At 66.4% G+C, this 56,005-nt stretch carries 50 protein-coding genes and 1 pseudogene (2 of these 51 running past the window's edge); 27 read left to right on the forward strand and 24 right to left on the reverse strand.

Going from position 1 to position 56,005, the window contains the following annotated elements; translation table 11 throughout:
- The 3 genes in view from PM1_RS29945 to PM1_RS29955 are tightly spaced (at most 25 nt apart) and all read right to left on the reverse strand, a layout consistent with a single transcriptional unit that may run on beyond the window.
- A protein-coding gene (locus PM1_RS29945; RefSeq protein ID WP_009614598.1) for an efflux RND transporter periplasmic adaptor subunit crosses the window boundary here: on the reverse strand, positions 1-552 show its 5' portion. Its footprint begins 696 nt before the window's first position; only the first 552 of its 1,248 coding nucleotides appear in the window; it begins with the start codon at positions 550-552; the stop codon falls past the left edge of the window.
- 25 nt (positions 553-577) lie between these two features.
- Positions 578-748, reverse strand: coding sequence for a hypothetical protein (locus tag PM1_RS29950; RefSeq protein ID WP_009614593.1), 171 nt, complete (start codon positions 746-748; stop codon positions 578-580).
- Positions 748-1,968, reverse strand: a complete 1,221-nt coding sequence (locus PM1_RS29955) for a TolC family protein (RefSeq protein ID WP_043300470.1) — start codon at positions 1,966-1,968, stop codon at positions 748-750. Before PM1_RS29955 ends, PM1_RS29950 begins: the two co-directional genes overlap by 1 nt.
- Before the next feature lie 485 nt (positions 1,969-2,453).
- Here PM1_RS29955 and PM1_RS29960 point away from each other — a divergent pair, with 485 nt between their 5' ends.
- Positions 2,454-3,128, forward strand: a complete 675-nt coding sequence (locus tag PM1_RS29960) for a heavy metal response regulator transcription factor (RefSeq protein ID WP_009614589.1) — start codon at positions 2,454-2,456, stop codon at positions 3,126-3,128.
- Positions 3,125-4,510 (forward strand): heavy metal sensor histidine kinase, encoded by a 1,386-nt coding sequence (locus tag PM1_RS29965; RefSeq protein WP_009614587.1) that lies wholly within the window; start codon positions 3,125-3,127, stop codon positions 4,508-4,510. Before PM1_RS29960 ends, PM1_RS29965 begins: the two co-directional genes overlap by 4 nt.
- Here PM1_RS29965 and PM1_RS29970 read toward each other — a convergent pair whose 3' ends face one another.
- A complete protein-coding gene (locus tag PM1_RS29970) occupies positions 4,511-4,834 on the reverse strand; it encodes a co-regulatory protein PtrA N-terminal domain-containing protein (protein WP_009614585.1) in 324 nt (107 codons plus the stop codon).
- A gap of 647 nt (positions 4,835-5,481) precedes the next feature.
- Between PM1_RS29970 and PM1_RS29975 the strand changes: the two genes are divergently transcribed.
- The 4 genes and pseudogenes from PM1_RS29975 to PM1_RS29990 all read left to right on the forward strand — a co-directional run bounded on the left by PM1_RS29975 (position 5,482) and on the right by PM1_RS29990 (position 12,780).
- Positions 5,482-7,983 carry a DEAD/DEAH box helicase gene (locus tag PM1_RS29975; RefSeq protein ID WP_009614582.1) on the forward strand — a complete coding sequence of 834 codons (2,502 nt, stop codon included), beginning with the start codon at positions 5,482-5,484 and terminating at the stop codon, positions 7,981-7,983.
- A 201-nt stretch (positions 7,984-8,184) separates the two neighbouring features.
- Positions 8,185-8,565 (forward strand): annotated as a pseudogene (locus PM1_RS29980) (hypothetical protein); the annotation flags it as partial.
- An 813-nt stretch (positions 8,566-9,378) separates the two neighbouring features.
- Positions 9,379-10,290, forward strand: a complete 912-nt coding sequence (locus PM1_RS29985; protein WP_009614574.1) for a hypothetical protein — start codon at positions 9,379-9,381, stop codon at positions 10,288-10,290.
- 150 nt (positions 10,291-10,440) lie between these two features.
- Complete coding sequence (locus tag PM1_RS29990) at positions 10,441-12,780, forward strand: hypothetical protein (RefSeq protein WP_009614572.1); 2,340 nt, start codon at positions 10,441-10,443, stop codon at positions 12,778-12,780.
- 135 nt (positions 12,781-12,915) lie between these two features.
- Here PM1_RS29990 and glmS read toward each other — a convergent pair whose 3' ends face one another.
- The 7 genes from glmS to PM1_RS30025 form a co-directional block, all read right to left on the reverse strand.
- Positions 12,916-14,751, reverse strand: coding sequence for a glutamine--fructose-6-phosphate transaminase (isomerizing) (gene glmS / locus PM1_RS29995; RefSeq protein WP_009614570.1), 1,836 nt, complete (start codon positions 14,749-14,751; stop codon positions 12,916-12,918).
- 12 nt (positions 14,752-14,763) lie between these two features.
- Positions 14,764-15,534, reverse strand: coding sequence for a DeoR/GlpR family DNA-binding transcription regulator (locus PM1_RS30000; protein ID WP_009614568.1), 771 nt, complete (start codon positions 15,532-15,534; stop codon positions 14,764-14,766).
- Positions 15,535-15,782: 248 nt separating this feature from the next.
- Entirely contained in the window at positions 15,783-17,681 is a 1,899-nt protein-coding gene (locus tag PM1_RS30005; protein ID WP_009614567.1) for a GGDEF domain-containing protein, read from the reverse strand.
- A complete protein-coding gene (locus tag PM1_RS30010; protein WP_009614566.1) occupies positions 17,678-18,541 on the reverse strand; it encodes an endonuclease/exonuclease/phosphatase family protein in 864 nt (287 codons plus the stop codon). Before PM1_RS30010 ends, PM1_RS30005 begins: the two co-directional genes overlap by 4 nt.
- Positions 18,542-18,552: 11 nt before the next feature.
- A complete protein-coding gene (gene dsbA, locus PM1_RS30015; protein ID WP_009614565.1) occupies positions 18,553-19,194 on the reverse strand; it encodes a thiol:disulfide interchange protein DsbA in 642 nt (213 codons plus the stop codon).
- A gap of 154 nt (positions 19,195-19,348) precedes the next feature.
- Positions 19,349-19,957 carry a c-type cytochrome gene (locus PM1_RS30020; RefSeq protein WP_009614564.1) on the reverse strand — a complete coding sequence of 203 codons (609 nt, stop codon included), beginning with the start codon at positions 19,955-19,957 and terminating at the stop codon, positions 19,349-19,351.
- 44 nt (positions 19,958-20,001) lie between these two features.
- Positions 20,002-20,292 carry a c-type cytochrome gene (locus tag PM1_RS30025; protein ID WP_009614563.1) on the reverse strand — a complete coding sequence of 97 codons (291 nt, stop codon included), beginning with the start codon at positions 20,290-20,292 and terminating at the stop codon, positions 20,002-20,004.
- A 188-nt stretch (positions 20,293-20,480) separates the two neighbouring features.
- On the opposite strand from PM1_RS30025, the gene yihA reads away from it, so the two are divergent.
- Positions 20,481-21,140: a ribosome biogenesis GTP-binding protein YihA/YsxC gene (yihA, locus tag PM1_RS30030; RefSeq protein WP_009614562.1), complete on the forward strand. Its 660-nt coding sequence runs from the start codon at positions 20,481-20,483 to the stop codon at positions 21,138-21,140.
- Positions 21,141-21,443: 303 nt separating this feature from the next.
- Here yihA and polA read toward each other — a convergent pair whose 3' ends face one another.
- Complete coding sequence (gene polA, locus PM1_RS30035; RefSeq protein ID WP_009614561.1) at positions 21,444-24,182, reverse strand: DNA polymerase I; 2,739 nt, start codon at positions 24,180-24,182, stop codon at positions 21,444-21,446.
- 74 nt (positions 24,183-24,256) lie between these two features.
- Between polA and PM1_RS30040 the strand changes: the two genes are divergently transcribed.
- Together PM1_RS30040 and PM1_RS30045 are read left to right on the forward strand one after the other, a co-directional pair.
- Positions 24,257-24,547, forward strand: coding sequence for a DUF2782 domain-containing protein (locus tag PM1_RS30040; protein ID WP_009614560.1), 291 nt, complete (start codon positions 24,257-24,259; stop codon positions 24,545-24,547).
- A gap of 34 nt (positions 24,548-24,581) precedes the next feature.
- A complete protein-coding gene (locus PM1_RS30045; protein ID WP_009614558.1) occupies positions 24,582-25,532 on the forward strand; it encodes a homoserine kinase in 951 nt (316 codons plus the stop codon).
- A 539-nt stretch (positions 25,533-26,071) separates the two neighbouring features.
- Here the strand turns inward: PM1_RS30045 and PM1_RS30050 are convergent.
- The 3 genes from PM1_RS30050 to PM1_RS30060 all read right to left on the reverse strand — a co-directional run bounded on the left by PM1_RS30050 (position 26,072) and on the right by PM1_RS30060 (position 30,395).
- Positions 26,072-26,758 carry a TSCPD domain-containing protein gene (locus tag PM1_RS30050; protein WP_009614556.1) on the reverse strand — a complete coding sequence of 229 codons (687 nt, stop codon included), beginning with the start codon at positions 26,756-26,758 and terminating at the stop codon, positions 26,072-26,074.
- A 17-nt stretch (positions 26,759-26,775) separates the two neighbouring features.
- Entirely contained in the window at positions 26,776-28,923 is a 2,148-nt protein-coding gene (locus PM1_RS30055; protein WP_009614554.1) for an adenosylcobalamin-dependent ribonucleoside-diphosphate reductase, read from the reverse strand.
- Positions 28,924-29,474: 551 nt separating this feature from the next.
- The gene (locus PM1_RS30060) at positions 29,475-30,395 is read right to left on the reverse strand and encodes a zinc ABC transporter substrate-binding protein ZnuA (protein WP_009614553.1); all 921 of its coding nucleotides are present in this window, start codon (positions 30,393-30,395) and stop codon (positions 29,475-29,477) included.
- Positions 30,396-30,466: 71 nt separating this feature from the next.
- Between PM1_RS30060 and zur the strand changes: the two genes are divergently transcribed.
- The 10 genes from zur to PM1_RS30110 all read left to right on the forward strand — a co-directional run bounded on the left by zur (position 30,467) and on the right by PM1_RS30110 (position 40,650).
- Positions 30,467-30,973, forward strand: coding sequence for a zinc uptake transcriptional repressor Zur (gene zur / locus PM1_RS30065; protein WP_009614552.1), 507 nt, complete (start codon positions 30,467-30,469; stop codon positions 30,971-30,973).
- Entirely contained in the window at positions 30,973-31,782 is an 810-nt protein-coding gene (gene znuC, locus PM1_RS30070; RefSeq protein WP_009614551.1) for a zinc ABC transporter ATP-binding protein ZnuC, read from the forward strand. The genes zur and znuC overlap by 1 nt, the downstream gene beginning before the upstream one ends.
- Positions 31,775-32,563, forward strand: a complete 789-nt coding sequence (gene znuB, locus PM1_RS30075; RefSeq protein WP_009614550.1) for a zinc ABC transporter permease subunit ZnuB — start codon at positions 31,775-31,777, stop codon at positions 32,561-32,563. Before znuC ends, znuB begins: the two co-directional genes overlap by 8 nt.
- Before the next feature lie 37 nt (positions 32,564-32,600).
- The gene (locus tag PM1_RS30080; protein ID WP_009614548.1) at positions 32,601-32,975 is read left to right on the forward strand and encodes a hypothetical protein; all 375 of its coding nucleotides are present in this window, start codon (positions 32,601-32,603) and stop codon (positions 32,973-32,975) included.
- A gap of 178 nt (positions 32,976-33,153) precedes the next feature.
- Entirely contained in the window at positions 33,154-34,164 is a 1,011-nt protein-coding gene (locus PM1_RS30085; protein WP_024128848.1) for a methionine ABC transporter ATP-binding protein, read from the forward strand.
- Entirely contained in the window at positions 34,161-34,826 is a 666-nt protein-coding gene (locus PM1_RS30090; protein WP_009614544.1) for a methionine ABC transporter permease, read from the forward strand. Before PM1_RS30085 ends, PM1_RS30090 begins: the two co-directional genes overlap by 4 nt.
- 45 nt (positions 34,827-34,871) lie before the next feature.
- Entirely contained in the window at positions 34,872-35,654 is a 783-nt protein-coding gene (locus PM1_RS30095; protein ID WP_009614542.1) for a MetQ/NlpA family ABC transporter substrate-binding protein, read from the forward strand.
- A gap of 573 nt (positions 35,655-36,227) precedes the next feature.
- Positions 36,228-38,309, forward strand: coding sequence for a 3-hydroxyacyl-CoA dehydrogenase NAD-binding domain-containing protein (locus PM1_RS30100; protein ID WP_009614540.1), 2,082 nt, complete (start codon positions 36,228-36,230; stop codon positions 38,307-38,309).
- Between the two features lie 9 nt (positions 38,310-38,318).
- Positions 38,319-39,509 (forward strand): acyl-CoA dehydrogenase family protein, encoded by a 1,191-nt coding sequence (locus PM1_RS30105; RefSeq protein WP_009614538.1) that lies wholly within the window; start codon positions 38,319-38,321, stop codon positions 39,507-39,509.
- Positions 39,510-39,519: 10 nt separating this feature from the next.
- Positions 39,520-40,650 carry an acyl-CoA dehydrogenase family protein gene (locus tag PM1_RS30110; protein WP_009614536.1) on the forward strand — a complete coding sequence of 377 codons (1,131 nt, stop codon included), beginning with the start codon at positions 39,520-39,522 and terminating at the stop codon, positions 40,648-40,650.
- Between the two features lie 225 nt (positions 40,651-40,875).
- Here the strand turns inward: PM1_RS30110 and PM1_RS30115 are convergent, their stop codons facing one another.
- The gene (locus PM1_RS30115; RefSeq protein ID WP_009614533.1) at positions 40,876-41,661 is read right to left on the reverse strand and encodes an IclR family transcriptional regulator; all 786 of its coding nucleotides are present in this window, start codon (positions 41,659-41,661) and stop codon (positions 40,876-40,878) included.
- A gap of 182 nt (positions 41,662-41,843) precedes the next feature.
- Between PM1_RS30115 and PM1_RS30120 the strand changes: the two genes are divergently transcribed.
- Positions 41,844-43,475, forward strand: a complete 1,632-nt coding sequence (locus tag PM1_RS30120; protein WP_009614532.1) for an AMP-binding protein — start codon at positions 41,844-41,846, stop codon at positions 43,473-43,475.
- 50 nt (positions 43,476-43,525) lie between these two features.
- A complete protein-coding gene (locus PM1_RS30125; protein WP_009614530.1) occupies positions 43,526-45,061 on the forward strand; it encodes a 3-hydroxyacyl-CoA dehydrogenase in 1,536 nt (511 codons plus the stop codon).
- Between the two features lie 330 nt (positions 45,062-45,391).
- Here the strand turns inward: PM1_RS30125 and PM1_RS30130 are convergent, their stop codons facing one another.
- Positions 45,392-46,447, reverse strand: coding sequence for an aminopeptidase (locus tag PM1_RS30130; RefSeq protein ID WP_009614527.1), 1,056 nt, complete (start codon positions 46,445-46,447; stop codon positions 45,392-45,394).
- A gap of 84 nt (positions 46,448-46,531) precedes the next feature.
- Complete coding sequence (locus tag PM1_RS30135) at positions 46,532-47,623, reverse strand: aminopeptidase (protein ID WP_009614525.1); 1,092 nt, start codon at positions 47,621-47,623, stop codon at positions 46,532-46,534.
- 68 nt (positions 47,624-47,691) lie between these two features.
- Between PM1_RS30135 and PM1_RS30140 the strand changes: the two genes are divergently transcribed.
- Both PM1_RS30140 and PM1_RS30145 read left to right on the forward strand, forming a co-directional pair.
- Entirely contained in the window at positions 47,692-48,117 is a 426-nt protein-coding gene (locus PM1_RS30140) for a PA0061/PA0062 family lipoprotein (protein WP_009614523.1), read from the forward strand.
- 64 nt (positions 48,118-48,181) lie between these two features.
- Entirely contained in the window at positions 48,182-48,616 is a 435-nt protein-coding gene (locus PM1_RS30145; protein WP_009614521.1) for a PA0061/PA0062 family lipoprotein, read from the forward strand.
- A 10-nt stretch (positions 48,617-48,626) separates the two neighbouring features.
- On the opposite strand, the gene PM1_RS30150 is transcribed toward PM1_RS30145, so the two are convergent.
- The 4 genes from PM1_RS30150 to PM1_RS30165 all read right to left on the reverse strand — a co-directional run bounded on the left by PM1_RS30150 (position 48,627) and on the right by PM1_RS30165 (position 50,546).
- A complete protein-coding gene (locus PM1_RS30150) occupies positions 48,627-48,839 on the reverse strand; it encodes a DUF1161 domain-containing protein (protein WP_099049091.1) in 213 nt (70 codons plus the stop codon).
- Between the two features lie 148 nt (positions 48,840-48,987).
- On the reverse strand, positions 48,988-49,212 hold the full coding sequence (locus tag PM1_RS30155) for a DUF1161 domain-containing protein (RefSeq protein WP_009614517.1): 225 nt from the start codon (positions 49,210-49,212) through the stop codon (positions 48,988-48,990).
- Positions 49,213-49,336: 124 nt separating this feature from the next.
- On the reverse strand, positions 49,337-49,552 hold the full coding sequence (locus PM1_RS30160; RefSeq protein ID WP_009614515.1) for a dodecin: 216 nt from the start codon (positions 49,550-49,552) through the stop codon (positions 49,337-49,339).
- Positions 49,553-49,655: 103 nt separating this feature from the next.
- On the reverse strand, positions 49,656-50,546 hold the full coding sequence (locus PM1_RS30165; RefSeq protein WP_009614513.1) for a LysR family transcriptional regulator: 891 nt from the start codon (positions 50,544-50,546) through the stop codon (positions 49,656-49,658).
- 268 nt (positions 50,547-50,814) lie between these two features.
- On the opposite strand from PM1_RS30165, the gene trpB reads away from it, so the two are divergent.
- From trpB to gloA2, 3 genes are all read left to right on the forward strand, one after another.
- Positions 50,815-52,023: a tryptophan synthase subunit beta gene (trpB, locus tag PM1_RS30170; protein WP_009614511.1), complete on the forward strand. Its 1,209-nt coding sequence runs from the start codon at positions 50,815-50,817 to the stop codon at positions 52,021-52,023.
- The gene (trpA, locus tag PM1_RS30175) at positions 52,020-52,826 is read left to right on the forward strand and encodes a tryptophan synthase subunit alpha (protein ID WP_009614509.1); all 807 of its coding nucleotides are present in this window, start codon (positions 52,020-52,022) and stop codon (positions 52,824-52,826) included. The genes trpB and trpA overlap by 4 nt, the downstream gene beginning before the upstream one ends.
- 124 nt (positions 52,827-52,950) lie before the next feature.
- Positions 52,951-53,334 carry an SMU1112c/YaeR family gloxylase I-like metalloprotein gene (gene gloA2 / locus PM1_RS30180; protein WP_009614507.1) on the forward strand — a complete coding sequence of 128 codons (384 nt, stop codon included), beginning with the start codon at positions 52,951-52,953 and terminating at the stop codon, positions 53,332-53,334.
- A 501-nt stretch (positions 53,335-53,835) separates the two neighbouring features.
- Here gloA2 and PM1_RS30185 read toward each other — a convergent pair.
- Positions 53,836-54,771: an AraC family transcriptional regulator gene (locus PM1_RS30185; RefSeq protein ID WP_009614506.1), complete on the reverse strand. Its 936-nt coding sequence runs from the start codon at positions 54,769-54,771 to the stop codon at positions 53,836-53,838.
- A 306-nt stretch (positions 54,772-55,077) separates the two neighbouring features.
- Between PM1_RS30185 and PM1_RS30190 the strand changes: the two genes are divergently transcribed.
- On the forward strand, positions 55,078-55,392 hold the full coding sequence (locus PM1_RS30190; protein WP_009614505.1) for an antibiotic biosynthesis monooxygenase family protein: 315 nt from the start codon (positions 55,078-55,080) through the stop codon (positions 55,390-55,392).
- Positions 55,393-55,398: 6 nt separating this feature from the next.
- Here the strand turns inward: PM1_RS30190 and PM1_RS30195 are convergent, their stop codons facing one another.
- Positions 55,399-56,005: the final stretch of a TonB-dependent receptor gene (locus tag PM1_RS30195; protein ID WP_009614504.1), read on the reverse strand. 1,775 nt of this gene lie beyond the right edge of the window; the window shows 607 of its 2,382 coding nt (coding positions 1,776-2,382); its start codon lies off the right edge, out of view — the gene reads right to left on this strand; the stop codon is at positions 55,399-55,401.

The raw sequence follows: 56,005 nt of genomic DNA on the forward strand, positions 1-56,005 counted from the left end.
CCACAGCTGGCGCTCGCGCTCGTAGGTCACCCGCGCCAGTTCGAGGCGCCGCTGCGCCGCCGCCAGTTCGCTGCGCAGGTCCGACAGCTGCGGGCTGGCGATCACCGCCAGCAGCTCGCCGCGCTTCACCGCCTGGCCCAGTTCGGCCGCCACCTGCTGCACCACCCCGGCCACGCGCGGCACCAGGTGCGCGGTGCGGTCGGCGTCGAAGGCGATCTCGCCGGGCAGGCTCAGGCGCGCGGACAACTCGGCCGGCGCGGCGCGCTCCAGCTCCACGCCGGCGGCGCGCAACTGCTCGTCGCTCAGACGCAGGCCGGCATCTTCCTCGCCATGCTCGCCGCTCTCGGCGTGGTGCTCGCCGTCCTCGTGGCCAGCGGCGTCGGCATGGGCCTGGCTGGCGGCCTCACCATGGTGTTCGCCGTCCGCGTGGACACCTGCCTCGCCATGCCCTTCCGGCGCCTGCGCGGCCCCGCCCGGCAACAGCGTGGCGGCGCCGCCCAGCGCCAGCAGGAACAGCACGGCGGCGGCGATCTTCATTTCTCTCGACTTCATGGACTCTCCCGGATGGCCCCGCGCCTCAGGCGCCGATCAGGCTCGACAGCGCGCCCAGGGCGCGGAACAGGTCATGGATGCACCAGTGCCCGGCGGCGGAGCCGTAGGCCTGGTAGGAAAGGTGGCTGCTGGTGGCCAGCAACGCCGCCAGCAGCAGGGCCGACGACAGCCGGGCGCGCAGGGAGCGCCCGGCCATCAGCGCAGCGCCAGGTCGCCGAAGATGCGCTCGGTGCGAGCGCGCGCCTCGGCGAGGCGGGCCAGCGCCTGCAGGTACCGGTCGCGCGCGGCGAGCAGGGTGCGCTGGGCGTCGAGCACCTCGAGGAAGCCGAACTTGCCCATCTCGAAGCCGCGGGTGGCGGCGTCCAGGGCCTGGCGCGCGGCCGGCAGCAGGCTGTCGCGCAGGGTCCGCGCCTCATGCTGCGCGGTGCTCCACAGGTCCAGCGCCTGCTGCGTCTCGCGGCGCAGGCGCAGCTCAGTGGCGTTGCGCAGGTCGCGGGCCTGGTCCGCCCTGCGCGCCTCGGCCAGCAGGCGGCCCTGGTTGCGGTCGAACAGCGGCAGCGGCATGGACAGCCCGACCAGGTTCACCCGCTCGCGGGCCTCGTGGTCGTACTGGCTGCCCAGGGTGACGTCGAGGTTGGGCACGCGCTCGGCCCGCGCCAGCTGTATGGCGGCCTCGCGCTGGTCGACCTGGAGCAGCGCCAGGCGCAGCTCGGCGGTCTGCTCCAGGCGCCGCAGCAACTGCGCGGCCTGGGGCGGCGCCGGCAGCTCGGCGTTGCCGACCACTTCGGCGAAGCCCGGCTCGGCCTCGCCCATGAGCCCGGCCAGGGCGCGGTAGGCCTGGTCACGATCGATGCGCGCGCGCTGCAGTTCCAGCTCCACCTCGGTCAGCTGCACCTGTGCCCGCGTCGCCTCCAGCGGCGCCGACTTGCCGGCGCGCACCCGTGCCTCGGCGGCGCGCAGGGCCCGCCGGGCCAGGGTTGCCGACTCCTCGCCCAGGCGCAGGCGTTCCTGGGCCTGCAAGGCAGCCTGGAAGGCCTCCAGCACCTCGGCGCGCAGCGTGTTGCGGCGCACTTCCAGCTCCATTTCGGCGATCGCCTCGCCGCGTTCGGCCACGGCCACCCGCGCGCCGCGCTTGCCGCCCAGTTCCAGGGGCTGGGTCAGGGCGAGGGTGGTGGTGGAACGCTCGCGGCGGGTGTCCTCGGTCTCCCAGGACAGGCTCGGGTTCGGCAGCAGCGCCGCCTGGCGCCGCTCGCCCGCGGCAATGCCCCGGCCGCGGGCGACGGCGGCCAGCTCGGGGTTGGCAGCCAGCGCGGTGCGCAGGGCCTCGTCGAGGCCCAGGGCGCGGGCCTCGGCCGGCACGCCCGGCAGGCCGAGCAGAAGCAGGAACAGCGGCAACGATGCCGGCCACGGACACAGGCCCGCAGCCGGCCAGCGGAACAGGCCACGAAAGTAGGACACGGCACACCTCAGGAAACGGCCCGGGACGGCGTTTTCGCCCCATGGACAGGCGGCAACTTCCAGGGAAGTTCCACCCACTGCCGCAACGTTAATTTCCTGCTTTTATCGGCAAGGTGACCCGTCAATTACAAATATGTCATTCAACCGAAGTTCATATTTTCCTGCGTTAGCATCGGCTTTATCCGGCTATCCAGGGCGCTCCGAACCAGGCCCTGAAAACCACCGATAAAGCTGCCTTATCAAGGATTTGGAACAACTAATGCGCGGCAATAGCAATATCCGGAAACATCCTTTGGGAGCCAGCGGCATTGACCCTGAAGCGGCTACAGCCCTTAGCCTCGCCGGCCAGTTAAATATCGGAAAGTTCCCTGCTTACATAGCCGGAATTCGCACGTTCGATAAGTACAGAATTTTCAGACTTCATAAGTAAGGTCATTCCCCATATGCGAATCCTAGTTGTAGAGGACGAAGCCAAGACCGCCGACTACCTGCACCAGGGCCTGAGCGAAAGCGGCTTCGTGGTGGACCGCGCCGACAACGGCGTGGACGGCCTGCACCTGGCCCGCCAGGGCACCTACGACCTGGTCATCCTCGACGTGAACATGCCGCAGATGGATGGCTGGGAAGTGCTGCAGCAACTGCGCCGCGAGAGCGACACGCGGGTCATACTGCTCACCGCCCGCGGCCGCCTGGCCGAGCGCGTGCGCGGCCTGGAGCTGGGCGCCGACGACTACCTGGTGAAACCCTTCGAGTTCCCCGAGCTGCTCGCCCGGGTGCGCACCCTGCTGCGCCGCAGCGAGCGGGTGAGCGCGCCGCCGGTGCTGCGCATCGCCGGCCTGGAGCTGGACCCGGCGCGCCACCGCGCCTACCGCGACGGCCGGCGCATCGACCTGACCACCAAGGAATTCGCCCTGCTGCACCTGTTGATGAGCCGCAGCGGCGAGGTGCTGACGCGCACCCAGATCATCTCCCTGGTGTGGGACATGAACTTCGACTGCGACACCAACGTGGTGGAAGTCACCATCCGCCGCCTGCGGCTGAAGGTCGACGACCCCTTCGACAGCAAGCTGATCCACACCCTGCGCGGCGTCGGCTACGTGCTGGAGGCGCGCGAATGAAGCCGGCCAGCCTGTCCACCCGCCTGGCCCTGGGCATCGGCCTGCTCTGCGCCGGCCTGGTGGTGGTGTTCGCCCTGCTCGCCTACACGGCCCTCGACCACGAGTTGCAGAGCCGCGCGCGCAACGAGCTGGCCGACAAGCTCGGCCAGGTCCGCCACGCCCTGGACGCCGGCCTGGACGACCGCGCCCTGGCGCGCGGGCCGCACGAACTGCTGGACGTGGTGGCCGGACACGACAACCTGGAGCTGACGCTGCTGGCCCCGGACCAGGGCCAGGCACCGCTGCTCGACACCGGCAAGCCGCAGCGGCTGGCCACCCTGGACAGCCTGCAACCGGGAAGCGAAGCGCAGTACCACGCCTGGACCGACAATGCCGGCCGGCGCCTGCTCAGCATCGGCAGCCGGGTGCCGATGGCCAACGGCGCCAGCGTGCGCGCCCTGCTGACCCTCGAACGCGGCAACGACGATGCGCTGCTCGGCGCCTTCCGCCAGTCGGTGCTGGCCGGCGTGCCCTTCCTTCTGCTGCTGGTGGGCCTGGGCGCCTGGTACGCGGTGCACCGCGGGCTGTCGCCGCTGCAGCGCTTCCGCAAGGTGGCCGCGCGCATTTCCACCGAGGACCTCAGCCACCGCATCCCGGTGGAGAAACTGCCGCTGGAACTGGGCGAGGCGGCCCAGGCGCTGAACGTCATGCTGCATCGCCTGGACCAGGGCGTGCAGCAGCTGACGCAGTTCTCAGACGACCTCGCCCACGAGCTGCGCTCGCCCATCGGCAACCTGCTGGGCAAGGCGCAGGTCACCCTGTCCCGCGAGCGGCCGCTGGAGGAATACCAGGCGGTGCTGGCCTCGGGCGTCGAGGAGCTGGAGCGGCTGTCGCGCATCGTCAGCGACATGCTGTTCCTGGCCCAGGTCAACCAGGCGCAGGTACCTTTCGAGCGCCTCTCGCTGGGGGCCGAGGCCTGCCGCGTGGCGGAGCTGTTCCTGTATGCCGCCGAGGAGAAGGGGGTGGACATCGAGCTGTCCGGCGATGCCTGGGTCCACGGCAACCGCCTGATGGTGCAGCGGGCGATCTCCAACCTGCTGTCCAACGCCATCCGCCACGCGCCGGCCGGCAGCCAGGTCGACATCGACATCAAGGGCGGCGCGGAGGGCGTAGCGCTCTGCGTCAGCAACCCCGGGCCCGGCATCGAGCCGCAGCACCTGCCGCACCTGTTCGAGCGCTTCTACCGCGCCGATGGCGGCCGCTCGCGCCAGGAGGGCGGCACCGGCCTGGGCCTGGCCATCGTCCGCTCGATCATGAGCCTGCATAACGGCAGCGTCGCGGTGGACAGCGCGGCGGAAGGCCCGACGCGCTTCCACCTGCGCTTTCCCAACGCGGCCGCCTGATCACTTGCCGCGGTTGCAGCTGACGCGCTCGGCGCGGTATTCCAGGCGCTGCTCGGCGCCGTCGGAGTCCAGGTAGCGCATGCGCACCGGCACCACGCCGCAGCCCCGGGCCGGCGTCACTTCCAGCACCTGGGCGATGTCCAGGCGCATGCCGTACTCATAGCGGCGGAAATCGTCGGCCTGCGCCGGCGGGTTCGCGGCGGCCATGGCCGCCAGGCGGTTCTGCTCCATGCGCGCGAAGGTACGGTCGCCCCCGCTCTCGGCCAGGGCCAGGGACGAAACGCCGAGCAGGCCGGCGAGCAGGAGAGGGCGGAACAGGTTCATGGCAGTCACCTCATCGGTGGTGGTGGAAACTGCCTTCACCTTAAGCAGCGGGGCCTAACGGGAGCCTGAGGCGTGCATGACGATTCGGTTATCCGTGGGGGGTGACCCGGCCCGAAGGGAAATGACCCAGCTGCCTAGGCTGAGGTGTTCCTGCGTAGGATGGGTTGAGCTTGCGATACCCATGCGGTTGCGCTGATGGGTATCGCTTCGCTCAACACCATCCTACGAAAAGCCATGCTCGCTCATGCGGTAGGAGCGGACTTTGTCCGCGATTGGATTTAGAGAATTAAAACTGTCGTACCGTGTCCTTGAGTTTCAAGGCCTGCAGCTCCGTTGAGAGGAAGCGCAAAACTGTCGCGAGAGCTCGGAAGCTGGATAAACCGCCAGCAGCTAGAGAATTAAAACTGTCCCATGCGGCTAACGTACTGATATTTATGATTATTTTTAGAGTTGTACCTACTTCTTAGCCGTCCGCGTAACTCTCCCCTCGCTTCAGTAGGCTAAGGCGCGGAACCTTTGTATTTGACGAGCTCGCCAGTGGTCGTAGCTGAAACAATTCATCTCGCTCGCCAGTTGCTCCCAACCTCTGAAGATCCTTACGATCATCTCCTTTCATAGGCACTCTTACGGCAGAGAGGAAAACAAGGATGGTGGACTTCAGTAAACTCCGGTCGCAGTCTCTGCGACCGGCACCGGTAGACCCGCTGGAAATTTTCAGACGTTTGCCCAAACCGCAAGGCATCAACGATCTGTACACCAGCCAAGCTGAGGTGCTGGAAGCATGGTTCAAACGCAAGGATGAGCGGGACACTGTCGTGAAGCTGCATACCGGTGGCGGAAAGACGCTGGTTGGTCTGCTGATCGCTCAGTCGACGCTGAATGAACTCAAAGAGCCAGTTCTCTACCTGGCACCAACAACACAGTTGGTCAAACAGACCTTAGAGAAAGCCCAATCGCTAGGTATTGCCGCAGTACCTTACGTCAGAGGTCAGCCGTTGGCGGATGATTTCGTTAATGGCAAGGCAGTCATGGTGGCGTCTTACAAAGCGCTATTCAACGGCTTCAGCAAGTTTGGAGTCCGCGGCGGCAAGATGCCTGTAAAAGCGGGAGCAGTAATCCTCGACGACGCACATGTGGCGTTTTCCGTAGTACGGGAGTCGTTCACTCTTGAGATTTCATCCAAAGACGACAAAGATAAATACGACGCGCTTTGCACACTATTCCGAGTCGCATTTAAGGAAATAGACCGACTGGGCACCTTCGACGATACCGTCTCGGGCCGCAGCAATGTCGTGGTCGAGGTACCTTACTGGGCTTGGCACGAGCAGATCGATACGGTACGAGGAATACTACGTAATGACGGCGGGGACACCCCGTATGCTTGGCCGCTATTGCGTGACAACCTACACCTATGCCACGCGCTTATCAGTAGCAATGCTTTTACGGTCACCACTGTACTACCACTGGTTAACAGCTTCCCAACCTTCGCAGATGCGCCACGACGAATCTACATGTCGGCCACTATCGCGGACGATAGCGAGATAGTGCGTACATTCGACGCCGATCCCCGCCATGTAAATGGCGCTTTGACGTCAAGATCGCTGGCAGGTATCAGCGAACGTATGATCTTGATTCCAAGCCTTATGAAATTCGACTTCAACGCACACCAGGTCACGAAAGATCTGCTGAAGCAAGTCGCAGCTCACAATCTAGGCGCGGTCGTTCTGGTGCACTCTAACCATGCGGCTAAATCCTGGGAAGACGTGGCAGTATTCTCAGAAGGCTCGGAACAGGTGGAGAAAAAGATCGAGGCATTGCAGTCGCGCAAGACTAACGGCCCGGTGGTTTTCGCAAATCGTTACGATGGTATCGACTTACCAGGAGACTCATGCAGGCTTCTTGTGATGGAGGGCCTTCCCGCTGGCACATCCGACTATGAGCTATTGCGTGCAGCAACACTATATGGAGGCGCAACTATCAGCCGTATGCTTGCCCAACGCATTGAGCAGGGTATCGGTCGCGGAGCTCGCGGAGCAGGTGATCACTGCGTCGTACTGCTTCTTGGCTCGGACCTGGCAGGCTGGATAGCCAAGGATGCCAACTTCAAGTTACTCACAAGCGCGACCCGCGCTCAGCTCGAAATGGGCTCCACGGTCAGTAAGGAAGTGAAAGACGTAACAGATCTCGCCAATACAATCGAGTTGAGTATCAGCAGAAACGCTGATTGGGTCGAATATCACGCGGCTACCCTTGCAGAGAATGTCATACAGGATGCACCTGACCCAAGGCGATTTGATTTGGCTGCTGCTGAACGTAAGGCTTTCAACAATTGGGCTGACGGCTATCACGACAGAGCGATCGTCAAGCTGGATCAGATGGCGAATGCTCAAGAAGCGCCAGACGAACAAACACGTGGGTGGCTACTCCAACTGGCAGGACGTATCGCGAACAACTGGGGTCAAAGCGAACGCAGTGATGAATTGCAACGTTCAGCATTCGCCGCGAACCGCAACCTTTTGCGCCCGCGCATTAACCCGCCCTACCGCCCGCTGCCTATACCAGGTGCACAAGGGGCAGCTATTGCGGCCCAACTGCGGGGATACCGTATACGACGCGGCCTGCTGCAACGCTTTGAACAGGTGGTTTCGAAGCTCAATGCCAACGCCTCCGCAAATCAGTTCGAACAAGCTTTGGCAGAACTTGGTGAACTGATTGGTGTGTCAACAGAACGCCATGACGACGGCGGCGAAGGACCAGACGTACTATGGCTCCTTCCTACTAAGACTGCGCTGATCTTGGAGGTTAAAAGCCGCAAGTTGGACAAGAACGCGTTGACAAAAGACGAGCACGGGCAACTGCTTGTTGCGCAGCAGTGGTTTGATAAAAATTATGATGGATATACCAGCGTGCGGGTTGTCGTTCATCCGACGAACAAGGCAACCGCAGCAGCGGTGGCTCACGGCAGCTATGCATTGACGCTCGACAGTCTTACGGCGCTAGTCGCAGACGCGCGAGTGCTGCTTAAGGATTTGTGCGAGTCTCAACTCACCGACATCGAGCTTGAAGGACACTGCCAGCAACTGATCGAACGGTCGCCGATACGTGCAGATAAGCTAACTGGCTACCTAGTGGCTTTCGTGGAAGGCTAGGCTGACATGTCGAGCTAGGTGAATGGCTGGTAGCTTAAAATTTTCGGAGGCTGTCATGGATGACGGCCTTGGCTGGCAGCCATCATGGGTGCCAGGTCTTGCACCAATTCGCAGGTACCAGCAGGGCGAGCCCAATAATGGCCACATTGGCGATCACAGTCCTCCGCTCCCTCCTTATCCGAATCATAAGCAAGCGACAACGGCCTGTTGCTGGGCGCCAATCTGGACGCCCTGTTCGACGCGGGCCTGATCACCTTCGAGGATAACGGTAACATGCGCGTCAGCGCGGATCTCACCGAGCAACAGCAAAAATCCCTGGGTTTGCCCATGGGCCTATGCAAATCACCAACGCTTGCCCAGCAGCGATACCTGAAACATCATCGCGACAAGGGGTTAGAACGCTGGAAATACCGGCTGGCCTCAATGCCCCGCCGCTTGGCCAAGGTACCTGTGATAGATCATAAACTTGCCCTCACGCTGGCAACCCATTGGGATACACCGCTTTGGAATACGATCGACGCTGGGGCTCGTCGGATCAGTTTATCAGTCGGATCTACCATGACATCGGGCAGCGTCGGCTGATCGTCAACTTCTTTAAGCCGATTCTCATCGACCATCAGCTGAAAGCCGATTGCGAAGTTTTTCGACTCGCCATTGACTGAGGCTGTGCGGTCAGCAACGAAGCAGCTTGAAAACGTTATTTAGATAGCCGTGAAAATGCCTTCTCGGCGGTCGGCGGCGAAGAAGTTCAGCGATGATGAGCAAGCCAAAGCCTCCTTTAATCGGCTCGACCTCGTAACTCAGCCGCGCAAGCCAAATAAGCCAAACTGATTTCTTTCGAGACGGAGCAAGCGATTGCCAGGCAAGACGGTGAATCGCTCGAGATTTCCAACACACTGCCGGTCCGATAGTAGGATTAGTTGCCTAGGATAGGTGGGACAACTCCTGTTTAGGATTAGAGTGAATAAAAAAATTCCGATGATTTCAAAAATTTATATCCGATTCTTGGAATAATAATGAAGTTCAGCTATAGCTTGTATTTCAACATGCAGGAGTTCCTTTATGAAGATAATACTTGCAATTGTCGCGATGGCTCTGTTTGTGCTTGTTAAGCCCGTTGTAGCTGATGAGCTAGTCCAGCATGGTTTTAACCTGTCAGATCAGACTCATGATTCTGGTTGGTTTCAAAAAGTAGCTGGTGGAGAGCCTCCTCCGACCTACATGGGCGCATGCGGGGCCCCAACCCCAGATCACCAGCCCTGCGCTTCGAATCAGAAACCAGTGTGCTGGCCTTCAAAGGATGGGGTAGAGCAGGGGCCATGTGCCTGCAGGAGCCAAGATCCAGTTAGCGGTGCCAAATTGTGCCCATAGAGGGATAGTAAAAGGAGCGCTGATATGAAAGTCACAAGTTCAGTGTTTATTATTTTTGCGCTCCTTGTATTCTCAAGCGCGCACGGTCAGGAGAAAGACTGGTATCAAAGCATAGGGTCGACTTGCTCAGGTTACACGCCCCTTAATGATGGTCTTCAAACCTTTTTCTCAAAGCCTTTACCATTGAAGTCAGTAGATACGGCTCACGGTTTCTCAGTTCAACTCAAGCCTGATCAGGTTGCTGACATAAAGTCCAAAACACCCTATCTCTACGAGCAGGTAGATATCGATCCAGCTAAAGCAAAATCTCTTAAGTCTGTTGTGGACTCAGCAGCGCAGCAAAAAGTGCCCTTGTTTTTCAGCCTTATTATGAACGTATATCAGGGATATACCATCCCCAACGCATTCGCTGGCCCAGTATCCGGAGCTCTATTTGACTACATCTATGAGAAGCAGGAAGCATTTGCAACACAGATGGATAAGGTTGCTCAGCTTGTCGCGGATGGTGGATCGCTTCAAAGGAAATTGTACGCAGCCAGCAACAACCTTGGTGACTTTCTGGTCTCAGAGACCTCCTACTCGATATCACTTGGCAAGGAGGGTAGGACAGCAGTGCTGTTTGCATGTGTTCTGCCGATCTCGTACCAAGTGTCTCAGTTCGAGACTCAGGGGCCATATAACAACAAAATACTAAAACCCAAGGGCAGTAGAGTTTGGCAACGGTGGGACATTGAGGACAATAAATGGGATGCGTCGACATTGAAATATTCATACCAAGATAAGGATAATTACTACTTCGAAGAAGAAGAAATTGAGTACGATAAAGTTGTAGGCATAACGATGCACAAGGTAAGCCTTAAGGGCGGCCCTTGGCAGCGGAAAAAAAGCAACGCAGCTGACTACGTGACATCCTATGCAAAAGTAATTGCAAAGTAAAACTTCGGTACTCTACTAAAATAGCTTCCAGATAATACTGGAGGCTCTTGAACTAGAGACTCTTTCTGAGCGGCAGATAAAGCAGCTTTGCAATTCGATCGACGAACGCCCCATTACCGTACGGTGTCGTAACAAGATAAGGAGCATTCGATGCAGAAGTTGCCATTCTTAGCAAGCTTAGCTTTGATGATTCTCTGGGGAGCGGCGCAGAGCCATGCGACCATCAACACTAACTGCATCGCCCAAAAGCCAAAAGTTGTCTGTAACATCGCATGGCGTGAAGGGTGCAAAACAGCTGATCTTAAACAGGTTCCTAGCTGCCAAGCTGACGTTAAAGAGTCTGCGGGGAAACGAGCCGTGGAGGTCGAAAATTCGCCTTCAGTGCTATTAGAGGCGCGAGGCGCTGTCGCGCTGACCGAGCGAATCGACCCTCCTGTTGAGATGCAGATGATCAAGTCACCGATCGGTGATTTGAAACCGTCGGAAAGTATCCCGGATAAACTTATTAAAGACAAGGCTGACGGAGTTCTTACCCGTCTAGACACCAACCCGTTGGACGACGCAGCTCAGGGAGAAGCACGATCTATTATTCGCGCTTGCAATAGCAGCGAAAATGCCAAGACCCCTAGAAAAATGTTTCAGTGCTCAGGCTTCCTTGTGACACCAATTGTAAGGTTGAACTGTGTAGGTAATGGTGCCTGCATACCAACAGAGTGGCCGTTTACAGAAAATAATGGGGCAGCCCCTAGATCAGCGTGGGCTTTAGAAATTGCCTACGATCAGATCGACACATCACTCAATGATAACTTCGCGTTCGCCCGCCCGTGGGTCGCAAGCGACAAAGATATCCAAGACTGTCGGGCTAAAGCTTTGGTTGCTTCTGCAGAAGGGGCCGACGAGCGTACCATTCAGTGTCTGACCCTTCGTATGGGCGGTATTGCAGCCCAGCGTGCTATGGATTGTTTTAAGAAGTTCCCAGACGACCCCGTGAACTTTGCTGGATGTCTAAGCGACGTGAAAATAGATAGTGTCGCGCTCAAGCAAGCAAACTGTGTCCTGAACGGTGACCAGTCCGATGCTTGTTTGTCAGCACTAGGGGTTTCCTCCGAGAAGATTCAAGAGTGCCGAAGCACCGCACTTGGCAATGACACAGCTGCTCAGACATGTATCACATCTCTGCCCCGCCAGATCGGCCCTACAGCCGAGTGCGTTCGTGCGTACAGGGGCGACATCTCTGCGACAGCCCATTGTATAAGCGGCGTGGCCAAGATCGGGGGGCCGAAAGCGACCGCCGCCTTCAATTGCGGGATGGAATTGGCCAATGCTGGCACTAGTGCTGACACTCAACAAAAGGTGTTCAACTGCCTCGGTAGGCACGCTCCGGGGGTTGCGAAATACTCCACGACGATTGGGAAGTACAAAGGGACAATTGACTGCCTGCAGGACCCATCGAAGGATTTGGAGGCGAAAGCCCAATGCGCACGTGATGCAGGCTTGCCTTTCCCGAAAGAATTAGAGCTCGCTCAGTGCACTGCTCAAGCGGCTAGCGGGGCGCAATTGGCCAAATGCGCAGGCGTCATGGGCGCTGCTGCGGTCGCTGCAATGGAGCACTGCATTCGTGAGTCGGGAAACGACAATACCAGACGCACGCTCTGTGTTGGAATGCAGGTCGGGCTACCTCCTGAAGAGCGACGGGTTTTGGAGTGTGCAGCTACCAGCCGCGGCGCGGCAGACGGAATAGTGTGCATTGCAGGACCAAAACTTCCGGCACAAGTCGCCAAAGTTGCAAGCTGCGCAGCGAACTCTCAAGGCAGTCCTGCGGGTACCGCCATCTGCTTAGCCGGACCCTCGATGAATGCCGAGCTTCGCATCGCTGCGGAATGTGCTTCTACAACTGGTGGGGAGCCTATGAGCTTCGCATCGTGTGCTGGTGGTCGCCTAGCGATGAAGGAACTGCAACAGTGTGTAGCGGGTGGATTCAAGGCCGAGAATGGATGCTTTGGTGAAAACAATGAGATCGTCAAATACTTCAAAGCTCAAGAAGCACTACTGCGCAACACGTTACGCATCGTCGGTCTCGAGTCGGGCTATCAACACATGCTTAATGACCTAAAGAACGGGAAGCTTGGTGAGAACAATGAAATAACCCGTATCTTGAGGCTTATGAACGACATCGCAACTAAGCCTCCTGCCGAGACAATAAATAATGCCGTGGAAGAGGCTAAAAAAGCAGGAACTTTAGTGGTCGATGGCGCTGCAAAGCTCAATGAGGAGCTAAACAAGGTGCAAAAGCAGGCATCCCAAGCAGTCGAGAACGCTATGCCAAGAGTCCCGCCAGTTACAGCTAAGACCGACATTCCTGGCGGGGGATCGGTTGAGGTTAAAGTAGGCCCAATGGGAGGTACCGTCACCGTTGGGAACAAAGAGGTGAGCCTAGGAAGCAGCCCTCATGTGAAGGTTGGAGGTGTATGCATAGGCTTTGGTTGCTGAAAATCAATGGAACAGTCATAACTATTGTGACGAGGGGGGAGAGCCAGTGGTGGCTCCTCCCTCTGCAACAGATTTTAATCTTTAGCGACAGTTTTTAATTTTCAAGACTACGATTGGATTCACCGGGCGCGCGGCTTATTCCACCGTAACCGACTTGGCCAGGTTGCGCGGCTGGTCGACGTCGGTGCCCTTGAGCACGGCCACGTGGTAGGACAGCAGCTGCAGCGGCACGGTGTAGAGGATCGGCGCCAGGCAGTCGTGGATCGGCGGCATGCTCACCACGTGGGTGCCCGGGCCGTTGCCCAGGCCGCTGTTGGCCTCGGCGAAGACGATCAGCTCGCCGCCGCGGGCGCGGACTTCCTGCAGGTTGGACTTGAGCTTCTCCAGCAGCTCGTTGTTCGGCGCCACCGTGACCACTGGCATGTCGGCATCCACCAGGGCCAGCGGGCCGTGCTTGAGCTCGCCGGCCGGGTAGGCTTCGGCGTGGATGTAGGAGATTTCCTTGAGCTTCAGCGCGCCCTCCATGGCCACCGGGTACTGGGCGCCGCGGCCGAGGAACAGGGTGTGGTGCTTCTCGGCGAACAGCTCGCCGACCTTCTCCACCACCTTGTCCATCGCCAGGGCTTCTTCCAGGCGCGTCGGCAAGCGGCGCAGGGCTTCCACCAGTTCGGCCTCGACGCCCTCGCCCAGGCGGTTCTGCACCCGGCCGATGGCCAGGGTCAGCAGCAGCAGGGCCACCAGCTGGGTGGTGAAGGCCTTGGTCGAGGCCACGCCGATCTCCGGGCCGGCCAGGGTCAGCAGGGTCATGTCCGACTCGCGCACCAGCGAGCTGGTGGCGACGTTGCAGATCGCCAGGCTGGAGAGGAAGCCCAGTTGCTTGGCGTTGCGCAGCGCGGCCAGGGTGTCGGCGGTCTCGCCGGACTGCGAGATGGTGACGAACAGGGCGTCGGGCTGCACCGCCACCTTGCGGTAGCGGAACTCGCTGGCCACCTCGACCTGGCAGGGGATGCCGGTCAGCTCTTCCAGCCAGTAACGCGCCACCAGGCCGGCGTGGTAGCTGGTGCCGCAGGCGACGATCTGCACGTTGCGCACCTTGGCGAAGAGCTCGGCGGCGTTGGGTCCGAAGCTCTCCACCAGCACCTGGCCGGAGCCCAGGCGGCCTTCCAGGGTGCGCTGCACCACCTTGGGCTGCTCGTGGATCTCCTTGAGCATGAAGTGGCGGTACTCGCCCTTGTCGGCGGCCTCGGCGCCCTCGTGGTACTGCACCGCCTCGCGCTTCACCGGGCGGCCTTCGGCGTCCCACAGCTGCACGCTGTCGCGGCGCAGCTCGACGATGTCGCCTTCTTCCAGGTAGATGAAGCGGTCGGTGACCTGGCGCAGGGCCAACTGGTCGGAGGCGAGGAAGTTCTCGCCCAGGCCCAGGCCGACCACCAGCGGGCTGCCGCTGCGGGCGGCGACGATGCGGTCCGGCTGGTCCAGGCTGATCGCCGCCAGGCCGTAGGCGCCGTGCAGTTCCCGGACCGTGGCTTTCAGCGCGGTGGTCAGGTCGCCCAGCTCGCGCAGGCGCAGGTGCAGCAGGTGGACGATGACCTCGGTGTCGGTCTGCGAGCTGAACACGTAGCCCTCGCCCTTGAGGTATTCGCGCAGCTCCTCGTGGTTCTCGATGATGCCGTTGTGCACAACCGCCAGGCGGTCGTGGGAGAAGTGCGGGTGGGCGTTGGCCTCGCTGGGCGCGCCGTGGGTGGCCCAGCGGGTGTGGGCGATGCCCAGGTGGCCGGCCAGCGGCTGTTCGGCCAGGGCCTGCTCCAGGCTCGCCACCTTGCCGACGCGGCGGCGGCGCTGCAGTTCGCCGGCGGCGTCCACCAGGGCCAGGCCGGCGCTGTCGTAGCCGCGGTATTCGAGGCGCTTGAGGCCCTCGATCAGGATCGGGGTGACGTTACGTTCGGCAATGGCGCCAACGATTCCACACATGGGGCGTTCTCCTTAGTTCGTGCAGCGCGCGCGTATGACTTTCACGCCGCGCGCCTCGATCTGGGCACAGGCCTCGTCGCTGAGGCGCTCGTCGGTGATCAGGGTCTGGATGCTGCTCCACGGCAGTTCCAGGTTGGGCATGCGCCGCCCGAGCTTGTCGGCCTCGGCCATGACGATCACCTCGCGGGCGACCTCGGCCATCACCCGGCTCAGCCCGAGCAGTTCGTTGAAGGTGGTGGTGCCGCGCGCGGGGTCGAGGCCGGCGGCGCCGATGAACAGCTGGTCGAAATCGTAGGAGCGCAGCACCTGCTCGGCCACCTGGCCCTGGAACGACTCCGAGTGCGGGTCCCAGGTGCCGCCGGTCATCAGCAGCACCGGCTCGCGCTCCAGCTCGCGCAGGGCGTTGGCGACGTTCAGCGAGTTGGTCATCACCACCAGGCCGGGCTTGTGCCCAAGCTCGGGGATCAGCGCGGCGGTGGTGCTGCCGCTGTCGATGATGATCCGCGCGTGCTCGCGGATGCAGGCCGCCGCGGCGCGGGCGATGGCCTGCTTGTAGGGCGACAGCGGCGGGCTCGGCTCGGCCAGCAGTTCCTGCGGCATGGGCACCGCGCCGCCGTAGCGGCGCAGCAGCAGGCCGTTGCTCTCCAGGGCGGCCAGGTCCTTGCGGATGGTCACCTCGGAAGTGGCGAAACGCCGGGCGAGGTCGTCGACGCTGACCTCGCCCTGCTGGTTGAGCAGGGCGAGGATCTCGTGGCGGCGCTGGGGCGTGTTGCGTTTCGACATGAAGGCTTATGTTTCGATTCGAAAGTTACAGGTGCGAATCAAAACCCAAGAGCTTTCATTCGTCAAGTTCGGGTGATGGGAGGTTGGGGCGACGCAGGAGCGGCTGCCCACCGCACCGGGGCGCTTTTCGTAGGATGGGTTGAGCCTGCGAAACCCATGCTGCCGTGGCGATGGGTATCGCTTCGCTCAACGCCATCCTACGGGGGTTGTGTTTGCCGGCGGGTGCAGGAGCGCCCACGGGCAGCGCCTCAGCCCATCTCCAGGCGGTTGCGGCCGCCGCGCTTGGCGCGGTACAGGGCCTGGTCGGCGCGCTCGAAGGCCGCTTCGTTGCGCTCGCCGGCGCGGAACTGGGTGAGGCCCGCGGAGCAGGTGATGACCAGCGGTTCGCCCTTGAAGTGGAAGGGGATGCGTTCCACCGACGTGCGCAGGGCTTCCAGCAGTTGCTGCCCGCCGTCCAGGGGCGTGGAGGGCAGCAGCACGACGAATTCCTCGCCGCCGAAGCGGGCGATGAAGTCGGTCTTGCGCAGGCGCTTGGCCAGCTCGCCGGCGATGATCTTCAGCACCTTGTCGCCGGCCAGGTGGCCGTAGTCGTCGTTGATGCGCTTGAAGTGGTCGACGTCCAGCACCGCCAGCAGCAGTTCGCCGCCGAAGCGCTGCACCCGCGCCACTTCCAGTTCCAGGCGCTCGCTCAGGGCGGCGCGGTTGGGCAGGCCGGTGAGGGGGTCGGTCAGGGCCTTCTGCCGCTGGTCCTCGATGCTGGCCTGGAAGCTGCGCGCCTCTTCCTCCATCGAGGAAACCCGCGCCACCAGCGCCTGCAGGCGCTCCCCGGCCTCGCGCTCGCGGGCCTCGCGTTCCTGGCGGTGCCGCTCGATGCTGCCGAGCAGGCCTTCCAGGCGCTCATCCACCGAGCGCCGGAGGCTGTCCAGGTCGGTGGCCTGCTGCACACTGTTCTGCAGGCCGCTGACCTGGTCGCGCAGTTCATCGTCCAGGCGCCGCGCGCTGTCGGACACGGCGTCCTGGCCCTGCTGCACCGCGCCGAGGCTGTCGAGGAAGGTGCTCAGGCGGTCGTTGAGCTGGTGCAGGTAGCCTTCGAAGGCGGCCTGGCCGCTGTCGTTGAGGGCCAGCACCAGCACCGCCAGGTCGTCCAGCACCGGCACCAGTTCGTACCAGTTCAGGCTGCCGTTGATGCGCTCGCGCAGAGCCTGGGCCTGTGGGCGGTAGGTGGCCGGCAGCTGCAGCTGGTCGAGCAGGTTCAGCAGGCTGGCCTCGATGTGCGGCGCCACCGCGCTGTAGCCGGGCTCGGGCATCGGCGGCAGGGCGTAGTGCTGCTCGCCCTCGCCGTCCAGCAGCACCGGGCGCGGCGCGCTGGGGATGAGGTCGGCGGGCAGCGGCAGGCTGTCCAGCAGGGCGGCGGACGGCGCGGGTGACGGCAGCGGTTCGGGATCGGCTTGCACCGCCACGGCGGCGGCCTGCTGCGGGATGGCCGGGGGTTCTTCGTCCGCGACGGCTACGCCAGCCTCGGCGAGCACGGCGGCCTCGGCCCTGGCCGGCGCCGCCGGCGTCTCGCTGGCCGGCGCGCCGTTGCTGGCGGGCGCGGGCTGGGCGGGGCCGTCCTCGCCGTCTTCGCGACCGCCGAACAGGCGCTGCAGCAGGCCGGGGCGCGGCGCCTCGGCGTCGGAAAGCTGTTCCAGCACGCGCCGCTGCAGGTTGCCCAGCTCGCCGAGCAGCACCGGCAGCTCGCGGGACTGGCTGGCGCGCGCCTCCAGGTCGCGGGCGAACAGTTTCAGCGGCAGGCGCACGTCCCGCGGCAGGTCGAGGTTCAGCAGCTGCTGGGCGATCTGCTGCAGCGCCGTGATGTTCTGGCGGATGCGCTGCTGGCGGCGCTGCTCGGAGTCCAGCACGGTCTTTTCCAGGCGCGGGATCAGCCGCGCCAGGCCCGCGTCAATATCGTTGCGGCGCAGCAGTTCGCGCAGTTCCTGCATGCACTGGTCGACCGCCTTGTCGCTGCCCTCGGCAGCCAGGCTGCTGCGCACCAGGCCGCGGCGCAGCAGGTCGACGCGCACCTCCCAGCGGCGCTCCAGGCGCTCCTGCTGGTCGATGTTGGCGAGGTACTTTTCCTTCCAGCGCTGGTTGTCGTCGCGGCTCATCGAGCGTCCTTGAGAGAAAGCGCGGAGTCTTGCCGGCAGCCGTCGGGCAGGCGGATCTCCACGGACACCGGCAGGTGGTCGGAGATCGGCTCCGGCAGCACGCTGACCCGCTCCAGGGTCAGCCCGGGGCTGAGCAGGATGTGGTCCAGGCAGCGCTGCGGGCGCCAGCTGGGAAAGGTCGCCTGAACCTGCGGGGCGATCAGCCCGAGATCGCGCAGCGGCGAAGTCTCCAGCAGGTCGCTGGCGTGGGTGTTCATGTCGCCCATCAGCACCTGGTGGCGGTAGTTCTGCAGCAGCTCGCGGATGTAGGCGAGCTGGCGGGTGCGGGTGCGCGGGCCCAGGGCCAGGTGCATCATCACCACGGCCAGGGCGTTGTCGCCCTCGCCGAAGCGCATGAGGATCGCCCCGCGGCCGGGCGGGCCGGGGAGCGGGTGGTCTTCCAGCAGGGTCGGGCGCAGGCGGCTGAGCAGGCCGTTGCTGTGCTGGGCGATGCGCCCGAGGTTGCGGTTGAGCTGCTGGTACCAGTAGGGGAAGGCGCCGAGCTGGGCCAGGTGCTCGACCTGGTTGACGTAGCCGGAGCGCAGGCTGCCGCCGTCGGCCTCCTGCAGGGCCACCAGGTCGTAGCCGGACAGCAGGTCGCCGATGCGCTGCAGGTTGCCGGCGCGCCCGGCGGCGGGCAGCAGGTGCTGCCAGCCGCGGGTCAGGTAGTGGCGGTAGCGTTCGGTGCTGATGCCCACCTGGATGTTGAAGCTGAGCAGGCGCAGGCGGCCATCGGCGGGATAGCCGGATTCCGCGGCCTGCGGATTGACCTGCGCGGGGCGGGATGCGACCACCCGCTGCTGGCGGAGCCTGCTCAGCATGGCGGGTTACCTCACTGGGCGGCCTTGGCGGCGTCGCGTTCCTTGGCGATCAGGAAGTCGGCCAGCTCCAGGGCCTTCTCCGGGCCACCGGCCGAGCCGATGTCGAAGCGATACTTGCCGTTGACCACCATGGTCGGTACGCCGCTGATCTGGTAGGCCATGGCCAGTTTCTTGTCCTTCTCGATCTGGCCCTTGATGGCGAACGAGTCGAAGGTGCTGAGGAACTTGTCCTTGTCCACGCCCAGCGGGGCGAGGAAGTCGGCCATCTCTTCGGGGGTGGCCAGTTTCTTGCCTTCCTTGTGGATGGCCTCGAACACGGCGGTGTGCACCTTGTGCTCCACGCCCATGGCTTCCAGGGTCAGGAACAGCTGGCCGTGGACGTTCCAGATGCCGCCGAACATGGCCGGGATGCGGACGAAGTGCACGTCGGCCGGCAGTTTCCCGATCCACGGGTTGATGGTCGGTTCGAAGGCGTAGCAATGCGGGCAGCCGTACCAGAACAGCTCCACCACCTCGATCTTGCCGGGCTGGGACACCGGAACAGGGGTGCTCAGCTCGGTGTACTGCTTGCCGGATTCGAACTCGGCGGCTTGCGCGCTGAGACCGAACAGGCCGGCGAAGGCCAGTACGGCGGTGAAAATCAGGTTACGCATGGTTCACTCCTTGGCTGGATCGGGGGCGCCGCGGCGCGGCGGTGATTGGACTGGGGAGGCCGGCGGCGGTTCCAGGCATTGTAGTGGCGGCGGATACGAAAAAGGGTGGCCGAAGCCACCCTTTTTTTTCAAGCCGTGCCGCGGGGCAAAGGCCTCAGTGCAGGCCTTCGATGTAGCTGGAGACGGCGGCGATGTCCTTGTTGGACAGCTTGGCGGCGATGCTGCGCATGATCATGCTGTCGCCGTCGTTGGTGCGCTCGCCTTCGCGGAAGGCGGTCAGCTGCTTGGCCACGTAGGCTGCGTGCTGGCCACCCAGGTGCGGGAAGGCGGCCGGCTCGTTGCCCACGCCGTCGGGCGAGTGGCAGCCGGTGCAGGCGGGCATGCCCTCGGCGAGCTTGCCGCCGCGGTACAGGGCCTCGCCGGCGGAGACCAGCTTGGGATCGGCGGCGCCGACGCTCATCTTCTGGCTGGAGAAGTAGGCGGCGATGTCGGCCAGGTCCTGGTCGCTGAGGTTGGTCAGCAGGCCGGTCATCTCCAGAACGGTGCGCTTGCCGTCCTTGATGTCATGCATCTGCTTGAGCAGGTATTTGTCGCCCTGGCCCGCCAGTTTCGGGAAGTTCGGCGCCATGCTGTTGCCATCGGCACCATGGCAGGCGCCGCACACGGCGGCCTTCGCCTGGCCGGCCTTGGCATCGCCGACTTCGGCGTGGGCCATGGCGGTCAGTCCCAGGGTCAAGAGCAGACTCACGATTATTTTGTTCATCAGCTAATCCATTACGGCTAATAGGTGAAAGAGAAAAGCCCGGGTTACTTGGACATCCACTGGATGATTGCCTTGTAGTCCTCGGTGTTGCAGTCGGTGCACAGGCCACGCGGGGGCATGGCGTTGAAACCGTTGGTGACGTGCTGCACCAGCGTATCCATGCCTTTGTCCAGGCGCGGTTTCCAGGCTGCGGCGTCGCCCTTCTTCGGGGCCATCGGCAACTGGCCAGCATGACAGGCACCGCAGGCCCGGTTGAATACCGCTTCCGGGTCCTGGGCGGCCTGCACGCTGGTAGCCATCGCGGCGGCTACGGCTGCGAACAGCAGTTTCTTCATGATCGTCCTCATCGGGAGGGAACGTCCGCGTTCTATTGCACGGCCGGTTGATTATCGCGTTCCCGTGGCGCCCGACCCTGGGGGATAAAGCGCACACAAAATCCGCGGCATTATATACTTCGCCTGCCTGTTCGAAAACGAGACCGGCCCCCGCGACACCGAGTCGCACCCCGCCGCGGAAGCCCCCCATGCCCCCCAAGAGCCCTGCCAAGAACCCCATCCTCAGCCTTTGCCAGCAGGCAACCTTCCTCATCAGCGCGGCCAAGGTCGAGCAGTGCCCGGAAGACAGCGGCCGCGAAGTCGCCTTCGCCGGCCGTTCCAACGCTGGTAAGTCTAGCGCGCTAAATGCACTCACCCATGCCAATCTGGCGCGCACCTCGAAAACCCCCGGGCGCACCCAGTTGCTGAACTTCTTCCGCCTGGACGACGAGCGCCGCCTGGTCGACCTGCCCGGCTACGGCTACGCCAAGGTGCCGATCCCGCTGAAGCTGCACTGGCAGCAGCACCTGGAAGCCTACCTGAGCAGCCGCGAGTCGCTGGCCGGGGTGGTGCTGATGATGGACATCCGCCACCCGCTGACCGAATTCGACCGCCTGATGCTCGACTGGGCCCAGGCCAGCCGGCTGCCGATCCACGTGCTGCTGACCAAGGCCGACAAGCTGGCCTTCGGCGCGGCGAAAAACGCGCTGCTCAAGGTGCGCCGCGAAATCCAGCAGGGCTGGGGCGACGTCGCCAGCGTGCAGTTGTTCTCGGCGCCCAAGCGCGAGGGAGTGGAGGAGGCGCAACAGGTCCTGGCGGCCTGGCTGGGCCTGCTGGAAGAGAACGGGGAGGAGGCCGAACAGGCCTGAAGGCCTGGCGTAGAGGGTGCCGGCTGGCCGCCGGCACTTTTTCGCGGGCAAAAAAAACCCCGAGCTTCGTATGGGGAGGGGGAAGTTCGGGGTTTAAGTCCGGACCGCTAGGGCGGGGTCCAGGATTCTGCCAACACTAAACACTGCAAAGGAGCATCGAAGGGCTTCTCCAGCCATTCACGAGTTCTGACCCGGGCTGCAGCGGGAAAGTTCAGTGGTGGCTGAAAAAATTTTCCCGAGGCCCTTTTCAGGGTTTCCTGAGACGCCCCGCAGAGCCCGTCACCCGGGCCCTGCGACCGTTCGTCAGTGGGCTTCGTCCCAGTTCGAACCGCTGCCGGTTTCGACGATGAGCGGTACCGCCAGCTCCGCCGCCTTGCCCATCAGGTCGCGCAGTTTCGCCGCCACCTCCTCGACCAGGTCCTCGCGCACTTCCAGCACCAGTTCGTCGTGTACCTGGAGGATGACCCGGGCGTCGATGCCGCTGGCCTGCAGCCAGTCGTCCACGGCGACCATGGCGAGCTTCATGATGTCCGCCGCGGTGCCCTGCATGGGCGCGTTGATCGCGGTGCGCTCGGCGGCCTTGCGCATGGCGGCGTTCTTCGAGCCGATTTCCGGCAGGTACAGGCGGCGGCCGTAGAGCGTCTCGACGTAGCCCTGCTCGGCGGCCTGGGCGCGGGTGCGCTCCATGTAGGCCAGCACCCCGGGGTAGCGGGCGAAGTAGCGGTCGATGTAGGCCTGGGCCTCCTTGCGCTCGACGCCGATCTGCTTGGCCAGGCCGAAGGCGCTCATGCCGTAGATCAGCCCGAAGTTGATGGCCTTGGCGCGGCGGCGCTGCTCGGGCGTGACCTCCTCCAGCGGCAGGCCGAAGACCTCGGCGGCGGTGGCGCGGTGCACGTCGCGGTCGTGGCGGAAGGCGTCCAGCAGGCCCTCGTCCTGGGCCAGGTGGGCCATGATGCGCAGTTCGATCTGCGAGTAGTCGGCCGACAGCAGCCGGCAGCCCGCGGGGGCGACGAAGGCCTGGCGGATGCGCCGGCCTTCGGCGGTGCGGATCGGGATGTTCTGCAGGTTCGGGTCGGTGGAGGAGAGCCGCCCGGTGGCCGCCACCGCCTGGTGGTAGCTGGTGTGGATGCGCCCGGTGCGCGGGTTGATCTGCTCCGGCAGCTTGTCGGTGTAGGTGCTCTTGAGCTTGCTCAGGGAGCGGTACTGCATGATCACCTTGGGCAGCTCGTAGTCCTGCTCGGCCAGGTCGGCGAGGACGTTCTCGGCGGTGGACGGCTGGCCGGTGGCGGTCTTGGCCAGCACCGGCAGGCCGAGCTTCTCGTAGAGGATGGCGCCGAGCTGCTTGGGCGAGCCGAGATTGAACTCCTGGCCGGCCAGTTCGAAGGACTTGCGCTCCAGTTCGACCATTTTCTCTCCCAGTTCGCGGCTTTGCAGCCCCAGGAGGTTGGCGTCGACCAGCGCGCCGTTGCGCTCGATGCGCGCCAGCACCGGCACCAGCGGCATCTCGATGTCGGTGAGGACCTTGGCCAGCGACGGGATGGCCTGCAGCTTCTCCCACAGGGCCTGGTGCAGACGCAGGGTCACGTCGGCGTCCTCGGCGGCGTAGGGGCCGGCCTGCTCCAGGGCGATCTGGTCGAAGGTCAGCTGCTTGGCGCCCTTGCCGGCGATGTCCTCGAAGCGGATGGTGCTGTGGCCCAGGTACTTCAGCGCCAGGCTGTCCATGTCGTGGCGGGTGGCGGTGGAGTTGAGCACGTAGGATTCGAGCATGGTGTCGAAGGCCACGCCGCGCACCTCGATGGGCGTGCTGGCGTTGGCCAGGACGTTGATGTCGTACTTGGCGTGCTGGCCGACCTTGGCCTTGTTCGGGTCTTCCAGCAGCGGCTTGAGGGCCTTGAGCACGGCGTCGCGGTCCAGCTGCTGGGGCACGCCCATGTAGCTATGAGCCAGGGGCACGTAGGCGGCCTCGCCCGGCTCGACGGCGAAGGACACGCCCACCACCTGCGCCTGCTGGGCGTCGATGCTGGTGGTCTCGGTGTCGAAGGCGATCAGCTCGGCGGCTTGCAGCTTCTGCAACCAGGCGTCGAAGGCGGCCTGCTCCAGCACCGTTTCGTAGCGCGAGTCCTGGGCCGGGGCGCTCTCGGCGAGGCTTTCGCCGGCGTCCTTGGCCTCGCGCAGCAGGTCGTCCAGCCAGTTCTTGAACTCCAGCTGGCGGTACAGCTCGATCAGCGCGTCGCGGTCCGGCTCGCCCGGGTGCAGGGCGTCCAGCTCGATGTCCAGGGCGACGTCGGTCTTGATGGTGGCCAGTTGGTAGGACAGGTAGGCCTGCTCGCGGTTTTCCTCGAGCTTGGCCGGCAGGCCCTTGGCGCCGCGGATCGGCAGCTCGGGCACCTTGTTCAGGCTGGCGTAGAGCACGTCGAGGCCGCCGCCGACGCCGGTGAGCAGGCCCAGCGCGGTCTTCTCGCCGACCCCGGGCACGCCGGGGATGTTGTCGACCTTGTCGCCCATCAGCGCCAGGTAGTCGATGATCAGCTCAGGACCGACGCCGAATTTCTCCTTAACGCCATCCACGTCCAGCGTGCTACCGGTCATGGTGTTGACCAGCGTAATGTGCCCGTCGACCAATTGGGCCATGTCCTTGTCGCCGGTGGAGATCACCACCGGGCGCTGCGCCGCGGCGCTGCTGCGGGCCAGGGTGCCGATCACGTCGTCGGCCTCCACCCCTTCCACGCACAGCAGCGGCAGGCCCAGCGCGCGCACCGCCGCGTGCAGCGGCTCGATCTGCACCCGCAGCTCGTCCGGCATCGGCGGGCGGTGCGACTTGTACTCGGCGAACAGCTCGTCGCGGAAGGTCGGGCCCTTGGCGTCGAAGACCACCGCGAAGGGGCTGTCCGGGTACTGCTTGCGCAGGCTCTTGAGCATGTTCAGCACCCCCTTCACCGCGCCCGTGGGCATGCCGGTGGAGGTGGTCAGCGGCGGCAGGGCATGGAAGGCGCGGTACAGGTAGGAAGAGCCGTCCACGAGGACGAGGGGTGCTTGACTCATGAGTGGAATCAACCTTTTCCGGAGGCCAGGGGCTAGAATGACCCCAGCCGAATCGACAAAGGAACAAGGTTATCATGCGCAGTCGCAAACGCTGGTTGCTCGCCGCCCTGCTGGCCGTCTCCCCCCTGGTCGCCATGGCGGTGGACGAGGAAGCGCCGACGCCCGAACCGGATGTGACCATCCGCCAGGAGGGCGACAAGACCATCCAGGAATACCGGGTCAACGGCTTCCTCTACGCCATCAAGGTCACGCCCAAGCATGGCAAGCCGTACTTCCTGGTGCGCCAGGACGGCAGCGATGGCAATTTCATCCGTTCCGACCAGCCGGACAAGCTGATCCCGCAGTGGCAGATCTTCAGCTGGTAAACCTTCAACCCCATGGCGCTCACGAGGCCTGAGCATGTCGGTATTCACCCCTCTTGAGCGTTCCACCCTGGAAAGCTTCCTCGCACCCTACGGGCTGGGGCGCCTGCACGAGTTCCGCGGCATCCCCGAGGGCTCGGAGAACAGCAACTTCTTCGTCAGCCTGGAGCGCGGCGAATTCGTCCTGACCCTGGTCGAGCGCGGCCCGGTGCAGGACCTGCCGTTCTTCGTCGAACTGCTCGACGTGCTCCACGAGGCCGACCTGCCGGTGCCCTACGCCCTGCGCACCGAATCCGGCGAGGCCCTGCGCCAGCTGGAGGGCAAGCCGGCGCTGCTGCAGCCGCGCCTGCCCGGCCGCCACGAGCGCCAGCCCAACGCCCACCATTGCGGCGAGGTCGGCGCCCTGCTGGCGCGCCTGCACCTGGCCACCCGCGGGTGCATCATCGAACGGCCCAGCGACCGCGGCCTGAGCTGGATGCTGCACCAGGGCGAGAACCTCGCCTCGCACCTGGCCCCGGCCCCGCGCGAACTGCTGGAAAACGCCCTGGAGGAAATCGCCCGGCTGCTCGCCGAACAGCCCGAGCTGCCGCGCGCCAACCTGCACGCCGACCTGTTCCGCGACAACGTGCTGTTCGACGGCCCGCACCTGGCCGGGGTGATCGACTTCTACAACGCCTGTTCGGGCTGGATGCTCTACGACCTGGCGATCACCCTGAACGACTGGTGCTCCCACGAAGACGGCGAACTCGACGGCCCCCGCGCCCGCGCGCTGCTGGCCGCCTACGCCAGCCGCCGGCCGTTCACCGCCCAGGAGGCCGAACTATGGCCGGAAATGCTGCGCGTGGCCTGCGTGCGCTTCTGGCTGTCGCGCCTGATCGCCGCCGAGGCCTTCGCCGGGCAGGACGTGCTGATCCACGACCCGGGCGAGTTCGAGCGACGCCTGGCGAAGCGGCAGAAGGTGGACATTCATTTGCCGTTTGCGTTGTAGGGCCGCCGCCGGACGGTACGATTTTTTGTAGGAGCGGATTTATCCGCGATTTCCGCCGGCAGGGCCGGCGTATATACGCTATCGCGGACGGAGTCCGCTCCTACGTCCGTGCGTCCCAGGGGCCTCGATGCCCACTTGTAGGAGCGCGCCCTGCGCGCGATCGCGGGATGACGCCCCACGGTTCTGCAGGATGGCACGGCTTTTCGTAGGAGCGAGCTTGCTCGCGAATGGCTTCTCTGCAGGGCTTGGTTCGCGAGCAAGCTCGCTCCTACAGGGGTGTACTGGTGCGACGCATGCTCTTATGGAGTGAAGATCCAATCTTGAGCAGACATCCCTGTCGTTGCTCCGCTGCCCAAGTTCAGCCCCGGCCCGACCATCCTTGGCCGGTCGTTCGCCGGCGCGACGCATGCTCGTACGGAGTGAAGATCCGATCTTGAGCAGACATCCCTGTCGATACTCCTCTGCTCAAGTTCAACCCCAGCCCGGCCATCCATGGCCGGTCGTTCGCCGGGCGAAGCATGCTTCGCAAAGACTCCGGCTCACCCACATTTCGAATACCCGCAATTCAGACAGGTCGCGCAGCCGTCCATCTGCACCACCGCCATGGTGCTGCACTTGCCGCACAGCTGGGCGCCGGCGGGGAAGCCTTCGCCGGGTTCGGCCTTGTTGGTGCCCTGGGCCGCTTCGTAGGCCGCGCGTTTTTCCGCCAGGTACAGACGTTGTTCCTCGTCGATCTGCGGGCCCTGCATCAGGCCAATGGCTACCAGGTGGCGCTCCACCACCGCGCCTATCTCGGCGACGATGGAGGGCATGTAGATGCCGCCGCGCTTGAGATAGCCGCCGCGCGGGTCGAACACCGCCTTCATTTCCTCCACCAGGAAGGTGCAATCGCCGCCCTTGCGGAACACTGCCGACATGATGCGGGTGAGGGCGACTATCCACTGGAAGTGGTCCATGTTCTTCGAGTTGATGAAGATCTCGAAGGGCCGGCGCTGCTCGTAGGGCGTGTCGGGGTTGAGCACCATGTCGTTGATGGTCACGTAGAGCGCGTGCTCGAACAGCGGCGACTTGATCTTGTAGGTGGCGCCCACCAGGATCTCCGGGCGCTGCAGGGTTTCGTCCATCTTCACCACGGCCGCCGCCGCGGCAGCCTCGGCGCGGGCCTTTTCCTCGGCGACGTCGACCACTTCGAAGCTGCGGATCTTCTGGTTGATTTTCACTGGCATGGGATTCCTCCGCGGCTTCAGAACTTGCCGTAGTAGCCTTCTTTCAAGGCATCGAACAGGTTGGCGGCGGTGTGGGTCTCGCCGTCGTACTCCACTTCCTCGTTGCCCTTGAGTTCCACCGTGCTGCCGTCTTCCAGCTCGAAGCGGTAGAGGGTCTTCTCCAGGTCCGAGTCCTTGACCAGCACGCCCTGGAAGGCCGCCGGGTTGAAGCGGAAGGTGGTGCAGCCCTTCAGGCCCTGGCGCCAGGCGTAGAGGTAGATGTCCTTGAAGTCCTCGAAGGGGTAGTCGGTGGGCACGTTGGCGGTCTTGGAGATCGACGAGTCGATCCAGCGCTGCGCCGCCGCCTGGATGTCCACGTGCTGCTGCGGGGTGATGTCGTCGGCGGTGACGAAGTACTCCGGCAGGCGGTGCTTGCCGTCCTCGGCGTCGGGCACGGCCTTGGCGTCGACCTTGGCGCGGTAGGCCAGCAGCTCGTAGCTGAACACCGAGATCTTCTCCTTGGTCTTGCGCCCGGCGCGGATCAGGTTGCGCGAGTAGTGATGGGCGAAGCTCGGCTCGATGCCGTTGGAGGCGTTGTTGGCCAGGCTCAGGCTGATGGTGCCGGTGGGCGCGATGGAGCTGTGGTGGGTGAAGCGCGCGCCGTGGCGGGCCAGGGCCTCGACCAGCTGCGGGGCGTGCTCGGCGATGCGCTGCATGTAGCGCGAATACTTGGCGTGGAGGACGCGGCCGGGCACCCGGTCGCCCACTTTCAGGCCGTCGGCGGCCATTTCCGGGCGCTTGCGCAGCATTTCCGCGGTCACTTCGTAGTCCTGCGCCAGCACCGGCGCCGGGCCTTTCTCCAGGGCCAGGTCGAGGGCCACTTCCCAGCCCACCAGGGCCATTTCGCGCGCCACTTCCTCGGTGAACACGCAGGCCTCGGGGCTGCCGTAGCGCAGCTTGAGCATGGTCAGCGTCGAGCCCAGGCCAAGGAAGCCCATGCCGTGGCGGCGCTTGCCGAGGATTTCTTCACGCTGCTGCGCCAGCGGCAGGCCGTTGACCTCCACCACGTTGTCGAGCATGCGGGTGAACACCCGCACCACCTCGCGGTAGCGCTCCCAGTCGAAGTGCGGCTCCTCGCCGAAGGGGTCGACGACGAAGCCGGTGAGGTTCACCGAGCCCAGCAGGCAGGAACCATAGGGCGGCAGCGGCTGCTCGCCGCAGGGGTTGGTGGCGCGGATGGCCTCGCACCACCAGTTGTTGTTCAGCTCGTTGACGCGGTCGATGAGGATGAAGCCCGGCTCGGCATAGTCGTAGGTGGAGACCATGATCATGTCCCACAGGTGCCGCGCCTTCACGCGCCCGTAGACCTTGCAGGCGACGCGGCCGTCCTCGCCGACCAGGTATTCGTCGTGGATCGGCCAGTCGCGCCAGAGCACCTGGGCCGGGTCGTCCAGGTCGACCTCGTCGCGCTCCTTGTGGTGCACCGGGAACAGCAGCGGCCAGTCGGCGTCGGCCTGCACCGCCTGCATGAAGTCGTCGGTGATCAGCAGGCTGAGGTTGAACTGGCGCAGCCGGCCGTCCTCGCGCTTGGCGCGGATGAACTCGCGCACGTCCGGGTGGGCGACGTCAAAGGTGCCCATCTGCGCGCCGCGGCGGCCGCCGGCGGAGCTGACGGTGAAGCACATCTTGTCGAAGATATCCATGAACGACAGCGGCCCGCTGGTGTGCGCGCCGGCGCCGGAGACGTAGGCGCCGCGCGGGCGCAGGGTGCTGAACTCGTAGCCGATGCCGCAGCCGGCCTTGAGCGTCAGGCCGGCCTCGTGGACCTTCTGCAGGATGTCGTCCATGGAGTCGTGGATGATCCCGGAGACGGTGCAGTTGATGGTCGAGGTGGCCGGCTTGTGCCCCTGGGCGCCGGCGTTGGAGATGATCCGCCCGGCCGGGATGGCGCCATGGCGCAGGGCCCAGAGGAAGCGTTCGTACCAGTGCTCGCGGGTCGCCGCGTCCGGCTCGACGTCGGCCAGGGCGCGGGCCACCCGCTGCCAGGTCTCGTCGACGCTGGCGTCGATGGGCGTGCCGTCCTTCTGCTTGAGCCGGTACTTGCTGTCCCAGATGTCCTGGGACGCCGGCTGCAGTTCGAGTGCCGCCTGGTCTGTGCCCTGCGGGCGAGCATCGGTCTTGGCCATCCGCTGAAGATCCTCCCGTTGGTGCGCGGCCGGCTTGGGGCAGACCGCAATATCTAGTTATCCAGTAAATACACGAAACTACATATTGTGTATTTAGTCCAGCCGGAGACTCTAGTACCCGGAAGAGGTATTTGCCTATGAGGCGATGGGACGCAGGGGGAAAGTGTAGGTGAGCGGGGGCGGGAGGGAGGGGGTTGGGGTGGGGGCAAGAGCCTAGGAGCCCATGAGCGCAAGAGCGCCCTCTCCCTAACCCTCTCCCTGAAGGGAGAGGGGACCGTTGGGCAGAGTCGGAGATATAGGAGTTAGCCGGCAACGCCGAAATTTTCAGGCTGATGCCTGTTCTATTCTCGGCACGAACTAGCCCCCTCTCCCTTCAGGGAGAGGGCTGGGGAGAGGGAGCGGTACCCATCCCAGCACCATGGCCCCCCGGCAGGCACCATTCCCTCTCACCCCACCAAAGACCGTAGGATGGGTTGAGCTTGCGATACCCATCACCATGGCATGGCCCGATGGGTATCGCTTCGCTCAACCCATCCTACAAGAGCGCCGCCTCAGAGCTTCTCCAGGCACCCGGCGAACTCGTCGGCCAGGTTACCCAGCAGCTTCTCGTAGCCATTGGCGTCGACCTTGACCGCCACGCCCAGATCATCCAGCTCGGCCAGCTGCACCGGCAGGCCGGCGCTGAGGGTATCGGCCAGGCGCGGGCGGAGCGGCGGTTCGCTGAAGATGCACGACGGCCCGGCCTTCTGCAGCTGCGCGCGCATCGCGGCGACGTGCTTCGCCCCCGGCTGCACGTCCGCGGACAGGGCGAAGACCCCCGCATGGCGCAGGCCGTAGGCTTCCTCGAAGTAGTCGAAGGCTTCGTGGAAGACGAAGTAGGGCTTGCCGACCAGCGGCGCCAGGCGCTGCTTCAGGCGTGCGTCGAGCTGTTCCATGCGCTCGTCGAAGGCCTTGAGGTTGGCCTGGTAGCGCCCGGCGTTGAGCGGGTCGGCGATGGCCAGGTCCTCGGCCATGCGCGCGGCGATGGCCTGGGCGTTGGCCGGCAGCAGCCAGAGGTGCGCATCCACGGTGCCGGGGCGGTGATCGTGGTCGTGGTCCTCGTAGTCGGCGTGGCTCATGTTCTCGAAGTTGACGAACTTGCGCAGGTGCATGCCCGGCAGCTCCTGCACCGCCACGCTGGGCGCCTGGCGGGCCTGCAGCGGCTTGTCGAGGAACACTTCCATGTCCGGACCGATCCAGTAGAACAGCTGGGCCTCGCGCAGGCGGCGCACGTCCGAGGGGCGCAGGGCGTAGCTGTGCGGCGAGGCGCCGGGCGGCAGCAGCACGTCGGGGCTGCCTTCGCCGTCCTGGACGGCGGCGGCGATCAGTTGCAGCGGCTTGATGCTGGTCAGCACCTTGACCTCGGCGCTGGCGCCAAGGCTCAGGAACAGGGTGCAACAGGCGAGGAGCAGGGCGGATGGGCGCAGGGACACGGCGGACTCACACGGGCAGGGAGGTAAAGGGTAATATAATAACGTCTCCGTACCCGAGCGTCGTCGCCGCAATGTACAAGTTGATGCCCAACACCCCGCTGGCCTGCCGCCCGCACGACCACGCCACCTGCGTGGCCGGCGCCCTGGCCGAGGCCGACGCGCTCTGCGCGCGCCAGGGCGTGCGCCTGACCGAGCTGCGCCGGCGCGTGCTGGAACTGGTCTGGCAGAGCCACAGGCCGCTGGGCGCCTACGACATCCTCGCCGTGCTCAGCGAGGAAGACGGCCGCCGCGCCGCGCCGCCCACCGTCTACCGGGCGCTGGACTTCCTCCTGGAAAACGGCCTGGTGCACCGCATCGCCTCGCTCAACGCCTTCGTCGGCTGCAACAACCCCGAGCACGCCCACGAGGGCCAGTTCCTCATCTGCCGCGCCTGCCACACCGCCATCGAGCTGGAGCAGCCGGCCATCAGCCAGGCCATAGTCGCCGGCGCCGAGGGCGTCGGCTTCAGCGTCGAGACGCAGACCGTCGAAGTGGTCGGCCTCTGCGCCGCCTGCGCGCCCAAGCAGCGGGAGGCCTGATGAGCCAGCCCCTGGTCCGCCTCGAAGGGGTGGGCGTGCGCTATGCCGGGCAGGCGGTGCTGCAGAACGTCAGCCTGAGCATCGGCGCCGGCGAGATCGTCACCCTGATCGGCCCCAACGGCGCCGGCAAGACCACCCTGGTGCGCAGCGTGCTCGGCCTGCTCAGGCCCGACAGCGGCACGGTGTGGCGCCAGCCGAAGCTGACCATCGGCTACATGCCGCAGAAGCTCCACGTCGACCCGACCCTGCCGCTCTCGGTGCTGCGCTTCCTGCGCCTGGTGCCGGGCGTGGGCCGCGAGCAGGCCCTGGCCGCGCTCAAGGAAGTGGGCGCCGCGCAGGTGCTGGACAGCCCGCTGCAGACCGTCTCCGGCGGCGAACTGCAGCGCGTGTTGCTGGCCCGCGCGCTGCTGCGCAAGCCGCAGCTGCTGGTGCTGGACGAGCCCGTGCAGGGCGTCGACGTCGCCGGCCAGGCCGAGCTGTACCGCCTGATCACCCGCCTGCGCGACCGCCTGGGCTGCGGCGTGCTGATGGTCTCCCACGACCTGCACCTGGTGATGAGCACCACCGACCAGGTGGTCTGCCTGAACCGCCACGTGTGCTGCCACGGCCACCCCGAGCAGGTCAGCGGCGACCCGGCCTTCGTCGAGCTGTTCGGCCAGGACGCCCGCAGCCTGGCGGTCTACCACCACCACCACGACCATGCCCACGACCTGCACGGCGAAGTGGTGCCGCAGAGCGGCGCCGGCCTGGCGATCCACAGCAAACTGACCCCGGTCCACAAGCACGGCCCCGACTGCAACCATGGCTGATTTCCTTCTCTACGCGCTGCTGGCCGGGCTGTCCCTGGCGCTGGTCGCCGGCCCCCTGGGCTCCTTCGTGGTCTGGCGGCGCATGGCCTATTTCGGCGACACCCTGTCCCACGCCGCGCTGCTCGGCGTGGCCCTGGGCTTCCTGCTGGACGTCAGCCCAACCCTCGCGGTGACCGTCGGCTGCGTGCTGCTGGCCGTGCTGCTGGTGACCCTGCAGCAGCGCCAGCCGCTGGCCGCCGACACCCTGCTGGGCATCCTCGCCCACAGCACGCTGTCGCTGGGCCTGGTGACCCTGAGCTTCATGAAGGAAGTGCGGGTGGACCTGATGGCCTACCTGTTCGGCGACCTGCTGGCGGTGAGCCAGACCGACCTCATGTGGATAGTCGCCGGCAGCGCCCTGGTGCTGGGGCTGATCTGCTGGCTGTGGCGGCCGCTGCTGGCGATCACCGTGCACGAGGAGCTGGCGCGGGTCGAGGGCCTGCCGGTCACCGCCATCCGCCTGGCGCTGATGCTGCTGATCGCCATCGTCATCGCCGTGGCCATGAAGATCGTCGGCGTGCTGCTGATCACCTCGCTGCTGATCATTCCCGCCGCCGCCGCCCAGCGCCACGCCCGCAGCCCCGAGCAGATGGCCTTCGGCGCCACCCTGGTGGGCCTGGTGGCGGTGTGCGCCGGGCTTGCGCTGTCGTGGTTCAAGGACACCCCGGCCGGGCCGTCCATCGTGGTCAGCGCCGCGGCGCTGTTCCTGCTGAGTTTTGTCCTGCCGCGGCGGACGGTGTAGAATTTGTCGATTTTTTGATCAATCGAGAATGACTGGCATGAAGTCCCTTGCCCTCCGTCTGCTTTCCGTCCTCTCCCTCGCCCTGCTGCTGGGCGCGTGCCAGAGCCTGCCCGGCCAGGCGCCGAGCGGCTCCGGCTTCGAGGCCCGCCTGGCCGCCGGCCAGCTGGAAGCCGCGCAACTGCAGCTGGGCCAGGAGCACGAGGACGCCGCGCAGCTGGCCGAACGCCGCCAGCGCCTGGCCGACGCCTACCTGCAACGCAGCCGCGAGGCCCTGCAGGCTGGCGACGTCAACGGCGCCAGCAACGCCCTGGCCCGCGCCCGCTCGCTGATGCCGCGCGCCCCGGCGCTGGCCGCCGACGTCAAGGACATCGGCCAGCCCAAGGCCGCCGCCCCGGTCAAGTGCGAGCCCTGAAAGCCGCGTCCGCCCGTCTTATTCCATTTCGCTCGGCCCTTATCCGAACAAGGATTAATCGGCTATAGGAAAGCAGGGTAAAATGCGCGGTTTTTGCCGAGCGCCTACGCTCGTTTGCCAGGACACCCCGGCAGAGCGCGCCATTCCCACACTTCGCCGTACCCACAAGGTTCGCCACGTGATCGAATTCCACGACGTCCACAAGACCTACCGCGTCGCCGGCCGCGACATCCCGGCCCTGCAGCCGACGCGCCTGAGCATCGGCGCCGGCCAGGTGTTCGGCCTGATCGGCCACTCCGGCGCCGGCAAGAGCACCCTGCTGCGCCTGATCAACCGCCTGGAAGAGCCCAGCGGCGGGCGCATCGTCATCGACGGCGAGGACGTCACCGCCCTCGACGCCGACGGCCTGCGGCGCTTCCGCCAGCGCGTCGGGATGATCTTCCAGCACTTCAACCTGCTGGCCTCCAAGACCGTGGCCGAGAACATCGCCATGCCGATGAAGCTGGCCGGCAGCTTCAGCGCCGCGCAGATCGCCGCGCGGGTGGACGAACTGCTCGAGCGCGTGGGCCTGCAGGACCACGCCCGCAAGTACCCGGCGCAACTCTCCGGCGGCCAGAAGCAGCGCGTCGGCATCGCCCGCGCCCTGGCCTGCGGGCCCAAGCTGCTGCTCTGCGACGAGGCCACCAGCGCGCTGGACCCGCAGACCACCGGCCAGGTCCTGCAGCTGCTGGCGGAGATCAACCGCGAGCTGAAGCTGACCATCGTGCTCATCACCCACGAGATGGACGTGATCCGCCGCGTCTGCGACCGCGTGGCGGTGATGGACGCCGGCAGCATCGTCGAACAGGGCGAGGTGGCCGACGTCTTCCTCCACCCGCAGCACGAGACCACCCGGCGCTTCGTCTTCGAGGCCGAGCGCGTCGACGAGAACGAGCAGCACGACGACTTCGCCCACGTGCCCGGGCGCATCCTGCGCCTGACCTTCCGCGGCGAGGCCACCTACGCCCCGCTGCTGGGCACCGTGGCGCGGCAGACCGGGGTGGACTACAGCATCCTCGCCGGGCGTATCGACCGCATCAAGGACCAGCCCTACGGCCAACTGACCCTGGCCCTGGTGGGCGGTGACATGGAGGCGGCCATGGCCCAGCTGAATGCGGCCGAGGTGCATGTGGAGGTGCTGCGCGCATGAACGACTTCTTTATAAATATCGACTGGTCGGAAATCCTCCAGGCCAGCATCGACACCTTCTGGATGCTCGGCGGCTCGCTGCTGTTCACCGTCATCCTCGGCCTGCCGCTGGGCGTGCTGCTGTTCCTCACCGGGCCCAGGCAGCTGTTCCAGAACCGCGCGGTCTACGCCCTGCTTTCCTTCGTGGTCAACGTGCTGCGCTCGCTGCCGTTCATCATCCTGCTGATCGTGATGATCCCCTTCACCGTGCTGATCACCGGCACCTCGCTGGGCGTCGCCGGGGCCATCCCGCCGCTGGTGGTGGGCGCCACGCCGTTCTTCGCGCGCCTGGTGGAAACCGCCCTGCGCGAGGTTGACAAGGGCATCATCGAGGCCACCCAGGCGATGGGCGCCAGCACCCGCCAGATCATCTGCAACGCCCTGCTGCCGGAGGCCCGCCCGGGCATCATCGCCGCCATCACCGTCACCGCCATCACCCTGGTGTCCTACACCGCGATGGCCGGCGTGGTCGGCGCCGGCGGCCTCGGCGACCTGGCCATCCGCTTCGGCTACCAGCGCTTCCAGACCGACGTCATGGTGGTCACCGTGATCATGCTGCTGGTGCTGGTGCAGATTCTGCAGACCGTCGGCGACAAGCTGGTGGTCCACTTCTCGCGCAAATAACCACAAGGCCCGCGGGCCACAGGAAAATCCCAAAAGGAGCGATCCATGAAGAAACTGCTTGCCGCCTTCGCCGCCACCGCGGCGCTGTCGATCACCGGCGCCAACGCGGCCGAAACCCTCAGCGTGGCCGCCACCCCGGTGCCGCACGCGGAAATCCTCAACTTCGTCAAACCCATCCTGGCCAAGGAAGGGGTGGAGCTGAAGGTCAAGGAATTCACCGACTACGTGCAGCCCAACACCCAGGTCGCCGAGAAGCGCCTGGACGCCAACTTCTTCCAGCACCAGCCGTACCTGGACGAGTTCAACAAGTCCAAGGGCACCAACCTGGTGGCCGTCACCGGCGTGCACATCGAGCCGCTGGGCGCCTACTCCAGCAAGTACAAGAAGCTCGACGAGCTGCCCTCCGGCGCCACCGTGGTGATCCCCAACGACGCCACCAACGGCGGCCGCGCCCTGCTGCTGCTGGCCAAGACCGGCCTGATCAAGCTCAAGGACGAGAAGAGCATCACCGCCACCCCGAAGGACATCACCGACAACCCGAAGAACATCAAGGTGCGTGAACTGGAAGCCGCGACCCTGCCGCGCGTGCTGGGCCAGGTCGACCTGGCGCTGATCAACACCAACTACGCCCTGGAAGCCAAGCTGAACCCGACCAAGGACGCCCTGGCCATCGAGGGTTCCGACTCGCCCTACGTGAACATCCTGGTAGCCCGCCCGGACAACAAGGACAGCGACGCCATGCAGAAACTGGCCGCCGCCCTGCACAGCCCCGAGGTGAAGCAGTTCATCCTGGAGAAATACAAGGGTGCCGTGGTTCCGGCCTTCTGATCGCCGACCGCACCTTTGAAGAAGCCGCGCCCCGCAAGGGCGCGGCTTTTTTTCGCCTGTAAACAAGCTGCAACGGCGGGGGGGCTATAACGGTATTTCCACGACTTCTTTCGCTTACAGACCGCTTTTCCAGATTCAGGCAGGGGAGAGCGGTCTTTTTTTGTCTGCGATTTTGTAGGAGCAAGCTTGCTCGCGAACGGTGCCTCCCGGCGGTTTCGGTGCCGTGGCTTGACTCCGCTCCCTCTCCCTAACCCTCTCCCTGAAGGGAGAGGGGACCGTTCGGCGTACTTGGATGCTCTGGAGTCAGCCGGCCGCTCCGAACGCTTCCGGCTGAAACCCTCCCTTCTCTCGGCACGGACTGCCCCCTCTCCCTTCAGGGAGAGGGCTGGGGAGAGGGCGCTCTTCGAACAAACACCATAATCCCGCCTGGAAATCCCTTCGCGAGCAAGGGCTAGGCGCCCCCCTCGCTCCTACGAAAAGCACAACGCCCTCGACAACCCCCAGTGATCTTTATATTCTGCACAGCGAAACATAATTCCGTTAAAAACCACAATTACAACGGAGACGCTGAGCATGTCCGAGGTAGTGCAGGTCGAACGTCACGCCGACGTGGCCCTGATCAAGGTCGACAATCCCCCGGTCAACGCCCTGGGCCTGGCGGTGCGCGCCGGGTTGCTGCGGGCCTTCCGCGAGGCCGAGGCGGATGCCGCGGTGCGCGCGGTGGTGCTGGTGTGCGCCGGGCGCACCTTCATGGCCGGGGCGGATATCAAGGAATTCGGCAAGCCGCCGCAGGCGCCCTCGCTGCCCGAGGTGGTGGAAGCCATCGAGGCCTCCGCCAAGCCCAGCGTGGCGGTCATCCACGGCACCGCCCTGGGCGGCGGGCTGGAAGTGGCCCTGGCCTGCCATTACCGCATCGCCCGGGCCGACGCCCAGGTCGGCCTGCCGGAAGTGAAGATTGGCCTGCTCCCCGGCGCCGGCGGCACCCAGCGCCTGCCGCGCCTGGCCGGCGTGGGACGGGCGCTGGAGATGATCGTCTCCGGCAACCCGGTGAAGGCGCCGCAGGCCGTGGAATACGGCATCCTCGACGAACTCGTCGACGGCGACCTGGCCGAAGCCGGCCTGGCCTACGCCCGCCGCCTGCTGGACGAGGGCCGCGGCCCGCGCCGCACCGGCGAGCGCCAGGTGCAAGGCGACGCCGCGCTGATCGCCGCCAAGCACGCCGAAGTGCAGAAGCGCATGCCCGGCCTGTTCTCCCCGCTGCGCTGCGTGGCCGCGGTGGAAGCCGCCAGCCGCCTGCCCCTGGCCGAGGGCCTGAAGCGCGAGCGCGAACTGTTCCAGGAATGCCTGGAATCGCCGCAGCGCGCGGCCCTCATCCACGCCTTCTTCGCCGAGCGCGAGGCGGCGAAGATCGCCGGCCTGCCCGCCGACACCCAGGTGCGCGAAGTGCGCACGGCCGCGGTGATCGGCGGCGGCACCATGGGCGTGGGCATCGCCCTGTGCTTCGCCAACGTCGGCATCCCGGTGAAGCTGCTGGAAGTCGACGGCGCCGCCCTCGACCGCGCCCTGCAACGCGCCCGCGCCACCTACCAGGCCAGCGTCGAACGCGGCAGCCTCACCAGCGACGCAATGGAAAAGCGCCTGGGCCTGATCCAGGGCGTGCTCAACTACGCCGCGCTGGCCGACGTGGACCTGGCGATCGAAGCCGTGTTCGAGAGCCTGGAGGTCAAGCGCCAGGTCTTCGAGCGCCTGGACGCGGTGTGCAAGCCCGGCGCCATCCTCGCCAGCAACACCTCGTCGCTGGACCTCGACGCCATCGCCGCCTTCACCCGCCGCCCGCAGGACGTGGTCGGCCTGCACTTCTTCAGCCCGGCCAACGTCATGCGCCTGCTGGAAGTGGTACGCGGCCGCGAGACTTCCGCCGAAGTGCTGGCCAGCGCCATGCAGCTGGGCAAGCGCCTGAAGAAGGTCGCGGTGGCGGTGGGCGTGTGCGACGGCTTCGTCGGCAACCGCATGATCTTCCAGTACGGCCGCCAGGCCGAGTTCCTCCTGGAGGAGGGCGCAAGCCCCGCCCAGGTGGACGCCGCCCTGCGCGACTTCGGCATGGCCATGGGCCCGCTGGCGGTGCGCGACCTCTCCGGGCTGGACATCAGCCACGCCATCCGCGAGCGCCAGCGCCCCGGCCTCGAGCCCGGGCAGACGCTGCCCACGGTGCTCGACCACCTGTACGCCGCCGGCATGCTCGGGCAGAAGACCGGCGCCGGCTTCTACCTCTACCCGCAAGGCTCGCGCACCCCGCAGGACAACCCGGCGCTGCCGGCCATGCTGGAGCAGGCCGCGGCCACCCGCGGCATCGTTCGCCAGCCGGTCAGCGCCGAGCACATCGTCGAGCGCTGCCTCTTCGCCCTGGTCAACGAGGCCGCGCGCATCCTCGACGAGGGCATCGCCCAGCGCGCCAGCGACGTCGACCTGATCTTCCTCAACGGCTACGGCTTCCCGGCCTGGCGCGGCGGCCCGCTGTTCCACGCCGACCGCCTGGGCCTGGACCACGTACTGCAACGCATCCGCGAATTCCACCAGCGCTTCGGCGCCTGGTGGGAGCCGGCGCCGCTGCTCGAACGCCTGGTGGCCGAAGGCCGCCGTTTCGCCGACCTCTAAGGAACCGCCATGGACATCCACTTCACCCCCGACGAACTGGCCTTCCGCGACCAAGTCCGCGCTTTCCTGCGCGACAAGCTGCCGGCCGACATCGCCAGCAAGGTGCGCCTGGGCAAGCACCTGAACAAACAGGACCACCAGCGCTGGCAACGCGCCCTCAGCGAGCAGGGCTGGTACGCCAGCCACTGGCCGGTGGAATTCGGCGGCACCGGCTGGAACGCCGTGCAGAAGCACATCTTCGAAGAGGAATGCGCCGCCTTCGGCGCGCCGCGCACCATCCCCTTCGGCGTGAACATGGTCGCCCCGGTGATCATCAAGTTCGGCACGCCCGAGCAGCAGGCCCACTACCTGCCGCGCATCCTCGACGGCACCGACTGGTGGTGCCAGGGCTACTCCGAGCCGGGCGCCGGCTCCGACCTGGCGTCGCTGAAGACCCGCGCGGTGCGCGAGGGCGACCACTACATCGTCAACGGCCAGAAGACCTGGACGACACTGGGCCAGCACGCCGACTGGATCTTCTGCCTGGTGCGCACCGACCCGGAGGCCCAGCAGCAGCGCGGCATCAGCTTCCTGCTGATCGACATGAAGTCGCCGGGCATCACCGTGCGGCCGATCATCACCCTGGACGGCGAGCACGAGGTCAACGAGGTCTTCTTCGACAACGTGAAGGTGCCGCTGCAGAACCTGGTCGGCCGCGAGAACGAAGGCTGGACCTGCGCCAAGTACCTGCTCACCTACGAGCGCACCGGCCTGGCCGGCATAGGCGCGTCCAAAGCGGTGCTGGCGCACCTCAAGCGCGTGGCCAGCCGCGAGCTGTGCGACGGCAGGCCGATGCTGGAAGACCCGCTGTTCCGCGCCCAGGTGGCCGAGGTGGAAATGCAGCTGATGGCCATCGAGATGAGCACCCTGCGCATCCTCGCCGCCGCCCGCGAAGGCGGCGTGCCGGGGGCGGAAAGCTCGATCCTCAAGGTCAAGGGCACCGAGATCCGCCAGGCCATCAGCCACCTGCTGCGCAAGGTCATCGGCCCCTACGCGCTGCCCTTCCTCGAAGAGGAATTCGAGCTGGGCGCCGAGCCGCTGCACGCCGACTACGCCAGCGCGCCGGCCAGCCAGTACTTCAACCTGCGCAAGCTGTCGATCTTCGGCGGCTCCAACGAAATCCAGAAGAACATCGTCTCGAAGATGATTCTCGAGCTGTGAGGGCGTGAGCATGGACTTCAAACTCAGCGAAGAGCAGCAGATGCTGCAGAACACCGCGGCGCGCCTGGTGCGCGACGAATACGCCTTCGACAGGCGCGAGGGCTTCGGCAAGAGCGAGCTGGGCTACAGCGCCGAGTTCTGGCGCCAGCTGGGCGAGCTGGGCCTGACCTCGGTGTCGCTGCCCGAAGCCTACGGCGGCTTCGGCGGCGGCGTGGACAGCATGCTGGTGCTCACCGAACTGGGCCGCGGCCTGTGCCTGGAGCCCTACCTGCAATCGGTGGTGCACGCCGGCGGGCTGCTCGCCCAACTGGGCAGCCAGGCGCAGAAGGAAAGCTGGCTGCCGCGCATCGCCAGCGCCGAGGCGCAGCTGGCGGTGGCCCTGGAAGAGCCGCAGAGCCATTACCAGCTGCACGACGTGCAGACCCGCGCGGAGAAGGCCGGAGACGCCTGGAAGCTCAGCGGCCGCAAGGCGGTGGTGATCGGCGGGCAGAGCGCCACGGCGATCCTGGTTTCGGCGCGGGTAGCGGGCAATGCGCGGGACGAGGCGGGCATCGGCCTGTTCCTGGTCGATCCGCAACAGCCCGGCGTGCAACGCCGCGCCTACCCGACCATCGACGGGCAGAAGGCTTGCGAGCTGTTCCTCGACGGTGCCGTAGCCGAGGCCGTCGGCGCTCCCGGCGAAGCCCTGCCGGCGCTGCGCTACCAGCAGGGCCGCGCCATCGCCGCGCAGTGCGCCGAAGCCCTGGGCAGCATGCAGGAAGCCTGTGCCCTGACCCTCGACTACCTGAAGACGCGCAAGCAGTTCGGCGTGCCCATCGGCAAGTTCCAGGTGCTGCAGCACCGCATGGTGGACATGCGCAGCGAGCTGGAGCAGGCCACCAGCATGGCCATCCTCGCCGCCTGTGTGGCGGACCAGCCGGACAGCGCCGAGCGCAGCCGCACCCTGGCGGCGGCCAAGTTCATCGTCGCCCGCGCCGGGCGCTACATCGCCGAGCAGGCGATCCAGCTGCACGGCGGCATCGGCATGACCTGGGAATACGTGCTGGCGCACCATGCCAAGCGGCTGGTGATGCTCGGTCACCAGTTGGGCGATGACGATCATCACCTGAAGGCTTATGCGGGGTTGATGGAGGTGGCGTAGGGCAGGCCTGCGGCCCCCTCACCCTAACCCTCTCCCGGAGGGAGAGGGGACCGTTCGGTGTGTGCGGGGAGGTTGGAGTCAGCCGGGAGCCCAGGCGTTTCCGGCTGAAACCCCACTCACAGCCGGCACGGACAGCCTGGGAGAGGGCTGGGGTGAGGGAAAAGCCCGAGCACCACCACCAACAGGCCCACCCCTTGTAGGAGCGAGCTTGCTCGCGAACCCGCCTCAGGCCCCCAGGCTCTCGATATCCCGCGCCAGCATCTCCAACTCATGGGCCAACGACCCCTTGAGCGTTTCCTCACTCAGCTGGAACGACGGCGCACCACAGGTCAGCGCCATCAGTCCCCCATCGGCCAAACGCAGCGGCACACCGGCCGCACGCACGTTGCGGTCCCAGTCACCAAGGGACAGGCAGAAACCATGCTCGCGATACTCCTCGAAGGAGCGCTCCAACGACGCACGCATGGCCGCCCAATCGCCTTCATGACGAGCTTCGAGGGCCTGCAGCAAATGCTCCCGCTCCTGCTCCGGAGTCGCCGCCAGGTAGGCGCGCCCGGCTGCAGTGGTAGCCAACGGCAAGCGCACACCAGCGTCCATACGCAGCGAGGTAGCCTCCGGCGGCCGGCAGTTCTCCACGTAGATCATCGACAGCCAGTCGCGGCAGGTCAGGCCCACGGTGGTGTTGGTGCGGCGGGCGAAGGCGTCCATGTAGGGCTTGGCCAGCTGGCGCACGCGCAGGTTCGACACGTAGGCGTAGCCCAGGGCGAGCACGCCGGAATCCAGTTGGTACTTCTCGTGCTGCTGCGAATAGCTGAGGTAGCCGAGCCTGGTCAGCGTGTAGGTCATGCGCGACACGGTCGGCTTGGGCAGGCCGGTGATCCGCGCGATCTCCTGGTTGCCCAGCACCACCGAGCCGTGGGTGAAGGCGCGCAGCACGTCCAGGCCGCGGGCCAGGGCCTCGACGAACTTGCGGTCCTTGGGTGCGCTGGAGTCTTCGAAATCGTCGCTCATGCTGCCTCGGCTATGGGGAAATAAGGGCCGGAGCGGCGTCCGGCGCGGGCGAACGATAGCAGATCGGCATGCCGCGGACAGCAGGGCGACGGGCCGTTGCACAGTCAAAGGCTATCGCATACCATCGATTTCGACATCATGTTTCGCAGAGCAGAATAACAATTCACTGATGGAGGGCGACAATGCCCGTCACTGCCGAAAGCCATGTCGCCGCGCAATTCGCCGCGCGCGGTTACCGCAACGTCCACGACCTGCTGCGCGACGCCAGCCGCGAACACCCCGAACGCCTCGCCTTCTCCTGCGGGCCCGGTTGCCTGAGCTTCGCCGAACTGGAGCGCCAGGCCGACGCCTTCGCCCGCTACCTGCGCCACTGCGCCGGCCTGCAACCCGGCGAGCGCCTGGCGCTGATGCTGCCCAACTCCCTGCAATATCCCATCGCCGCCTTCGGCGCGCTCAAGGCCGGGCTGGTGCTGGTCAACACCAACCCGCAGTACACCGCCGGCGAGCTGAGCCACCAGCTGCGCGACTCCGGCGCCGTGGCCATCCTGCTGCTCGACCGCCTGCTGCCGCTGCTGCGCAAGGTGCAGGGCGACAGCGCGGTGCGCCAGGTGCTGCTGACCTCGGTGGAAGACATGCAAGCCCCGCAGTACGCCTGCGACGAGCCCGACGCCACGCGCTTCATGCAGGCCCTGCGCCTGGGCGCCGAAGCCCCGCCGCTGGACGCCGAGCCGGGCCTGGAGCGCCTGGCGCTGCTGCAGTACACCGGCGGCACCACCGGGGTTTCCAAGGGCGCCATGCTCAGCCACTACAACCTGCTGGCCAACGTCATCCAGACCCTGGAGCTGTTCATGCGCCCGAGCCTGCTCGACCCGGCCAGCGACGTGCGCATCGCGCCGCTGCCGCTGTACCACATCATGGCCTTCTCCACGAACTGCCTCAGCTCGGTGGCCATGGGGCTGCATACCGTGGTGATCCGCGACGGGCGCAACCTCGACGAGATCATCGAGGCCATGCGCCGCTATCCCTTCAGCCTGCTCAGCGGGCTGAACAGCCTGTTCGTCGGGCTGATGAACCACCCGGCCTTCGCCAGCCTGGACTTCAGCCACCTGAAGTGGGTGACCAGCGGCGGCGCGCCGCTGAACCTGGAAGTCGGCCGGCGCTGGCAGGCGCTCACCGGCGCCCCGGTGCTGGAGGGCTTCGGCCTCACCGAGGCATCGCCTGTGGTGTGCACCAACACCCGGCTGACGCCCTACCGCGAGGGCTTCGTCGGCCAGCCGCTGATCGACACCGAGGTGCGCATCCTCGATGACGAAGGCAACCCGTGCCCGCAGGAAGTCCCCGGCGAGCTGTGCCTGCGCGGCCCGCAGGTGATGCTCGGCTACTGGGGCCGCCCGGAGGAAACCGCCCAGGTGCTGGACGCCGACGGCTGGCTGCACACCGGCGACATCGCCCTGCAGGACGCCAACGGCCTGCTGAAGATCGTCGACCGCAAGAAGGACATGATCCTGGTGTCGGGCTTCAACGTCTTCCCCAACGAGGTGGAGGACGCGGTGATGCGCCACCCGGGCATCCGCGAGTGCATCGCCATCGGCGTGCCGGACGCGCGCAAGGGCGAGTCGGTGAAGCTGTTCGTCAGCCTGCGCGACCCGGCCCTGGACGCCGCCGCGATCATCGCCCACTGCCGCGAGCACCTCACCGGCTACAAGGTGCCGAGCTTCGTCGAGATTCTCGACGAGCTGCCCAAGACCTCGGTGGGCAAGATGCTCCGCCGCCAGTTGCGCGACCTGGAAGCACGACGGAACCCCACGACGTGACGACAGCGACTAAGGTGAAGACAAGCCAGCCAGACAGGGGCCCCAAGCCCATGCCCGAGAGCAACCTTCCCACGTTCCGCCGCATCGGCGTGATCGGTGCCGGCGCCATGGGCCGCGGCATCGCCCAGTTGTTCGCCAGCGCCGGGGTGCCGGTGCAGCTCTACGACAGCCGCGCCGAGAGCATCCAGCAGGCCCTGGACTTCAACCGCGAGCTGCTCGAGCGCGCCGCCGCCAAGGGCAAGCTCGGCGCCGACGCCCTGGCCGCCACCCTGCAGCGCCTGCAAGCGGCGCACAGCCTCGACGAGCTGGCCGGCTGCGACCTGCTGATCGAGGCCATCGTCGAAGACCTCGGCGCCAAGCAGGCGCTGCTCGCCGAACTGGAAGCGCGGGTGGCGGACGACGCGGTGCTGGCCAGCAACACCTCGTCGCTGTCGATCACCCGCATCGCCGCGCGCTGCCGCCGTCCCGAGCGGGTGGCCGGCTTCCACTTCTTCAACCCGGCGCCCTTGATGCGCATCGTCGAAGTGGTGCGCGGCCAGCGCACCGACGAGGCGGTGATAACGCGCCTTTCGCGCCTGGCCGAGCAGGCCGGGCACTTCCCGGCGGTGAGCCCGGACAGCCCCGGCTTCATCGTCAACCACGCCGGCCGCGCCTACAGCACCGAGGCCCTGCGCATCCTCGGCGAGGGCATCGCCAGCGCCGCGCAGATCGACCGCATCCTGCGCGACGGCGCCGGCTTCCGCATGGGGCCCTTCGAGCTGTTCGACCTGACCGGGCTGGACGTCTCCCACGCGGTGATGGAATCGCTGTACCAGCAGTTCTACCAGGACCCGCGCTACCTGCCCTCGCCCCTGGCGGCGCAGCGGGTGGCCGCCGGCCTGCTCGGGCGCAAGAGCGGCGAGGGCTTCTACCGCTATCGCGACGGCCAACAGCTGCGCGAGCCGGAACCGCAACCCGAGCCGGTGCTGCTGGACCGGCCCTTCTGGCTGGACAGCCAGGACCCGGAGCTGCGCCACCACGTCGGCCAGTTGCTGATCCAGGCCGGGCTGGTGCTGGAGAGCGCCGAGGCGCCTTCGGCCCGCGCCATCTGCCTGGTCACCCCGCTGGGGGAAGACGCCAGCACCCGCATCGACGCCCTCGGCCTGCCGGCGGAACGCAGCCTGGCCCTGGAAAGCTTCGGCGACCTCGACAAGCGCCGCGTGCTGATGCGCCAGCCGGCCCTCGACCCGCAACTGGAGGCCCAGGCGCGCCAGGCCCTGGGCGCCGACGGCGTGCCGGTGGAGGTGATCAACGACTCCGCCGGCTTCGTCACCCAGCGGGTGATCGCCAGCATCGTCAACCTGGGCTGCGAGATCGCCCAGCGCGGCATCGCCACCCCGGTGACCCTCGACCGCGCGGTGCAACTGGCCCTGGGCTACCCCTTCGGCCCGCTGGCCTTCGGCGAGCACTACGGCGCGGCGCGCATCCTCACCATCCTCCAGGGCCTGCAGGCCTGCTACGGCGAACCGCGCTACCGCCCCAGCCCCTGGCTGCGCCGCCGCGTGCAGCTGGACCTGCCGCTGCACGCCCCGGATGCGGCGGACTGAGAACAACTGTCCTACAGGCCGCACCGAACCGCTCTTCGTAGGAGCGGGCCCTGCCCGCGATTTCGCGCGCAGGGCGCGCTCCTACAGGGAAGCTACGCGGGTGGGGGTGGCGTAGGAGCGGACTCCGTCCGCGATAGGCCCAGCGCCGGCCCTGCCGGCGAAATCGCGGATAAATCCGCTCCTACGGGGTGAGGAATGCAACCGCTCCTGCAGGCACAGGAGAAACGCCATCGTAGGATGGGTTGAGCGAAGCGATACCCATCACCCCGGCCCGATGGGTTTCGCAAGCTCAACCCATCCTACGAAGAGCGCCTCGGCGCAGGCGGTGCCTCACAACCACCGAAACCGCCCATCCGCAAGCCGCTCCAACGCCGCCTGCCGCTGCGCCGCGGGCAGCGCGCCGAGCCTTGCGGCCTGGGCATAGAACGCCGGCCAGTCGCCGTCGACCTGGCGGTATAGCGCGGCGAAGGCCGGCACCCACTGGTCGTAGAGCGCGAAGGGCAGCAGCGTGGCGTTGTTCAGCGGCCCGTCGATCCAGCCGTCGAACAGGCCCTTGCCACCCCAGCGCCGGGCCACCAGTTGCCGGTATTCGCTACGCAGGCGCTCGAACTCGGCGGCCTTGCGCGCCCGCATGGCCTCCGGCGGCAGGCCGCTGGCGTAGAGCGCCTGCAACCGCGCCCGCGTCGCCAGCACCAGGGCCGCCAGCTCCTCGCGCTGCCGTGGCCCCGTCTCCGTCGGCAGCGGCTGCCCGCGCGAGGCCAGCCACTGGCGCAGCCCCTCCCGCTGCACGAAGACCGCCAGGGATTCGTTGAAGGCGCTATCGCCGGGCAGGTACAGGCGCTGGTGGGCCAGCTCGTGGAAGATCAGCTCGGCCTGGTGCGCCTCGTCGCCGAGCATGGTGCTGAGAATGGGCGCATCCTCGCGCCCGGGAATGGTGAAGGCCGCGGCCGCGCCTATGCAGGTGTCCAGGCCCTGGCGCTGCAGCTCGGCCGCCGCGCGCCGGGCGTCATGCGGATCGTAGAAGCCGAGGTAGCTGACGCAGCCCGCCTTGGGAAAGCAGCGATCGCGCGGCCGCAGGGAGAACTCGTCGGTGGCGAACAGGTTCCACACCGCGTAGTCCCGGCGCAGGTTGGCGTAGCGGCGGTAGCTGGCGTTGTCCGGCAGGTCCAGGTGGCGGCTGGCGAAGTCGCGGGCGGCCAGGGCGGCGGCGAGCAGGCGCCGGGTGCGCGCGTCGGTGCCGGGGTCGGCCAGCACCTCGGCCACCGGCAGGGCATTGGCCAGCACTTGCCGCTGGCCCTCGTGCAACTGCTCCTGGTAGCTCCCGGCGGCGCAGGCCATCAGCAACGGCAGGCCCAGGCAGACCAAGGTGCAATGGACCAGGCCCATGGCGCACCTCCATGCCCGTTGACCCGGGGCAGGGGGCCATGGCGGCCCGCGCGAAGTCAAGAAATCGACTCTTTACGGGTGAGCCTAGCGCAGGCTGACGAATTCGCCGGTTTTCAGTCGCTCCAGCGCTGCCTGGCGCTCTTCGGCGGGCAGCGCGCCGAGCTTCTCGACCCGCGCATAGAACGCCGGCCAGTTGCCGCCGACCTGGCGCAGCAGCGTGGCGAAGGCCGGCACCCACTGGTCGTAGAGGCCGAAGGGCAGCAGCTTGGCATTGTTCAGCGGGCCGTTCACCCAGGCGTCGTAGGGGCATTTGCCGGCCCATTCGCGCTGGCACAGCGCGCGGTAGTCGCGGCGCAGGCGCTCGAACTCGGCGGCCTTGGCGGCGCGCTTGTCGGCCTCGGGCAGGTCGCGGGCGTAGAGCTCCTTCAGGCGCTCACGGGTGTCCAGCACCAGGCGGGTGAAGCCTTCGCGCTGGCGCACGCGGCTGGCCTGCTCCGGCGGCAGGCCGCGGAAGGCGCGCCAGCGGCGGCCGCCCTCCTGCTCGACGAAGCTGGCGTAGGACTCGTTGAAGGCGGTGTCGCCCGGCAGGTAGAAACGCTGGTGGGCCAGCTCGTGGAACAGCGTCTCGGCCAGGCGCTGGTCGTCCCAGCGCAGCATGCTGCTGATGATCGGGTCGTCGAACCAGCCGAGGGTGGAATAGGCCTCCACGCCGCCGACGTAGACGTCCCAGCCCTGCGCCTTCAGGCGCTGCGCCTCGGCCTTGGCGCCGGCCTCGGCGTAGTAGCCGCGGTAGGCCACGCAGCCGGCGATGGGGAAGCAGTGGGTGAGCGGCTGCAGCGACAGCTCCGGCGTGGCGAACACGTTCCACACCACGTAGGGCCGGTGGATATCGCTGTACAGCCGGTAGCTGCGGTTGTCCGGCAGAGCCAGCTCGGCGCTGGCGAAGGCGCGGGCCTCCTGGGACAGCGCCAGGCGCTGGCGCAGCCTGGCGTCGCGGGCGGGGTCGGCGACCACCTCGGCCACCGGCTCGCGGGCCGCCAGCAACTGCAACTGGCCGTTGCCCAACTGGCTGTAATAGCCGGCGGTGGAACAACCGCCCAGCAGGAAGAACGCCAGGCAGGGAACCCAGCGGGGCAATCGGCGGTCGAGAAACGCAATACACAGGCGGGCGGGCATGCGCGGCACATTAGCACAGGGCCCGAACCGCCGCTGCCGACACAACAAGACCACCCTGGAGTGTACCCATGCGCCCGCTGCTGCTCGCCACCGGCCTGCTCGTCCTGAGCGGTTGCTCGCTGATTCTGCCGCAACCCGACCCCAACCGTGCCTGGATCGACCTCGACACCAACGGCCAGAGCGATCTCTCGGCCCTGCAGGTGGACGACCAGCCCTGGCACAGCACCCGCTACTTCGAGGTCGACCCCGGCCAGCACGAGCTGCGCGTGCGCTACCAGTTCCAGGTCGAACCGCAGAACATCGGCTCCGAGGCCTCGGTGTCCGAGGCGATGTGGCGCGACTGCCAGCTGACCCTCAAGTACAAGGACTTCGGCGCCGGCCAGCGTTACCGCCTGGAGACCGGCAGCATCGGTTTCTACCCCTGGGCGCGGCTGTACGACCAGCAGGCCAACGAGATCGCCCGCGGCCGCACCGGGCGCTGCGAGAAGGTCTGAGGACGCGCCGCGGCGTCGCCCGGAGGGTATGCTGGGAAGATTCCCCGCTTCGAGCGACACCGCCATGGGCAAACTCCCGCTGCTGTTCCTCCCGGCCCTGCTGAGCGCCTGCGCCGGCCCGCTGCCGGCCCACGACCCACAGCTGGCCTGGGTCGACCTCTACACCCAGCCGGCCAACACCCTGCTCGCCGAGCGCCTGGACAAGCAGGTGCTGCGCGACGGCCGCTTCTTCCAGGTGCCGCCGGGCAAGCACGAGCTGGAAGTGCGCTACCAGTACGAGATTCCCGGGGGTGGCGGCGGCGGCCTGGCGATGAGCGACAACACCACGCAGATCACCTGCCGCGTATGGCTGACCTACGACAACTTCGCCCCCGGCCAGCGCTACCGCCTGGAAGTGCGCCCGCAACTGCGCAAGGCCCTGGCCCTGCTCACCGATGCCAACGGCCAGTTGGTGGCCAAGACCGATTTCCAGGGGCGGATGGACTGCGGGCTGTTCTGAGCCGGGCGGCTCAGTCGTCGTTCTTCTGGTAGATGATCTTGCGCGTGCCGCCCTCGCAGCTGCCGACCACCATGCTCGGGTCCTTCACCTCGGCGTTGGTGACTATCTCCAGGGTGTAGGCGGTCACCCCGGCGGACTGGATCTTGGTCTCGATCTCCGCCTTGAGTTCCTCGCACGGCTTGGTCTTCGCCTGGGCGGCGCCCGCGCAGGCCAGGGCCAGCATCAGCACGGCGAACTTGCTCACGGTCATGGCATTCCCTCGTCAGCCCCACCACGGGGCGCCCTATCCTAACGAGAGACAGCGCGGCGGCGACAGAGTGCCCAACGACGAAGGGGCGCCAATGGCGCCCCTTCGCGGTCCCGCGGCGGCTTCAGTGCCGCGAATAGACGATCTCCTTGCTGCCGCCCTCGCAGGTGCCGACCACCTGACGAGCGCCACCCGCGCCCTTGTCGACGATCTCCAGGGTGTAGCCCGAGACGCCCTTGGCCTGGAGTTTCGCGTCGATCTCGGCCTTGAGCTCCTCGCACGGCTTGCCGGCGGCCAGGGCACTACCCGCCATGGCCAGCAGGCCGGCGGCCAACAACAGGTTCTTCATGGCTGATGCTCTCCGTTGAACGAATGGACGAAGGGCCCCGCTGGGCCCGTGAAACGGCCGCCCCGCGGCGGCCCCCGAAAGCCCCCGGCGCCCCGGCCCGCGGGCGCGCGGCGGCAAATGCCGGTCAGCTGTCGGCGATCTTGAAGCCGACCTTCAACGTCACCTGGTAATGCCCCACCGCACCGTTCTCGATATGCCCGCGGGTGTCCACCACCTCGAACCATTCCAGGTTCTTCAACGACTTCGAGGCCTCGGCCAGGGCGTTGTTGATGGCGTCCTCGATGCTGGTGCGCGAAGACCCGACCAGCTCGATCTTCTTGTAGGTGTGATGGTTCGACATCGGCTTCTCCTTGAGCGCGCCCGGCGGCGCGCAGTGCTGAATGTCCTCGTAGGACACTAGCCGAGCCCTGGAAGTGCAGCAAATTGCCGCCAGCGGGCAACCCTCAGCGCGCGGCCAGTTCCGTGCGCAGCCAGCGGGCCAGGCGTTCGGCGCGGGCGTCGCCGCGCCGGGCCGGCACCCACAGCGCCAGGCGCGCGGCGGTTTCGGCGAAGCCCCAGGGCGCGGCCAGGCGGCCGGCGGCGAGGTCGTCGGCCACCAGCGCCTGGGGGGCGATGGCCACGCCCAGGCCGGCCACCGCCGCTTCCAGCAGGTAGTACAGGTGCTCGAAGCCCTGGCCCAGCTGCAGGGCGCCGGCGTCCAGGCCCTGGGCGAGCGCCCATTGCGGCCAGGCCTGGGGCCGCGAGGCGGTGTGCAGCAGCGCCTCGCCCAGCAGCGCCCGGGGTTCGGCCCGCTGCAGTTCGGCGAAGCGCGGGTGGCGCGGGCTGAGCACCGGGCCGATGCGCTCGGCGGCCAGTTCGAACACCTGCATGTCGGCCGGCCACGGCGGCTCGGCGAACAGCAGGGTGGCATCGACGCCGCCGCGGCGTGGGTCCAGTTCGCCCTCGCTGGCCGAGAGTTGCAGGCGCAGTTCCGGCAGCTCGCGGTTGAGGCGGTCCAGGCGCGGGATGAACCAGCGGGCCAGCAGGCTTCCCGGGCAACCGAGCACGAAGGGCGCCTCGCCGCCGGCCTGGCGCAGCTCGGCGCAGACACGGCGCAGGCGCTCGAAGGCGTCGCCGCTGGCCTCGCCCAGGCGGCGCCCGGCATCGGTGAGTTTTACGCCGCGACCGTCCTTGGCCAGCAGGGCCACGCCGAGGTCTTCCTCCAGTTGCCGCAGCTGCCGGCTCACCGCGCCGTGAGTGACGTGCAGCTCGGCCGCCGCCTGGCTCACGCCACCGAGGCGGGCGACGGCATCGAAGGCGCGCAGGGCGTTGAGCGGGGGAAGGTCGCGGCTCATGGTGTTCAACCTGTGAGTTTTCCTGACATGTCCGGGCGATCTTATCGCTTTTCCCGTCCGCCCGGCAGTCGTATCCTCGGCACATTCCGTAGGAGCAACGGTCTTGCGCCGAGGTGCTCTTCGTAGGATGGGTTGAGCTTGCGAAACCCATGCGGTTGCGCTGATGGGTATCGCTTCGCTCAACGCCATCCTACGAAAAGCCGTGCTTCCCTGGAGGTGTTTCGCACCCAGGGGCGCTCCTGCCTACCGACACCAGAGGAGCCTTCCCATGTCCACATTGCGCACCGGTCCCGACGCCAAGGGCCTGTTCGGCAGCTTCGGCGGCCAGTACGTCGCCGAGACGCTGATGCCGCTGATCCACGACCTGGCCCGCGAGTACGACAAGGCCAAGGAGGATCCGGAATTCCACAAGGAACTGGCCTACTTCCAGCGCGACTACGTCGGCCGCCCGAGCCCGCTGTACTTCGCCGAGCGCCTGACCGAGCACTGCGGCGGCGCGAAGATCTACCTCAAGCGCGAAGAGCTGAACCACACCGGCGCGCACAAGATCAACAACTGCATCGGCCAGATCCTCCTGGCCAGGCGCATGGGCAAGCAGCGCATCATCGCCGAGACCGGCGCCGGCATGCACGGCGTGGCCACCGCCACCGTGGCGGCGCGCTTCGGCATGAAGTGCGTGGTCTACATGGGCACCACCGACATCGACCGCCAGCAGGCCAACGTCTTCCGCATGCGCCTGCTGGGCGCCGAGGTGATCCCGGTCACCGCCGGCACCGGCACCCTCAAGGACGCCATGAACGAAGCCCTGCGCGACTGGGTGACCAACGTCCACGACACCTTCTACCTGATCGGCACCGTGGCCGGCCCGCACCCCTACCCGGCGATGGTCCGCGACTTCCAGGCGGTGATCGGCAAGGAGACCCGCGAGCAGCTGGCCGAGAAGGAAGGGCGCCTGCCCGATTCCCTGGTCGCCTGCATCGGCGGCGGCTCCAACGCCATGGGCCTGTTCCACCCGTTCCTGGATGACGCCAGCGTCAAGATCATCGGCGTGGAAGCCGCCGGCCACGGCATCGAGACCGGCAAGCACGCGGCCAGCCTGAACGGCGGCGTGCCCGGCGTGCTGCACGGCAACCGCACCTTCCTGCTGCAGGACGAGGACGGCCAGATCATCGACGCCCACTCCATCTCCGCCGGCCTGGACTACCCCGGCATCGGCCCGGAACACGCGTGGCTGCACGACATCGGCCGCGTCGAGTACACCTCGATCACCGACCACGAGGCGCTGCTGGCCTTCCACACCTGCTGCCGCCTGGAAGGCATCATCCCGGCGCTGGAGTCCTCCCACGCCCTGGCCGAGGTGTTCAAGCGCGCGCCGAACCTGCCCAAGGACCACATCATGGTGGTGAACCTGTCCGGTCGTGGCGACAAGGACATGCAGACCGTCATGCACCACATGCAACAGGAGCAGCAAGCATGAGCCGCCTGCAGACCCGCTTCGCCGAACTGAAACAGCAGAACCGCGCCGCCCTGGTGACCTTCATCACCGCCGGCGACCCGGGCTACTCCACCTCGCTGGACATCCTCAAGGGCCTGCCCGAGGCCGGCGCCGACGTGATCGAGCTGGGCATGCCGTTCACCGACCCGATGGCCGACGGCCCGGCGATCCAGCTGGCCAACATCCGCGCCCTGGGCAACGGCCAGAACCTGGCCAGGACGCTGAAGATGGTCCGCGAATTCCGCGCCGGCAACGACAGTACCCCGCTGGTGCTGATGGGCTACTTCAACCCCATCCACTACTACGGCGTCGAGCGCTTCATCGCCGATGCCAAGGAAGCCGGCGTCGACGGCCTGATCATCGTCGACCTGCCGCCGGAGCATAACGAGGACCTGTGCCAGCCGGCCCAGGCCGCCGGGCTGGACTTCATCCGCCTGACCACCCCGACCACCGACGACGCGCGCCTGCCCACGGTGCTCGCGGGCAGCTCTGGCTTCGTCTACTACGTCTCGGTAGCCGGCGTGACCGGCGCAGGAGCCGCGACCCTGGAGCACGTCGAGCAGGCCGTGGCGCGCCTGCGCCGCCACACCGACCTGCCGGTGGCCATCGGCTTCGGCATCCGCACCCCGGAACACGCCGCCAGCGTCGCGCGCCTGGCCGACGGCGTGGTGGTGGGCTCGGCGCTGGTGGACAAGATCGCCAACGCGGGAAGCTCCGCCGACGCCGTGCAGGGCGTGCTGGGCCTGTGCCGCGAGCTGGCCGAGGGCGTGCGCAAGGCGCGCTGAGGGCCCGGCAGTATGAGTGGGGCGATATCCAGCGATGGGTATCGCTTCGCTCAACGCCATCCTACGGGTGACGGTGGGCAGGCTGCATAATGGGTCGGGTGTTTTTCCGCAGCGGCCCCAATCCATGAACCTGCACAGCCTTCACCACGTTGCCCTGATCTGCTCCGATTACCCGCGTTCGAAACGCTTCTACACCGAGGTGTTGGGGCTGCGGGTTGTCGCCGAGACCTACCGCGCCGAACGCGATTCCTGGAAGCTAGACCTGGCCCTGGGCGAGGTGCAGCTGGAGCTGTTCTCCTTCCCCGGCGCGCCGCCGCGGCCGTCCTATCCCGAGGCTCTGGGGCTGCGCCACCTGGCTTTTGCCGTGGAGGACCTGGAAGCGGCGGTGGCCGAGCTGGAGGGGCAGGGAGTGCGTTGCGAGGCTATTCGTTGCGATGGGTTGACCGGCAAGCGCTTTACCTTTTTCGCCGATCCGGATGGGTTGCCGTTGGAGTTGTACGAGCGTTGATAGATGCCCGCCGGCCTGTTGGCCGGAATCGCGGATGAATCCGCTCCTACCGTACGGGCAGGCACGGCTTAACTCCCGAATGGTGCTTGCCTGGGACTTTGGGGTTGTGCTTTAGAGCACCCTCTCCCTAACCCTCTCCCTGAAGGGAGAGGGGACCGTTCGGAGTACGCTGACGTTTCGGCGTTAGCCGGCTTGTACCGAGTATCCGGCTGACACCAGATCCCTTCTCGGCACGGACTAGCCCCCTCTCCCTTCAGGGAGAGGGCTGGGGAGAGGGGCTCTTAGACCTACCAGCCAGCAGCCGAGAATCGCCTCCGTACGGGCAGGCACGGCTTCTCGTAGGATGGCGTTGAGCGAAGCGATACCCATCGCCATGGCGGAAAATCGCGGACGGGTCGCCATGGAGCGAGGGGGCGGTCAAGGTCAGGCGGCGTATAACCGCGAACGGTTATACGCCCTACGTCTCCGGGTTCCCCGCGTTCGCGGGAATCCAATGACAATTCAAGCCGGCATCGCCGCATCGCCCAGGGCGTTGCGCAGGCTGGCCAGGTCGCGCAGCGGCGGGGCGCCGAACAGGCGGCTGTATTCGCGGCTGAACTGCGAGGGGCTCTCGTAGCCCACGCGGTGGCCGGCCACCGCCACTTCCAGGCCCTCGGAGAGCATCAGCCGGCGCGCCTCCTGCAGGCGCAGCTGCTTCTGGTACTGCAGCGGGCTGAGCGCGGTGACTTCCTTGAAGCGGTGGTGCAGGGTCGAGGGGCTGAGGTTGACCTCGCGGGCCAGGTCGTCGATGCGCAGGGCCTTGTCGAAGTTGCGGTTGAGCCATTCGATGGCGCGGGTCACCCGGTGCGTCTGGCTGTCGGTCATCGCCAGGTCGTGCAGCAGGTGGCCCTGGGGCCCGCGCAGCAGGCGGTAGAGGATCTCGCGGATGTACAGCGGCGCCAGCATGGCGATGTCGCGCGGGCTGTCGAGCAGGCGCATCAGCCGCAGCAGGGCGTCGAGCACCGAGGTGTCCAGGCGCTGCAGGTAGATGCCGCGGCTGGCCGGGCGCGGGGTGCTGCCGGCCAGGCCGGCGTCGGCGATCAGCCGCGTCAGCTCGCCCGGGTCGATGTCCAGGCGCAGCGACAGGTAGGGCTTGTCCGCCGAGGCGTCGACCACCTGGCCGCACACCGGCAGGGTCACCGAGACCACCAGCAGGTTGAGTTCGTCGTAGCGGTAGATTTCCGGGCCGACGCGGATTTCCTTGCTGCCCTGGGCGATGACGCACAGCGCCGGGCGGTACAGGGTGGGCATGCGGCCTTCGCTGGGCTGCTCCAGGCGCGCCAGCGACAGCGATTCGACGGCGGTGTCGTGGACGCCGGAGACGCCATTGCAGTGGCGCTCGATGATGTCGGCCAGTTCCTGGCGGCTGGCGGCGACGGGGTCGTGGGGTTGCGACATACGGGGGCCTCCGAGAGTGGCGGCGTCCAGCTTACGCCCGGGCATACGCGGGAAGTGTGACAGGGCGACGGACGCTGGAGGATCGGGCAAGCAATCGGCAGGATCGTACAAGCCGGCCAGCGTGGGAAGCCCCCATCATGCCAGCCAGGCCAGGGAGTCCGCCGCTTCGGGCAAGGCGGCGCGGATGACGCAGGATCAGGCAAGAAGCCGACAGCATCCGTCTACCGCCCGCAGGCGCCCGTCTCCTACTCTGGCACGACCGGGCCGAGCCCCCCTTCCAGCGCCCGGGACAGGAGGAAATCGCCCATGGCCATTCGACAACCCCTCGAACACCACCTGCTGATCCGCTCACGCCCCGGCCACGAGGCCGAGCTGGCGCAGTTGCTCGACCGCCTGATCAGCGCCGCGCACCAGTTGCCCGGCTGCCAGTCCTACGAGGTGCTGCTGCCGGCCACCAGCAGCGACTTCTGGCGCCTGCGCGGCCGCTGGACCGATGCGCAAAGCCTGCAGGCCTACCTGGAACTGCCGCTGCAACAACTGCTGGGGGAAATCCTCCAGCATCACGCCCTCAGCCTGCACACCCACCTGGACGCGCCGCGCGAGGAATCCCGCGCGGCGTGAGCCCCCTCAGTACTCCATGCGCCAGCCCAGGGTGAAGGTGCGCCCGCGGCCCTGGTAGTCGTACAGGTAGGCCGGCCCGTAGGTCGGCGAGTAGAACAGCGTCGCCCGCTGCCCCCACACGGTGCTGTACTCGCGGTCCAGCAGGTTCTGGATGCCCGCGCTGAAGGTGCCGAAGCCCGTCTTGCGTTCCCCCATCAGGTCGAAGGTGGTGTAGCCGTCGATCTCGTGGTCGGCGTCGTCCTTCAGGCTCATGGCGTGGTTGGCCTGCAGCCGCGCGCTGTTCAGCTCGTCGTTCCAGCCGACGAAGGCGGTGGCCTTGGACAGCGAGGCGTAGCGCGCGTCGCGCTTGATCCAGTCGCCGTCGGCGTCCTCTTCCTCGGAGCGCACCAGGTGCAGGGTGGCGCCGCCCTGCCAGCCGTTCTGGAAGTAGCGCGTCAGCGCGCCCTCGAAGCCGAAGTCGCGGCTCTTCTGGTCGACCACGTCGATGGTCAGGGTGGCCTGGTCGGTGGTGATCACCTTGTCCGACCAGATGTAGTACACCGCCGTCTGCGCCAGCCAGTCCATGTCCGCATAGCGCCAGCCCAGCTCGACCTGGCGGCTCTTGATGCCGGCC

Origin of the sequence: Pseudomonas sp. M1 (genome assembly GCF_022760135.1) — a bacterium.
Taxonomy (GTDB): domain Bacteria; phylum Pseudomonadota; class Gammaproteobacteria; order Pseudomonadales; family Pseudomonadaceae; genus Pseudomonas; species Pseudomonas citronellolis.

What these genes read in the sequence shown, in the direction of transcription:
- PM1_RS29950 (WP_009614593.1), bottom strand. Translation starts at nt 748, where the DNA reads ATGGCCGGGCGCTCCCTGCGCGCCCGGCTGTCGTCGGCCCTGCTGCTG.
- PM1_RS29960 (WP_009614589.1), top strand. Translation starts at nt 2,454, where the DNA reads ATGCGAATCCTAGTTGTAGAGGACGAAGCCAAGACCGCCGACTACCTG.
- PM1_RS29965 (WP_009614587.1), top strand. Translation starts at nt 3,125, where the DNA reads ATGAAGCCGGCCAGCCTGTCCACCCGCCTGGCCCTGGGCATCGGCCTG.
- PM1_RS29970 (WP_009614585.1), bottom strand. Translation starts at nt 4,834, where the DNA reads ATGAACCTGTTCCGCCCTCTCCTGCTCGCCGGCCTGCTCGGCGTTTCG.
- PM1_RS29975 (WP_009614582.1), top strand. Translation starts at nt 5,482, where the DNA reads ATGGTGGACTTCAGTAAACTCCGGTCGCAGTCTCTGCGACCGGCACCG.
- PM1_RS29985 (WP_009614574.1), top strand. Translation starts at nt 9,379, where the DNA reads ATGAAAGTCACAAGTTCAGTGTTTATTATTTTTGCGCTCCTTGTATTC.
- PM1_RS29990 (WP_009614572.1), top strand. Translation starts at nt 10,441, where the DNA reads ATGCAGAAGTTGCCATTCTTAGCAAGCTTAGCTTTGATGATTCTCTGG.
- glmS (WP_009614570.1), bottom strand. Translation starts at nt 14,751, where the DNA reads ATGTGTGGAATCGTTGGCGCCATTGCCGAACGTAACGTCACCCCGATC.
- PM1_RS30000 (WP_009614568.1), bottom strand. Translation starts at nt 15,534, where the DNA reads ATGTCGAAACGCAACACGCCCCAGCGCCGCCACGAGATCCTCGCCCTG.
- PM1_RS30005 (WP_009614567.1), bottom strand. Translation starts at nt 17,681, where the DNA reads ATGAGCCGCGACGACAACCAGCGCTGGAAGGAAAAGTACCTCGCCAAC.
- PM1_RS30010 (WP_009614566.1), bottom strand. Translation starts at nt 18,541, where the DNA reads ATGCTGAGCAGGCTCCGCCAGCAGCGGGTGGTCGCATCCCGCCCCGCG.
- dsbA (WP_009614565.1), bottom strand. Translation starts at nt 19,194, where the DNA reads ATGCGTAACCTGATTTTCACCGCCGTACTGGCCTTCGCCGGCCTGTTC.
- PM1_RS30020 (WP_009614564.1), bottom strand. Translation starts at nt 19,957, where the DNA reads ATGAACAAAATAATCGTGAGTCTGCTCTTGACCCTGGGACTGACCGCC.
- PM1_RS30025 (WP_009614563.1), bottom strand. Translation starts at nt 20,292, where the DNA reads ATGAAGAAACTGCTGTTCGCAGCCGTAGCCGCCGCGATGGCTACCAGC.
- yihA (WP_009614562.1), top strand. Translation starts at nt 20,481, where the DNA reads ATGCCCCCCAAGAGCCCTGCCAAGAACCCCATCCTCAGCCTTTGCCAG.
- polA (WP_009614561.1), bottom strand. Translation starts at nt 24,182, where the DNA reads ATGAGTCAAGCACCCCTCGTCCTCGTGGACGGCTCTTCCTACCTGTAC.
- PM1_RS30040 (WP_009614560.1), top strand. Translation starts at nt 24,257, where the DNA reads ATGCGCAGTCGCAAACGCTGGTTGCTCGCCGCCCTGCTGGCCGTCTCC.
- PM1_RS30045 (WP_009614558.1), top strand. Translation starts at nt 24,582, where the DNA reads ATGTCGGTATTCACCCCTCTTGAGCGTTCCACCCTGGAAAGCTTCCTC.
- PM1_RS30050 (WP_009614556.1), bottom strand. Translation starts at nt 26,758, where the DNA reads ATGCCAGTGAAAATCAACCAGAAGATCCGCAGCTTCGAAGTGGTCGAC.
- PM1_RS30055 (WP_009614554.1), bottom strand. Translation starts at nt 28,923, where the DNA reads ATGGCCAAGACCGATGCTCGCCCGCAGGGCACAGACCAGGCGGCACTC.
- zur (WP_009614552.1), top strand. Translation starts at nt 30,467, where the DNA reads ATGTACAAGTTGATGCCCAACACCCCGCTGGCCTGCCGCCCGCACGAC.
- znuC (WP_009614551.1), top strand. Translation starts at nt 30,973, where the DNA reads ATGAGCCAGCCCCTGGTCCGCCTCGAAGGGGTGGGCGTGCGCTATGCC.
- znuB (WP_009614550.1), top strand. Translation starts at nt 31,775, where the DNA reads ATGGCTGATTTCCTTCTCTACGCGCTGCTGGCCGGGCTGTCCCTGGCG.
- PM1_RS30080 (WP_009614548.1), top strand. Translation starts at nt 32,601, where the DNA reads ATGAAGTCCCTTGCCCTCCGTCTGCTTTCCGTCCTCTCCCTCGCCCTG.
- PM1_RS30090 (WP_009614544.1), top strand. Translation starts at nt 34,161, where the DNA reads ATGAACGACTTCTTTATAAATATCGACTGGTCGGAAATCCTCCAGGCC.
- PM1_RS30095 (WP_009614542.1), top strand. Translation starts at nt 34,872, where the DNA reads ATGAAGAAACTGCTTGCCGCCTTCGCCGCCACCGCGGCGCTGTCGATC.
- PM1_RS30100 (WP_009614540.1), top strand. Translation starts at nt 36,228, where the DNA reads ATGTCCGAGGTAGTGCAGGTCGAACGTCACGCCGACGTGGCCCTGATC.
- PM1_RS30105 (WP_009614538.1), top strand. Translation starts at nt 38,319, where the DNA reads ATGGACATCCACTTCACCCCCGACGAACTGGCCTTCCGCGACCAAGTC.
- PM1_RS30110 (WP_009614536.1), top strand. Translation starts at nt 39,520, where the DNA reads ATGGACTTCAAACTCAGCGAAGAGCAGCAGATGCTGCAGAACACCGCG.
- PM1_RS30115 (WP_009614533.1), bottom strand. Translation starts at nt 41,661, where the DNA reads ATGAGCGACGATTTCGAAGACTCCAGCGCACCCAAGGACCGCAAGTTC.
- PM1_RS30120 (WP_009614532.1), top strand. Translation starts at nt 41,844, where the DNA reads ATGCCCGTCACTGCCGAAAGCCATGTCGCCGCGCAATTCGCCGCGCGC.
- PM1_RS30125 (WP_009614530.1), top strand. Translation starts at nt 43,526, where the DNA reads ATGCCCGAGAGCAACCTTCCCACGTTCCGCCGCATCGGCGTGATCGGT.
- PM1_RS30130 (WP_009614527.1), bottom strand. Translation starts at nt 46,447, where the DNA reads ATGGGCCTGGTCCATTGCACCTTGGTCTGCCTGGGCCTGCCGTTGCTG.
- PM1_RS30135 (WP_009614525.1), bottom strand. Translation starts at nt 47,623, where the DNA reads ATGCCCGCCCGCCTGTGTATTGCGTTTCTCGACCGCCGATTGCCCCGC.
- PM1_RS30140 (WP_009614523.1), top strand. Translation starts at nt 47,692, where the DNA reads ATGCGCCCGCTGCTGCTCGCCACCGGCCTGCTCGTCCTGAGCGGTTGC.
- PM1_RS30145 (WP_009614521.1), top strand. Translation starts at nt 48,182, where the DNA reads ATGGGCAAACTCCCGCTGCTGTTCCTCCCGGCCCTGCTGAGCGCCTGC.
- PM1_RS30150 (WP_099049091.1), bottom strand. Translation starts at nt 48,839, where the DNA reads ATGCTGGCCCTGGCCTGCGCGGGCGCCGCCCAGGCGAAGACCAAGCCG.
- PM1_RS30155 (WP_009614517.1), bottom strand. Translation starts at nt 49,212, where the DNA reads ATGAAGAACCTGTTGTTGGCCGCCGGCCTGCTGGCCATGGCGGGTAGT.
- PM1_RS30160 (WP_009614515.1), bottom strand. Translation starts at nt 49,552, where the DNA reads ATGTCGAACCATCACACCTACAAGAAGATCGAGCTGGTCGGGTCTTCG.
- PM1_RS30165 (WP_009614513.1), bottom strand. Translation starts at nt 50,546, where the DNA reads ATGAGCCGCGACCTTCCCCCGCTCAACGCCCTGCGCGCCTTCGATGCC.
- trpB (WP_009614511.1), top strand. Translation starts at nt 50,815, where the DNA reads ATGTCCACATTGCGCACCGGTCCCGACGCCAAGGGCCTGTTCGGCAGC.
- trpA (WP_009614509.1), top strand. Translation starts at nt 52,020, where the DNA reads ATGAGCCGCCTGCAGACCCGCTTCGCCGAACTGAAACAGCAGAACCGC.
- gloA2 (WP_009614507.1), top strand. Translation starts at nt 52,951, where the DNA reads ATGAACCTGCACAGCCTTCACCACGTTGCCCTGATCTGCTCCGATTAC.
- PM1_RS30185 (WP_009614506.1), bottom strand. Translation starts at nt 54,771, where the DNA reads ATGTCGCAACCCCACGACCCCGTCGCCGCCAGCCGCCAGGAACTGGCC.
- PM1_RS30190 (WP_009614505.1), top strand. Translation starts at nt 55,078, where the DNA reads ATGGCCATTCGACAACCCCTCGAACACCACCTGCTGATCCGCTCACGC.